Source organism: Streptomyces sp. JL2001 (genome assembly GCF_050917515.1).
Classification (GTDB): domain Bacteria; phylum Actinomycetota; class Actinomycetes; order Streptomycetales; family Streptomycetaceae; genus Streptomyces.
The window spans coordinates 5244639-5301428 of the sequence record NZ_CP169421.1; the positions used below are offsets into that span (position 1 = coordinate 5244639).

Here is a 56790-nt window from a genome sequence, read left to right on the forward strand (position 1 = left end):
TCATGGAGAAGCGCACCGTGATGCGCTTCGACCCGCGCATCGCGCCGGTCAAGGTCGCCGTCCTGCCGCTGTCCCGCAACCCGCAGCTGTCGCCCAAGGCCAAGGGCCTCGCCGCCGACCTGCGGCAGAACTGGAACATCGACTTCGACGACGCCGGCGCCATCGGCCGCCGTTACCGTCGCCAGGACGAGATCGGTACGCCGTTCTGCGTCACCGTCGACTTCGACACCCTGGACGACAACGCGGTGACCGTGCGCGAGCGCGACACCATGAAGCAGGAGCGCGTCTCCCTGGACCAGATCCAGGGCTACCTGGGCAGCCGCCTGCTCGGCTGCTGACGCCCCGCCGTCCACACGGCGCGTCCGCGTGACGAAGCCCCCGGTTCCGTGAAGGGACCGGGGGCTTCGCGCGTCACCGCCCCGGGCCCGGCTCCGCCGCCGGGCGCGCGTCGGAGGCGGCCCGGGGGAGCAGGAAGGGGGTCGCCAGGGCGAGCAGCCCGGCGAGCGCGAGCGCGGCACGGGGGCCGGCCAGTCCGGCCAGCAGTCCCCACAGCGCGGTGATCGCCGCGATGGCGAGCTTGGCGCTGACCGACCAGGCCGACAGGGTGCGGACGACCCGGTCCCGTGGGGTGAGCTCCAGCCGGGAGGTGGCGAGCAGCGGGTTGAACACCCCGATGCAGGTGATCATCCCCAGTTCGACGGCCGCGACGAGGGCCAGGCCGGGGACCCCGGGCCCCACGAAGGCGAGTCCGGGCAGCCAGCAGGCCCGCAGCGTCCCCGCGACGCGCAGGACCCGGTGCCGGCCGTACCGGGCGACGAGCCGGCGGGACAGCCGTGAGCCGACCAGGCCGCCGAGGCAGGGCACCGCGAAGACCAGGCCGTACTGCCACGGGGCGAAGCCGAGCGGGCCCAGCATGAGGACCGCCAGCAACGGCGAGGTCGCCATGATCAGGCCGTTGACCAGGAGGGCGTTGAGGAACAGGGGACGCAGCGCGGAGTCGGCCAGGATGAAGCGCCATCCGTCGAGCAGCTCGCCGGCCCGCAGCCGCGGCGGGGCGTCGGGCCGCTCGGGGCGCGCCTCCGCACGGCCGATCGCCCGGATGCCCGCTGCCGACAGCAGATGACTGACCGCGTCGGCCACCACGCTCGTCACCGGACCGAGGAGTCCGATCGCGGCGGTGCCGAGGGGCGGCCCCAGCATGGTGGCCGTCCAGGTCGTCGCCTCCAGCCGCCCGTTCGCGGCGAGCAGGCCCTCGCGCGGGACGAGCTCCTTCAGGCAGGCTCCGGCCGCCGCCTGGAAGGTGATGCCCGCCGCGGCCATGACGACCGACACGACCAGGAGCTGCGCGAAGCCGAGCAGGCCGAGCGCGTACGCGGCGGGCACGCTGAGCAGGGCCGCGCACCGCACGAGGTCGGCGGCGATCATCACCGGCCGCTTGCGCCGGAACTCCACCCACGGGCCGAGCGGCACCGCCACCACCGCGCCGACCGCCACCCCGGTCGCGGCCAGCGCGGACACCTGGGTGGGTCCGGCGTCCAGCACGAGGATCGCGATCAGCGCGAACGCGTCGAAGGCGAAGAAGGTGCCGAAGGTGCTGACCGCGTTCGCCGCCCACAGCCACCGGAAGTCCCGCCCGAGGGAGGCCCCGGTCCCACCCCCGGCTGCCGGCTCCCCGCCCTGCCGGCGGCGCGGCCGGCGGGACACCGCAGGGAAGGCGGCCCACCTCATGCGCCGGGTGCCCGGCTTCCGGTCGGCGGCCGGGTCCGATCGACGTGGCACGACGCCCGCTAGGCGCGCAGGCCGCGCAGCAGCAGGTCCACCACGGCGTCGAACTCGCCGTGGATCGAGGGGCGTTGCCATTCGGGAGCGTAGGCCGGGTCGTGGAAGCGGGCGGTCGCGTCGAAGACGGCGCGAGCCGTGGCGTCCGCGTCGGGGGCGGTGAACTCCGCGTCCCGGGTGCCCTCCTCGACGATCGTGCGCACCTGGCCGATGAGCGCGGCGACGTGGTCCTCCACCACTCCGCTGTTCTCGTCGATCAGCACGCTGTAGGTGGCGAACAGCTCGGGATCGTCGCCGGCCTTGCGGCGCTTGGCCGCGAAGAGGGTGGCGAGCCAGTCGCGGAGCTTCTCGGAGGCCGCCCGGTCGGTGGCCGCGGTCACCTCGGCGAGCGCCCCCTCGGCCCGGGAGAGCCAGCGTTCCGTGACGGCCTCGCGCAGCGCGGCCTTCGTGCGGAAGTGGCGGTAGACACTGCCGTGGCTGACCCCCAGCACCCGGGCCACGTCGACGACCGTCGCCTTGGCCGGCCCGTAGCGCCGCAGCACCTCCTCGGTTGCTTCGAGGATGCGCTCTGCGGTCAGGGTCTCGGACGACATGGAAGGACAGTACCTGTCGGCCGGCGGGGTCAGTGCTCGCTGTCCAGGTGCGCCATCTGCGCTGCCGGGTAGCGGTCGCCGGCCGCCGCGCCCACCGGGACGGCCTGCTCGATCGCGTCCAGGTCGGCCGCGTCCAGCGTGACGTCCAGGGAGGTCAGCGCCTCGGCGAGACGGTCCCGGCGGCGGGCGCCGATCAGCGGCACGATGTCGACGCCGTGCCGCGGGCCCTGGGCGAGCACCCAGGCGATGGCGGTCTGGGCGACCGTGACGCCCTTGGCCTCGGCGACGGCGCGCAGCCGGTCCACCAGGTCGAGGTTCCGGCCGAGGTTGTCGCCCTGGAAGCGCGGGCTCATCCCCCGGAAGTCGCCCGGCGCGAGCTCGCGGTCCCGGGAGAAGTGGCCGCTGATCAGTCCGCGCGAGAGCACGCCGTACGCCGTGACGCCGATGCCCAGCTCGCGGGCCGCGGGCAGGATCTTCTCCTCGATCCCGCGGGATATCAGCGAGTACTCGATCTGCAGGTCGGCGATCGGGGCGACCGCCGCCGCCCGGCGCAGCGTGTCCGCGCCGACCTCGGAGAGGCCGATGTGGCGGACGTGCCCCGCCTCGACCAGCTCGGCGATCGCGCCGACCGTCTCCTCGATCGGGACGTCGGGGTCGACCCGGGCGATGCGATAGATGTCGATGTGGTCGGTGCCCAGGCGCTGGAGCGAGTAGGCCGCGAAGTTCTTCACCGCGGCCGGCCGGCCGTCGTATCCGGTGAAGCCGCCCTCGACCGTGCGCAGGGCGCCGAACTTCACGCTGGTCAGCGCCTGCTCGCGGGCCTCGGCCGGGGCGGTGCGCAGGGCTTCGTTGATCAGCAGTTCGTTGTGCCCCATGCCGTAGAAGTCGCCCGTGTCGAGGAGGGTGATGCCGGCGTCGAGGGCGGCGTGGATCGTCGCGATCGACTCGGCGCGGTCGCTCTCCCCGTACAACGCGGACATGCCCATGCAGCCGAGGCCGAGCGGGAAGACGCGCGGGCCGGTGGTGCCGAGGGTGCGGTTCATGGCGGTCTCCTCTGAGAAGAAGCGGTCGGGGTGACACATGACGACTATGGCATGACGGATGACAGATTTCAATCTTTGTCATTCGATCGAGGGTCCCTCCACCCCGCGTCGCCCCCGCGGCATCCCGCACGCCACCCCGCCGCCCCGCGCCGCTCCGGCGAAATGCGGATGACCCGCCCCGCCCGGCGCGGTAGCGTCACGGCCATGTCTTCCATGTCCGCCAAGGCCCTGTTCTTCCAGATCTACGAGTGAGAGCGCCGCGGGTCCCCACCCGCGCAGCGCCAGACGACTGACCCCCGCACCTCTCACCGATGGGAATCCCGCATGGCCAAGGGCCGCAACAACCTCCTCGGCGTCGGCGGACAGCGGAAGAAGCTGTCCCGTGCCGACCAGGCAGGCGCAGTCGAGAACCGCGACGCCGACCGTCGCGCCGCCGTCGACCAGAAGCAGGAACTGCTCCGCAAGATGCGCGAACGCGCGCAGGGCACCAGGAGCACCACGGACGCCGGGAACACCCCGGCGGCCGGGACCACCGCGGGCGGCGAGCAGTAGCCGCAGTCCACTCGGAAAGGGCAGGGGCCCGGGTCACCACGTGACCCGGGCCCCTGCCCCGCTTCGCGGCGGACGACGCCTGCCTTCCGGTCTCAGCCCACTCGACGAGGCAGCCGGAGACTCAGCGCGACCGTCACGGCCACCGCGGCGAGCTGCACCAGCAGTGTCGCCACCAGCGCGTCGCGCACGCCGGCCGACGCCGCCAGCGACAGGAACAGCGAACCCAGGGTCGCCACCCCGAGGGCCAGTGCCGACTGCTGGGTGGTCACCATGACCCCGCTTCCCACCCCCGCGCGCTCCGCCGGAACCTCGGACAGGACGACCCGGAAGAGCACCGGCAGCTGCAGACCCTGACCGAAGCCCGCGACCGCCATGCCCGGCAGCAGGCTCCAGGCCGACAGGTCCGGCCAGGAGCGCCAGACCGTCAGGGCCAGCAGCGCGACGCCGAGCCCCTGCAGCAGCCCGCCCGCCGTCACGACCCGGCTGCCCCGGCGCCGTACCAGCCGAGGACCCGCCAGCGAGGCGCCGAAGAAGGCCACCGCCATCGGCACGAGCGCCAGGCCCGAGACGACGGCGCCCATGCCCAGGCCCTGCTGCAGCGCCACCGCGATGACGAACATGAAGCCGCCGAAGCCGATCGAGAACGGCAGCACCAGGGCCAGGCCGCGGCGCAGGGAGACCAGGGCGAGCAGGCTCGGCGGCACCAGCGGCGTGCGCCCCCGGCGGTCCGCCCGCAGCTCCACCCGCCAGAAGGCCGCCGCCGAGAACGGGAAGACGGCCAGCGAGACCCAGGTCCACAGGGGCCAGCCCGAGGCCCGGCCCTCCGTCAGCGGGGCGAGCAGCGACAGCAGCGTGAGCGTCAGCAGCAGGGTGCCCGGGACGTCCACCGGTGCCGGCCGGTCCGAGCGGGTCTCCGGAACGGCGCGCACCGCGAGGAGCAGTCCGACCAGCGCCACCGGCACGTTGACCAGGAAGATCGCCCGCCAGCCGCTGCCCGCGACATCGGCGGCGACCAGCACGCCGCCCAGGATCTGGCCGGCCACCATCGAGAGCCCGGCCGTCGCCCCGTACAGGCTGAGCGCCTTGGCGCGCCGCGCCCCCGTCGTCGAGGCGTGAATGGTCGCGAGCACCTGCGGCAGCATCAGCGCCGCCGCGGCACCCTGTGCCACGCGGGCCCCGACCAGGGTCCAGGCGTCCGGCGCGAGCCCGCAGGCCAGCGACGTCAGACCGAAGGCGGCCATGCCCGCCAGGAAGAGCCGGCGGCGGCCGAAGAGGTCGCCGAGCCGCCCGCCGAGGACGAGCAGGACGGCGTACGCGAGCCCGTACCCGGCGACGACGAGCTCCAGCAGGGCCGGACCGGCCGCCAGATCGTGGTCGATGGTGGGCAGGGCGACGTTGACGATGAAGAAGTCGATCAACGGCAGCGCGGCACCCAGCAGCACGGTGAACAGGCCGGACGAACCGAGGACGGGTGAAGCGTGGTCGACGCCGCCCGTGGTGCGGGCGGCGGGGGAGAAGACTCTCGTAGCCATGCCCCCGACGATGCGCCTCTCCTCAGAGTGGTACCAGAGTCTCCTTATCCTGGTACCAGCTGCACCTGGCAATGGGCTGAGCAGCCCGGCACCCTGGAGGCATGACCACCATGGCCGCTCCCGGCATCCACGCCACGCACGGCACCGAGACGGACGTGCGACGGCACGAACTGGCCGACTTCCTGCGCAGCCGCCGCGAGCGGATCACTCCCGAGCAGGTGGGCCTGCCCCGCGGCCGCCGGCGCCGTACCCCCGGCCTGCGCCGTGAGGAGGTCGCCCAGCTCTCGGCGGTCGGGGTCACCTGGTACACCTGGCTGGAGCAGGCACGGCACATCCAGGTCTCCCCGCAGGTCCTGGACGCCCTCGCCCGCGCGCTGCTCCTCGACGCGACGGAGCGGTCCCATCTCTTCTCCCTCGCGGGCGCCGTCGACCCCGCCCCCGGCGGGCCCTGCCCGACCGTGACCCCGGCGCTGCGGCAGATGGTCGACCAGCTGGAGCCGCTGCCCGCCTGCATCCAGAACAGCCGGTACGACATCCTCGCCTACAACCGCACCTACGGGCGGCTGCTCTGCGACCTGGACGCCCTGCCGCGCGAGGACCGCAACTGCATCTGGCTCTGCTTCACCGACGAGGACTGGGCGGCGGCCGTGTCGGAGCTGCCGGACGTCAAGCAGATGATGGCCGCGAAGTTCCGCGCCTCGATGGCCGAGCATCTGGCCGAGCCCGCCTGGAAGGCGCTGCTGCAGCGGCTCCGGTCGGCCTCGCCGGAGTTCCGGGAGATCTGGGAGCGCCATGAGGTGGCCGGGACGGCCGGCCGGGTCAAGCACATCCGCAACTCCCGGGTCGGGATGCTCCGGCTGGAGCACACCAACCTCTGGCTGGGCCCGGCGTCCGGCCCGCGTCTGGTGACCTACGTGCCGATGGACGAGGAGTCCCGCGCGGGCTTGGAGCGCCTCCGGGACCTGGCGCTCCGCGAGGAGTCCGAGGCCCGCGACGCCGGGCGTACGGCGGACGGCGGGCCCGGGCGCCGCGCGCGGTCGGGTCAGGAGGGGACGGCGCTCGCGGCGGTGTGAGCCCCGTCCGGCTCCAGCCGTGCCGCCGTGCGCTCCGCCGTGCGGCGCGCCCACGCGCCGCTGGTCAGTGCCCCGGCCAGCAGCACGCACACCCCGCAGCCCGTGATGATCCAGTATCCGGCCCGGCTCGCCTCCACGAAGCCCTGCGCGTCCCCGGTGCGGCCGACGCCCGCGGCCAGGACCGCCCCGACCACGGCGACGCCGAGCGTCTGGCCGACCTGGCGACTGGTGGAGGCCACGGCGGACGCCACTCCCGCCTGGGCGCGGGGCATGCCGGAGACGGCGGTGTTCGTGATCGGCGCGTTCACCATGCCGAAGCCGATTCCGAAGACCACGTACCCGGCGAAGAGCAGCGGATCGCTGGTCTCGGCGGCGAAGGCCGCGAAGGGCAGGGAGCCGGCCGCCATCGTCGTGCCCGCGACGAGCAGTGAGGGGCGGGGGCCGCGCGCGCCGACGAGCCGGCCGGACAGCGGGGCGAAGACGAGGGTCATCGCGGCCATCGGAAGCATGTACAGGCCCGCGTCGAGGGCGGACAGCCCCCGCACGTTCTGGAGGTAGAGCGTGTTGAGGAAGAGGAAGCCGCCGAGGGCGGCGAAGGCGCAGACCGCGATGACGGTGGCGCCACTGAACGGAGCGCTCCGGAAGAACCGCAGGTCGATCAGGGGCTCGTGACGCCTCGGCTCGTACAGCAGGACCCCGGCGAGCGCGGCGAGCGCGACCCCGGCGAAGACCGGGCTGCTCTCGATGATCGCGTACGTGAGCGAGCCGAGGAGGGTGGCGACGAGCAGTTGGCCGACCGGGTCGGGACGTCGCGGCCGGGGCGCCCGGGACTCCGGGACGTGCCGGAGGGTCAGCAGCAGTGCGGCGAGCCCGACCGGCAGGTTCACCCAGAACACGGCCCGCCACCCCACCGAGTCCACCAGCAGCCCGCCGACGACCGGCCCCGCCGCCATGGACACGCCGACGACTCCGCCCCACACGCCGATGGCGCGGGCGCGGGCCGCGGGCTCGGTGAACGTGTTGGTGATGATCGACATGGCGACCGGGTTGAGCATCGATCCGCCGACCGCCTGGATCATCCGGAAGGCCACCAGGGTCTCCAGGCTGGGCGCGAGCGAGCAGAGCAGCGAGCCGAGCACGAAGAGGACCAGGCCCGTGACGAAGACCTTGCGGCGGCCGATCCGGTCGGCCGTGGAGCCGGCGAACATCAGCAGCGAGGCCAGCACCAGGGTGTAGGCGTCGATGGTCCACTGCAGGCCGGACACGGAGGCGTGCAGGTCGCGCTGCATGGCGGGCAGGGCGACGTTCAGCGCCGTGTTGTCGAGGCTGACGATCAGCAGGCTCATGCAGCAGATCGCGAGGACGATCCGCCGGCGTCCGGGTGTGAGCTCGGGCATATGCGGATAGTACGGCTAACTAATGACCTTCGCCGTGCGGGACAATGGGGGGATGACCGCGTTCTCCCCTCTCTCCATCGGGCCGCACATCGTCCAGCCGCCCGTGGTGCTCGCGCCGATGGCCGGCATCACCAACGCCCCCTTCCGCACCCTCTGCCGCGAGTACAGCGGCGGCAAGGGCCTGTTCGTGAGCGAGATGATCACGACCCGGGCGCTGGTGGAGCGCAACGAGAAGACGATGCAGCTGATCCGCTTCGACGACAGCGAGAAGCCGCGGTCGATCCAGCTCTACGGCGTCGACCCCGTGACGGTCGGCAAGGCGGTGCGGATGATCGTGGACGAGGACCTGGCCGACCACATCGACCTGAACTTCGGCTGCCCGGTCCCCAAGGTGACCCGCAAGGGCGGCGGCTCGGCCCTCCCGTACAAGCGGCCCCTGCTGCGGGCGATCCTGCACGAGGCCGTGACGAACGCGGGCGACCTGCCGGTGACGATGAAGATGCGCAAGGGCATCGACGACGACCACATCACCTTCCTCGACGCGGGGCGGATCGCGGTCGAGGAGGGCGTGACCGCGATCGCCCTGCACGGGCGGACGGCGGCACAGCACTACGGCGGCACGGCGGACTGGGACGCCATCGCCCGGCTGAAGGAGCACGTCCCGGAGATCCCGGTGCTCGGCAACGGCGACATCTGGTCGGCGGACGACGCGCTGCGGATGATGCGCGAGACCGGCTGCGACGGCGTGGTCGTCGGGCGCGGCTGCCTGGGGCGCCCGTGGCTCTTCGCCGACCTGGTCGCCGGCTTCGAGGGCACCGGCGCGTACGCCCAGCCGGGGCTGCGCGCGGTCGCGGAGGCGATGGTGCGGCACGCGCGGCTGCTGGGGGAGTGGCTCGGCGACGAGTCGCGCGGTGTCATCGACTTCCGCAAGCACGTGGCCTGGTACCTGAAGGGGTTCTCGGTCGGTTCGGAGATGCGCAAGAAGCTGGCGATCACCTCGTCCCTGGACGAGCTGAGCGCTCAGTTGAGCGAGCTCGACCTGGACCAGCCGTGGCCGCTGGGGGCGGACGGGCCGCGGGGCCGTACGTCGGGCAACAACCGGGTCGTGCTGCCGGACGGCTGGCTCAAGGACCCGTACGACTGCGCGGGAGTGAGTGAGGACGCGGAGCTGGACACGTCGGGTGGCTGAGGGAGCTCCGGACGTGACGTGATCACGTCCAGATCGTGGGAATCAAGCCATTTCCACGGCGTGATCCTCACCACCCTTGATCAGGGTGGTGCTCAGATGAGCGAATTACGAGGCGTTGTACTTCTGGAGGGGTGGCACTGGGTGCCACCCTTTCTGCCTTCAAGAGTTGAACGCAGATGGTCTTCAGGTCGCTCACATGAGCGCCATAGCCCTGCTTTCGGTCAAGTGGGGTTCGAAGCATGAAAGCGGAAGCTACCCGTCGGTTACTTTCGATCTGCTGGCGGACGGGTGGTTAAGTCCGGGTGACCGGTAGGCGTACCTCCCCAGAAGCCTTCGATCTGGGTATGTTCCTCGCCGTCAGGGCAGCCACCGAGTGCTCGAGGAGTCGAGACCCGTGTCGGAAAACAAAGATCAGAAGTTCGTGTACGACTTCACCGAGGGCAACAGGGACCTGAAGGACCTGCTCGGTGGCAAGGGCGCCAACCTGGCCGAGATGACCAACCTCGGCCTGCCGGTGCCTCCGGGCTTCACGATCACCACCGAGGCGTGCAAGGTCTACCTCGAGAGCGGCTCCGAGCCGGTCGCGCTCCGCGCCGAGGTCAGCGCGCACCTCGACGCCCTCGAGCAGAAGATGGGCAAGAAGCTCGGCCAGGCCGACGACCCGCTGCTCGTCTCGGTGCGCTCCGGCGCCAAGTTCTCCATGCCCGGCATGATGGACACCGTCCTCAACATCGGCCTCTCCGACGAGTCGGTGACCGGCCTCGCGACCCAGGCCGGCGACGAGCGCTTCGCCTGGGACTCGTACCGCCGCCTCATCCAGATGTTCGGCAAGACCGTTCTCGACGTCGACGGCGAGCTCTTCGAGGAAGCCCTCGAGGAGGCCAAGGCCGCCAAGAAGGTCACCGTCGACACCGACCTCGACGCCGGCGACCTGAAGAAGCTGGTCAAGCACTTCAAGAAGATCGTCAAGGCCCAGGCCGGGCGCGACTTCCCGCAGGACCCGCGCGAGCAGATGGACCTCGCCATCGAGGCCGTCTTCAACTCCTGGAACACCGACCGCGCGAAGCTGTACCGCCGCCAGGAGCGCATCCCGCACGACCTCGGCACCGCCGTCAACGTCTGCTCCATGGTCTTCGGCAACCTCGGCCCGGACTCCGGCACCGGTGTCGCGTTCACCCGCGACCCCGCCTCCGGTCACCAGGGCGTCTACGGCGACTACCTCCAGAACGCGCAGGGCGAGGACGTCGTCGCGGGTATCCGCAACACCGTGCCGCTCGCCGAGCTGGAGTCGATCGACAAGAAGTCGTACGACCAGCTGATGCAGATCATGGAGACGCTGGAGACCCACTACAAGGATCTCTGCGACATCGAGTTCACGATCGAGCGCGGCCAGCTGTGGATGCTGCAGACCCGGGTCGGCAAGCGCACCGCCGGTGCCGCCTTCCGGATCGCCACCCAGCTCGTGGACCAGGGCCTGATCGACGAGGCCGAGGCGCTCCAGCGCGTCAACGGCGCCCAGCTCGCCCAGCTGATGTTCCCGCGGTTCGACGACGGCGCGAAGACCGAGCTGCTCGGCCGCGGCATCGCCGCCTCCCCGGGCGCGGCCGTCGGCAAGGCCGTCTTCGACTCCTACACGGCCGTCAAGTGGTCGCGCTCCGGCGAGAAGGTCATCCTGATCCGCCGCGAGACCAACCCGGACGACCTGGACGGCATGATCGCCGCCGAGGGCATCCTGACCTCGCGCGGCGGCAAGACCTCGCACGCCGCCGTCGTCGCCCGCGGCATGGGCAAGACCTGTGTCTGCGGCGCCGAGGAGCTGGAGGTCGACACCAAGCGCCGCCGGATGACCACCGCCTCGGGCCACGTCATCGAGGAGGGCGACGTCGTCTCCATTGACGGCTCCACGGGCAAGGTGTACCTCGGTGAGGTCCCGGTCGTGCCCTCCCCGGTTGTCGAGTACTTCGAGGGCCGGATGCACGCCGGCGCCGACGACGCCGACGAGCTGGTCGCCGCCGTGCACCGGATCATGGCCTACGCGGACCGCGTACGCCGCCTGCGCGTACGGGCCAACGCCGACAACGCCGAGGACGCGCTGCGGGCCCGCCGCTTCGGCGCCCAGGGCATCGGCCTGTGCCGCACCGAGCACATGTTCCTCGGTGAGCGCCGCGAGATGGTCGAGAAGCTGATCCTCGCCGACACCGACGAGGAGCGCGCGGAGGCCCTGGAGGCCCTCCTGCCGCGCCAGAAGCAGGACTTCGTCGAACTCTTCGAGGCCATGGACGGACTGCCCGTCACGGTCCGCCTGCTGGACCCGCCGCTGCACGAGTTCCTGCCCGACATCACCGAGCTGTCGGTGCGCGTCGCCCTCGCCGAGGCCCGCAAGGACCCGAACGAGAACGACCTGCGCCTGCTCCAGGCCGTGCACCGGCTGCACGAGCAGAACCCGATGCTGGGTCTGCGCGGTGTCCGCCTCGGCCTGGTCATCCCCGGCCTGTTCACCATGCAGGTCCGGGCGATCGCCGAGGCCGCGGCCCAGCGGATCGACGCCAAGGGCGACCCGCGCGCCGAGATCATGATCCCGCTCGTCGGCACCGTCCAGGAGCTGGAGATCGTCCGCGAGGAGGCCGAGCAGGTCATCGCCGAGGTCCAGGCGCAGACCGGGGTGGAGCTGAAGCTCGCGCTCGGCACCATGATCGAGCTGCCCCGCGCGGCCGTGACCGCCGGTCAGATCGCCGAGGCCGCCGAGTTCTTCTCCTTCGGCACGAACGACCTCACCCAGACCGTGTGGGGCTTCTCCCGGGACGACGTGGAGGCCTCCTTCTTCACCGCGTACCTGGAGAAGGGCATCTTCGGGGTCTCTCCCTTCGAGACCATCGACAAGGACGGCGTCGGCGCGCTGGTGCGCAGCGCCGTCGAGGCCGGCCGCGCCACCCGCCCCGACATCAAGCTCGGCGTCTGCGGCGAGCACGGCGGCGACCCGGAGTCGGTGCACTTCTTCCACGAGGTCGGCCTCGACTACGTCTCCTGCTCGCCGTTCCGGATCCCGGTGGCGCGCCTGGAGGCCGGCCGCGCCGCGGCCGAGTCGAGCGGCAGCGACAGCCGCTGACCGCAGGTTCAGTAGCGCGAAAAGGCCACCGGAGCCGCCGCTCGTCCCCGACCCTCACCGATGGGCGGCGGCTCCGGGTCGCAAGAGAGACGGGGCGGACACCTTGTGCGGAGGTGTCCGCCCCGTCGTCTTTCGTCCCGTGCCAGCGTGCGGGGTCGTGATCACCCGGACGTCGACCGCGTGTAAGTTCGTGTTCAATATCGGCGGTTTTGATTATTCGCTGTTGAACCTTTTCGCGATTCGACCCGCAAAGAACGAGGCGGGCGCGGCCACCGGATCCCCACCCAGTGGCCGCGCCCATTACCCTTGCCGGGCAAGTGAGCCGCAACCCTCGCCGACCGCCGCCGGACGCCCGAAGCCCCCCACGGTCTTCGTCACGTCACCTCGGTCCTGAAGGTTTCCTGCCCGACACGCACAGCTTTTCGGTTTGCCCCCGGTCTCCGCGATGCTTTTCAAGTGTGGCTGAAACACCCTGGTAACGTCCTGTGATGGTGTGCATACTCCTTGCAGGGGGTGGTTGCGAGTGCACAGGTGGGGGTTCGATGCTGCGGATTCATTTCACAGGAAACGACTTGGCCGGGGTCCGGATGGCGGGCCGGCCGGACGTTCTGTGGGAAACGATTCTCAGTTTTCACCGCTTAAGGGACCGTCGCGGCCCCGTCGTGTACGGAGAATGGCGCTCGGAAACGCGGACCCGGCTGAACGGTGAGACCCGGCTGCTTGCCGCGCTGGTTCCCAGTCGCGGATATTTTCCCGACTTCCTGACGCCCGCGGAGGGGTTCGGCGGGCTCGACGAGGGCCTCCAGGCCGTCCGTGCGACGTCGCCGGAGCGGCTCCGCGCGGAACTGGCGCTGCTGGGGGCCGCGCGGCCCGGCGGCCGGACCGTGCCCCACTCGCTGCGCGTGCTCGCCGAGGGAGGTGCTGAATCGTTTAGTCGCCTCATCGGCGCCCTGCGGAGCTACCACCGGGCCGCCGTCGAGCCGTACCTGCCCCACATCCGGGCGCGGGTCGAGGCGGACCGGGCCATGCGCGGCCGGGCCCTGCTCGACGGCGGAGCCGAGGAACTCCTCGCCTCGCTGCCGAGGATGCTCCGCTGGCGCGCCCCGGTCCTGGAGGCCGACTATCCCGTGGACCGGGACCTCCATCTCGACGGCCGGGGGCTGCTGCTCCAGCCCTCGTACTTCTGCCGCGGCACACCCGTCGTGCTCCGCGACCCCGGACTGCCGCCGGTCCTGGTCTATCCGATCACCCACTGCGAGGCGCCGACCGTCCGTGAACCGGGCGGGTCCTCGCTGGCGAAGCTGGTCGGCACCACACGGTCCGCCGTCCTGCACGCCATCGGCGACGGCGGCACCACCAGCGAACTGGCGCGCCGGGCGGGTGTGTCGCTCGCCTCGGCCAGCCAGCACGCCGGTGTGCTGCGCGAGGCCGGGCTGGTCGCGACCCTGCGGCACGGCAACGCGGTCCTGCACACGCTGACGCCCCTCGGCGCCGCCCTGCTGGGCGGCGCGCAAGGGGCGCCGGGAGCCTCGCCGTGCTACGCCCGGAACGGGCCCGTCACCTCGTAGGTGATGCCGCCCGAGGAGCTGCCGCTCGTGCCGCGCTGGCTGGAGAAGTACAGCCGCCGGCCGTCGGGGGAGAAGGCCGGTCCGGTGATCTCGGAACCGGACTGGCCGTTGATCCGGAGGAACGGCGCGACGACGTCGTCGGGGGTGATGACGCAGATCTCCATGTTTCCGCCGTCCTCGGCGACGAACAGGTCGCCCGAGGAGGTGCCGGTGACGTTGTCCACCCCGGTCAGCGGCGCGCCACCGCCGCTCACCAGCGAGTCGTCGTACGCCAGCTCGTAGGTCCCCGCGGCCAGGTTCACCTGCCAGACCCGGTTGTCGCCCTTGGTGGTGAACCAGACGGTGTCGTCGGCGTAGTAGCAGCCCTCGCCGCCGTTGAAGCGCTTGGCGCCGGAGACCTGGTCGCGGGTCACGGTCGGCGAGCCGTCCGGGTCGGGGACGTTCTGCCAGGTGAAGGTGCCGGAGGTGGCGGTGCCGGCCTTGAAGACCTGGAGGGTGCCGGCGGAGAGGTTGCCCCAGGTGGCGGGCAGGAAGCGGTAGAAGCAGCCGTTCGTCTCGTCCTCGGTCAGGTAGATCGCCTTGCGGACCGGGTCGGCTGCGGCCGCCTCGTGCTTGAACCGCCCCAGCGCGTCGCGCCGGACGGCGGCGTTCACCCCGAACGGGTCGGTCTCGTAGACGTAGCCGAGGCTGACCTCCTCGCAGGACAGCCAGGTGTTCCACGGGGTCCTGCCGCCCGCGCAGTTCTGCCGGGTGTTGGACAGGATGCGGTACGCCCCGGTCACGGTGCCCCCGGAGTCGAACCGCACCGCGCTCGCGCCGCCGCCCGGGTTGATCTCCGAGTTGGAGACGTAGATCCATCCCGTGCCGTCGGCGAAGCAGGCACCGCCGTCGGGGGCGTTGTGCCAGGTGTACGAGGTACCGGAGACCGTCTGGCCGGAGCGGGCGATCACCCGGCTGCTGAAACCGCTGGGCAGCAGGATGCCGTTGGCGTCCGCGGCGCCGAGTGCTCCGTAGGGGCCCGTGCCGGGCTGGGCGGGTGCGGCCGAGGCCGCGCTCTGCCACAGGGCGCCGCCGAAGGCGGCCGCCGACGTGCCGATGACCGCTCCGCGCAGGAAACTGCGTCGCTCCACGTCTCACTCCAGAGGGGTGGTGACCGCCCCGCCGCACCGGTCGGCGGCGGGGTCGCGCGCTTCCGGAACCTAGGAGTACCGAGTTGACTGTGCAGCAACAACCGGTGAAGGGGAAGCGTCGGCTCGCGGTCGGTGCACGGGTGGGGCGAGGGCACTGTCGGTGGCGCTCGCTACTTTGGGGACATGCCGATCTCCGTATACCTGCACGACTCGGTCCCGCTGCCGGGCGGCGAGGCACTCATCCACGGTCACGCCTTCGAAGGGCGCCCCGGCGGAGCGCGCCGCGCCCTCCTGCCGAACGGGCCCGGCCTGGAGGTGTACGACCTCGACGGGCTCCTGGCCGGGGAGCAGGCACCGGCCGCGGTCTTCCCGGTGCCCTGGCCGGGCTGGGACCGGGGGGTCCATTCGGTGAGCCCGGACGGCACCTTCGCGGTCTTCTCGGGCCAGCGCGCGGTACGGGCCGTCGCCGCGGGCGGCACGACCCTGTGGGAGTACCGGCACGGCTGCTGGGGGCCGGAGTCGGGCCACCCGCACACGGGGGACGAGCAGCAGGTGTGCCGCGGCCTCGAACACGGTTCCTGCCGGGTCTCCGACGACGGGCGGCTCGTCTGGGCGCACGTCGTCGGGGAGGACGGGGAGGACGAGCAGGACGGGTGCGAGCTGTGGGTCGTCCTGGACGCCCGGGACGGCCGCGAACTTGCGCGGCTGCCTCTGGAGGACAGCGCCGCGGCCGGGTCGCACCACGTCGCCCACCCCGACGGGGTGCACATGGGGCTGAGCGTCGGCATGGGCCAGGACGGGATCCTGCTCCACTGGGCGCGCCTGGACGGCGCGGAACCGGTCTCCTGGGACCTGAACGAGAACCTGGACCGGATCCTCATGGACGTCCATCCGGACCACGAGGGCTATCTGACGATGGAGCACTACGGAGCCGACGTCCGGCTCCACGCCCTGGACGGAACGGTCCTCGCCGAACGGGAGGAGGTGGACGAGAACCCCTGGGACTGGGCCTGCGGCTTCGTCGACGCGCGGACGGTCCTCGTCTCCACCGGCGCCGAGTACGGCGAGGAGGACCAGGACACCCGGCACTGGCTCCTGGACGCACACACCCTGGAGATCCGCGGCGCCGTCGCCTACCCGCCGGGCACCCGCCACGGCCTCGCCCGGCCGCTCGGCGACGGCAGCTGGCTCACCCACGACGAGGAGAGCGGGACCCTCAGCCGCTGGACCCGCCGCGCTCCGGACGGGTCCTGACGCCGTCGGGCCACGCTGCCCGCCCCCACCGGCGGGCGACCGGGCGCCGAGCTGCGCACCCGGGGCCGGTCCGGAAGGATTTCCAGGGAACGGCGATGAGTTTCGGCCCGGCCCGCCGTCTTACCTCCTGAGAGCACCGACACCCCGCACGGACCAGAGAGAAGAGAGAGCGCCATGCCCCAGATGATCTTCGTGAACCTGCCCGTGAAGGACCTCGAAGCGTCGAAGAGCTTCTGGACCGAGCTCGGCTACTCCTTCAACCCGCAGTTCAGCGATGACACGACCGCATGCCTGGTCATCAGCGACACCATCTTCGCGATGCTGCTGACCGAGCCCCGGTTCAAGGAGTTCACCGCGCCGGGCAAGGAGATCGCCGACGCGACCAAGAGCTCCGAGGTCCTGATCGCCCTGAGCGCCGAGAGCCGCGAAAAGGTCGACGAGCTCGCCGACGGCGCCCTCGCCGCCGGTGGCTCGCCCGCCAAGGACCCCATCGACTACGGCACGATGTACGGCCGCTCCTTCTCGGACGTGGACGGGCACCACTGGGAGGTCGTGTGGATGGACCCGGCCGTCGTCCAGGGCTGACCGGACGGGCGCGTCAGCGCACCGTCCCGTACGTCACGCCGGCGCGCTGCTCGGACGGGGTCCGGAGCCGCTCGCCGGCGACGTCGGCCGGCGTCCACCTCGCGCGCCCCGAGGGCGCGGGCGTACCCCGCCGCATCAGGGACGACGGTCCCGTGAACGAGCCCGGACGCACGCCGTCGCCGCGCAGCGCGCCGGCAGCGCGCCGGCCTCGGCGGGCCGGGCGAGGATCCGGTTGCCGGGCGCCGCGATCCGCTCGGCCGTACGGCGGCCCCGGGGCGCCCGGCCCGGCCCCGTGTGCCCGGTCAGACCGAGCGGACCGGGTACACCGCCACCGCCACCTCGTCGTCGTCCAGGCAGCGGCCCGTCTCCAGGTCGAAGCGCTGCTTCAGCAGCGGCGAGGCGACGAACGGCCGTCCGCCCGCCGAGCCGAGCAGCCCGCGGGAGAGCACCTGCGCCCCCGTGAACGGGTCCTGGTTGTCGATCGCGTACGCGCGCCCCGACCGGTCCCTGAAGAGCGCGGCCTGCCGGCCGTCGGGCAGCAACGCCGCCACGCCCCGGCCCGGGGTGAGCCGGTTCTCGTCGCAGACGGCCGTCCACGCGTCGGCCTCGGTGTCGTGGGAGAGTTCGAGCTTCATCGGGCGGAGGCTCCTTCCAGGCGGTTTCCGATGGTCAGAATGGTCAGGTCCGGCTTGATCTGGTCGCGCTCCGGCACGAACCGCACCGACGGGTCCGGGGCGTCCGGCGCGTTCACGAAGGACACGAAGCGGCGGAGCCGGTCCGGGTCGTCCAGGGTCTGCGCCCACTCGTCCTGGTAGTCCGCGACGTGCGCCGTCATCATCGCCTCCAGCTCGTCGCACAGTCCCAGCGAGTCGTGCACGACCACGTCCCTGAGGTGGTCGAGGCCGCCGTCCAGGCGCTCCAGCCAGGTCGAGGTGCGCTCCAGGCGATCGGCGGTGCGGATGTAGAACATCAGGAACCGGTCGATCAGGCGGACCAGTTCGGCGTCCGACAGGTCCTGCGCCAGCAGGTCCGCGTGGCGCGGGGTCGCGCCGCCGTTGCCGCCGACGTAGAGGTTCCAGCCGCTCGCGGTCGCGATGACGCCGAAGTCCTTCGACTGGGCCTCGGCGCACTCGCGGGCGCAGCCGGACACCGCCGACTTGAGCTTGTGCGGGGAGCGCAGGCCGCGGTAGCGCAGCTCCAGCTGGATCGCCATCTTCACCGAGTCCTGGACGCCGTACCGGCACCAGGTCTGGCCCACGCAGGACTTCACCGTGCGCAGCGACTTCCCGTACGCGTGGCCCGACTCGAAGCCGGCGTCGACCAGCCGGGTCCAGATCGCGGGCAGTTGGTCCACCCGGGCGCCGAACATGTCGATCCGCTGACCGCCGGTGATCTTGGTGTAGAGCCCGAAGTCCCGCGCCACCTCGCCGATCACGATCAGCCGGTCCGGGGTGATCTCGCCGCCGGGGATACGCGGCACCACCGAGTACGAGCCGTTGCGCTGCAGGTTCGCCAGGAAGTGGTCGTTGGTGTCCTGGAGCGACGCCTGCTCGCCGTCGAGGATGTAGCCGTTGTTGAGCGAGGCCAGGATCGAGCCGACGGTCGGCTTGCAGACCTCGCAGCCGTCCCCGCCGCGGGCCTCGGGCCGGCCGTGGGAGTCGAGCAGCGCGGCGAAGGAGGTCAGCCGCAGGGTGCGGGTGATCTCGTACAGCTCGCTGCGGGTGTACGAGAAGCACCCGCACAGCCCCTGGTCGGCGGCGGCCGGCAGCAGCTGCTGGATGACCTTCACGCAGCTGCCGCAGCCGGTGCCGGCCTTGGTGCACTTCTTGACCTCGGGCAGCGTCGTGCACTCGGTGATGGCGTGCTTGGTCACGTTGTGGCAGGAGCAGATGACCGCGTCGTCCGGCAGCGACGAGGGGCCGAGCGCCACCGGCGCGCCCGCGCCCGCGGGCAGCACCAGCTGCTCGGGGGAGACCGGCGGCACGGTGCCGGTGAGCGGCCGCAGCATGCCGTAGGAGTCGGCGTCGCCGACCAGCACACCGCCGAGCAGGACCCCGTCGCCGTCGACGACGAGCTTCTTGTAGACGCCGGAGCGGGAGTCCGAGTAGACGACGTCGAGGCAGCCCTCGGCGGTGCCGTGCGCGTCGCCGAAGGAGGCCACGTCCACGCCGAGCAGCTTCAGCTTGGTCGACATGTCCGCGCCCGTGAAGGAGTGTTCCTCGGCCGAGGCGATCGTCGCCGCCGCGGTCTGCGCCATCTCGTAGCCGGGCGCCACCAGACCGTAGACCCGGCCGTCCGAGGCCAGCGCGCACTCGCCGATCGCGAACACGGCCGGGTCGGAGGTGCGGCACTGCTCGTCCACCGCGATACCGCCGCGCTCGCCCACGTCGAGGCCGCAGTCGCGGGCCAGCTGGTCGCGGGGCCGGACACCGGCCGAGAACACCACCATGTCCGTGGCCACTTCGGAGCCGTCCGACAGGCGCATCCCGGTGACCGCGCCGTCCTCGGTCACGACCTCCTGGGTGCCGGTGCCGGTGTGGACGCTCAGGCCCATCTGCTCGATGGTGCGCAGCAGCGCGGCGCCGCCGCCCTCGTCGACCTGCACCGGCATCAGCCGGGGCGCGAACTCCACGATGTGGGTGTCGAGTCCGAGGCCCTTGAGCGCCCCCGCCGCCTCCAGGCCGAGCAGACCGCCGCCCACCACGGCCCCGGTGGTCGCGGTCTTCGCGTAGTCCTCGATCGCGAGCAGGTCCTCGATGGTCCGGTAGACGAAACAGCCGCGGGCGTCCTTGCCGGGGACCGGGGGCACGAAGGGGTACGAGCCGGTGGCCAGGACGAGCGTGTCGTACGCGAAGACCTGCCCGGACCGGGCCGTGACCGTACGGGCGGCGCGGTCGACGGACTCCGCCGGGTCGCCGACGTACAGCTCGATGCCGTGCTGCGCCATGAAGCCGTCCTCGACCATCGACAGCTCGTCGGGCGTGCGGCCGCTGAAGTAGGAGGTCAGCTGGACCCGGTCGTACGCGGGCCGGGGCTCCTCGCAGAGCACCACCACACGGGCGCGCTCGGTGACGCCCCGCTCGGCCAGTGCCTCGAGGAACCGCTGGCCGACCATTCCGTGGCCGACCAGGACGACAGTGGGGGTGTGCGCGGGCGTGGTCGACATCTCAGGAGCCTCCGTCATGGGTGAGCAGGTGAAGCAGGGGAGCGTGCGGGAGGGCCTCGTCGCCCTCCCACGCCCGGGCGAGCGCCCCGACCGCGGCGAGATCGCCCAGCAGGACGCCGCCGACCAGCCGGTCGCCGCGGACGACGACCTTGCGGTAGGCGCGGCGGGTGGCGTCGGTCAGCTGCACGACGTCGTCGCCGGGCTGTGCGTCGGCCTCGCCGAAGGCGGCGAGATCCAGGGAGACGGGCCCGCCGAGGGTGAGCCGGGTCAGCGCCCGGGTGCCGGTGTAGGCAGGGACGGCGGGCCGCAGCGGGTCCGCGTCGCCGGCGCCCCGCGAGGTCCGGGCCACGTCGGTGCCCGTCAGGACCGACGCCAGGGCGTCCGCCTGTTCCAGGGCCGGGCCGGCCAGGCCGTAGACCCGGCCGTCGTGTTCGGCGCAGTCGCCGATCGCGTGGATGTACGGATCGGAGGTCCGCAGCTCGTCGTCGACGACGACGCCGGTGCGGACGTCGAGGCCGGCGTCCCGGGCGAGGCCGACACGCGGCCGGACCCCGCAGGCGAGGATCACCACCTGGGCGTCCAGGACGAAGCCGTCGGCGAGTTCGACGGCCGTGACCGCCCCGTCACGCTGGTGCAGTCCGATGACCCGGCACTCGGTGTGCACCTCCACACCGAGCGATTCCACGTGACCGCGCAGCAACCCCGAGGCCCGCTCGTCGAGCTGGCGCTCCATCAGGCGCTCGCCCTGCTGCGTCAGCACGACCTCGGCGCCCAGTGCGGCCAGCGAGCGGGCCGCGGAGACCCCGAGGAGGCCGCCGCCGATGACGACCGCGCGAACCCCGGGCCGCACGGCCTCCCGCAGCGCCAGGCAGTCGTCGAGCGTACGGAACGGATGCACACCCGAGGGAAGTCGGCCGCCGCGCAGGCCGCGCAGCGGCGGCAGCACCGGGTTGGAGCCGGTCGCCAGCACCAGCCGGTCGTACCCGACCTCCGTCCCGTCCGCGCACCGGACGGTGCGGGCCGCGCGGTCGATCCGCACCGCCAGCACCCCGCGGCGCACCGGCTCCCGCGGAGCGGGCAGCGCGATCACCTCGGGCTCGTACCGCCCGGCGAGGACGTCCGCGAGCAGCACCCTGTTGTACGGTGCGTGCGGCTCTTCGCCGAGGAGGGTGACCGGCAGGTGCTGGGCGAGCCGGGCGCCCGCCGTTCCGCCCCCGACCACCACGATCCGTGTACTCATGTTCCGAAGAGTGCGGGGCGGGTGTTACCCGTCGGCATCCCGTCTGTTTCCCGTACGGAACGCTGATCTCAGTCCCGGGGGGAGCACGCTGTGAGGGGCGCGCCCCTCACGGGCGCCTTGGGCGCCGGTGTGAGGCTTAACCGCCGGTCAGGACCTCCTCAAGGCCGCCTTAAGGATCACGAGGGAGCGGCTGACCTGGGGGTTCTCGTATACCGGCGGACCTAGGGTCGGGATGTGACGACCGAGGTACGCACCCCTCTCCACGACGGCGCCCACCGCTTCGCCGTCCCCACCGCCCGACCCGTCCCCGCTCCTGCCCCGAGGGTCCGTCCCGACCGGCTGCGGCACGTGATCGTCGGGGGTGCCGGGGTCGTCGCGCTCGGCTGGGGCGTCCAGGCACGCCCGTCCGCCCGCCTCGACGCCTTCTTCGCCACCGCCGCCCATCTCACCGGACTGCTCGCCGGCTACGGCGTCCTGGTGCTGCTGCTCCTGATGGCCCGGATCCCGGCGATCGAGCACGGCGTCGGCGCGGACCGGCTGGCCCGCGGGCACGCCCTGGGCGGCCGGTACGTCCTCGGGCTGATCGGCGCCCACGGGCTGCTGGCGCTCTGCGGCTACGCCGTGCACACCCGGACCGACCTGGTCGCCGCCACCCGCGGACTGCTCGGCTATCCCGCCCTCGCCGCCGCGGCGGCGGGCACCGTCCTCCTCGCCGCCGTCGGCGTCACCTCGGCACGGGCGGCCCGGCGACGCCTGCGGCACGAGACCTGGCGGGCGGTCCATCTGCTCGGCCTCCTCGCCGCCGCCCTGGGCTTCGTGCACCAGCTCGCCGGCCCGGACGTCGCCGGGAGCGTCCTCGCCGTCTGGCTCTGGTCGATGGCGCACGCGAGCGTCGCCGTGCTCCTCGTCTGGTACCGGGTCGTCGTCCCGGTCCGGCAGGCGCTGCGCCACGGACTGCGCGTCGCCGAGGTCCGCGACGAGGGGCCGGACGTCGTCTCCGTGATCGTCCGCGGCCGGGACCTGGACCGGCTGTGCGCCGAGCCCGGCCAGTTCTTCCGCTGGCGCTTCCTCACCCGCAGGCTCTGGCGGACCGCCCTGCCCTTCTCGCTCTCCGCGCCCGTCCGCGACGACACCCTGCGCATCACGGTCAAGGCGCTCGGGGACCACACGCGTCGGATCCGGCGGCTGCGCCCGGGCACCCGGGTCCTGGCGGCCGGCCCCTTCGGCGCGCTCACCGCGCACCGCCGCACCCGCCGCAGGGTCCTCCTGCTCGCCGGGGGTGTCGGCATCACCCCCATGCGCACGCTCTTCGAGACGCTGCCCGGGGGGCCCGGCGAGGTGACGCTGCTCTACCGCGCCCCGGACGCGGACCGTCTCGTCCTGCGCGAGGAACTGGAGCGGATCGCGCACGCGCGGCAGGCCGCCCTGCACTATCTGCTCGGCCCCTCGGACGCCTCCTTCGACCCGCTCGCCCCGCAGGCGCTGCGCAACCTCGTGCCCGACCTCGCCGAGCACGACGTCTACCTGTGCGGCCCGCCCGGTATGGCCAGGGCCGCGACCGACTCCCTCGTCCGGGCCGGAGTGCCGGCCCGGCGCATCCACTCCGAGGACTTCAGCCATGAGTGACGCCCCGACCGCCCCCGCCCTCACCGTCCGCTCCGCGCGCCGGCACCGCGCCCCGCGGCTGCCCGCCCCCGAGGCCGCCCGCCGCCGGCTCGCCGCCGCGCTCCTCGGCGCCGGGGCGCTCGCCGCGACCTTCCTGACCGTCGCCGTCGATCCCGCGGCGCCGCCCGCGCCGGACCGGGAGCAGCAGGTCACCACCTCGGACGTGGCTCGACTCTCCCGAGATTGACGGACGGCACAGCCCTTAGGGTCGTGGTCATGCCCGAGATAACCGTGACCACGCTCGTCCTGCTCTGCGCCGCCGCGCTGGTGGCCGGCTGGATCGACGCCGTGGTCGGGGGCGGGGGACTGCTCCTGCTGCCCGCCCTGCTGCTCGGCCTTCCGCACCTCCCGGCCGCCCAGATCCTGGGCACCAACAAGGCCGTCGCGATCGTGGGCACGTCCGGTGCCGCGATCACGTACGCGCGCAAGGCGCCGGTGCGGGTGAAGACGGCGGTGCGGATCGGACTCGCGGCCCTCGCCGGATCGATGGCCGGTGCCTTCTTCGCCGCCGGGATCAGCAGCGACGTGCTGCGTCCGGTGATCATGGTCGTCCTGCTCGGGGTGGCCGCGTTCGTGATGCTGCGCCCCGCCTTCGGCACCCGGCACCAGGACGGGGCGCCGGTCGGCCGGGCGCGGGTCGTCACCGCGATCGTGCTGGTCGGCGGCGGCATCGGGTTCTACGACGGCCTCTTCGGGCCCGGCACCGGCACGTTCCTGGTGCTGGCGCTCACCGCCGTGCTCCACCTCGACCTGGTGACCGCCTCCGCCACCGCCAAGATCGTCAACGTCTGCACGAACGGCGGCGCGCTCGCGATGTTCGCCTACCAGGGCACGGTGCTCTGGCAGCTCGCGGCCGTGATGGCGCTCTTCAACCTGGCCGGCGGCATGATCGGCGCGCGGATGGCGCTGCGGAAGGGCTCCGAGTTCGTGCGCGGGGTGCTGCTGGTCGTGGTCTTCTCGCTCGTCGCGAAGCTCGCCTTCGACCAGTGGTCCTGAGAGGACCGCGCGTCCCGGAGCCGCGCGGACCCGGACCGTCGCTTCAGCGCACGCCGATCAGGTGCCCGAACGCCACCACGTTGCCCTGGTAGCCGGACTTCTGTGAGAAGCCGCCGCCGCAGGTGATCACCCGCAGTTCGGCCCGTCCGGTCTCGCCGTAGACCTTCGTGTCCGGGAAGTCCTCGTTCTCGTAGACCTCGACCGCGTCGATCGTGAAGACGGCGGTCCGCCCGTCCCGGCGGTCCACCTCGATCCGGTTGCCCTTCTTGAGAGCGCCGAGCGCGTAGAAGACGGCGGGGCCGCGCGCGTTGTCGACATGGCCCGCCACGATCGCGGTGCCCTTGGCGCCGGGGGTCGTGCCGTTCCGGTACCAGCCCGCGAGGTTGCGGTCGTCCGCCGGCGGGACGTCGAGCGCGCCCCGCGCGGTCAGCCCGAGCGGCGTCATCGGTGCGTCGACGTCGATCTCGGGGATGCGCAGCCGGACCGGCTCGGACGGCGGCAGCGGGTCGGCGGCCGCGTCGGTGTGCGCGTTCGGCCCGGCGGCGAAGGCCTGCGCCGCGGACGGCATGGGCGGGGTGACGTCCTCGGAGCCGTTCTGGACGAGCCAGATGCCCACGCAGGCGGCGATCGCCACGCCCCAGCCCTTGGTCCTGCTGCTCACGGTTCTCCCTCTCGGGTGCGAGAGATGTGGCCCTGCCCCCGCCGGGCCCCGAAGGGTCGCACGGCGGGGGCAGGGCGTTGCGGTACGACTCAGCGGCCCTGCGCGCCGCTCGCCCGGCGACGCAGGAGCCAGGTACCGCCGACGGCAGCCGCGGCCAGCACCGCCACGCCTGCCGTGATCTGGGCGGTGTCGGGGCCCACGCTGCCCCCGACACCGGTCTGGACGTGCCCGCTCGGGCTCTTGTGCTTGACGACGAGCTCGCCACGGGCGGTCTTGCCGTTGTCGCAGGCCACGCTGATGCCGTACGAACCGGGCTTGGCGTGCTCCGGGACCGTGAACTGACCGACCACGACCTCCTTGTGCGTGCTCGGATTCAGCTGGAAGTCGCCCGCGCCGAGGGACTGCGCGTCCCCCACACCGTGCCCGTGCTTGCCGCAGGCGAGGGTGTTCACCGTGACGGTGGTGCCGGGCGAGGCGGGGGACGGGAAGACCTCCAGGGTCCCGTGGTGATCGGAGTTCTCGGCGTACGCGGCCGGCGCGGCGAAGGCGCCGATCGCGGCGACCGCCAACGCGGTACCGGTGAGCAGGCGGGCAGTGGTGCGCATGAGGTCCTCCGGGGCGCGCTGTCGGTCTTCCTGAGACCGAGGTAAGTGCCGCGGCGCGCCCGGCGCCTGCTGATGGAGAATCAGAATTACTCCGAACGGTGCGGTGTGTCGCCTTGCCATTCCGGTGTTTGCGCAGGTCGGGGCGTTCTGTGTGATCCCGGCCGGCGATTCGTGCCGAACGGGTGACCGGCGTGTCGGGCCTGCCGGACGCTCCCCGTCCGCGGTTTCCGCCCGGTCCGCGGGGCGCGGCCGGTCAGCCTTCCGCGCCCGGCTCCAGTGCGTCCCAGGGGGTTGCGGCCAGGGCGGCGTCCACCCGTGCCATCAGCGTCTCGTCCACTTCGAACGTCACGTCGTCGATCCGGCGCACGGGCGCGACGCCCCGGGCGTTCGTCACGAACGCCGCCCGGAGGTCCGGCAGGTCCGCCAGCGTCACGCGGCGCCGCACCGAGGGCAGCCGGGCCTCCAGCAGGGACATCGTGATGCCGGTCAGGCACGGCGCCGACGGCCAGATCACCGAAGTTCCGTCCCAGAAGGCGATGTTGGTGATCGCTCCCTCCGCGATCTCGCCGTCCGGGGCGGTCAGCAGGGCGTCGTCGAAGCCGGCGCGCCGCGCGGCGTCCCCGTGGAAGCGCTGGCCGAAGCCGCCGAGGTGCTTGATGTGGGCCGCCGGCCGCTGGTAGCCGACCGACTTGAGGCTCTGCGGGGCCGGATCGGCCGTGAACGGCTCGCGGACCGTCACCACCGTGCGGATCCCCTCGTGGACGTACACCCGCGCCGCCGCGTCCCGGCGCCCGGCCGCCTCCAGGGCCGCCACCAGCAGGGCGCGCACGCGGGTGCCGTCGAGACCCCGCCCGAAGAGCTCGTGGGTGGCACGGTCGAGGCGGTCGAGGTGCAGCCCGAGGCCCTGGACCCGTCCGCCGCGTACCTGCATCGCGGTGAAGTGCCCGTAGCCGCTGGTGAGGGCCGCGAGGGTCTCCGGGTCGGCGACCGGGCGGCCGTCGATCTCGATGTGCAGGGGTGCGGGGGGAGCCTCGGTCATGACACCACCGTAGGGGGTGTCCCGGGGTCTCCTGCCGGGGCGATCGCTAGAGAATTCCCGGTTCCGGATCCGGCCCCTTGACCTCAAGCGGACTTGAGGTAGGAAGGTCGTCCGCATGGACCTCACGAACTCCGCGAACTCCGCGAACTCCGCCCCGCTCAGGCTCGCCGTCATCGTCGGCAGCGACCGCGAAGGCCGCTTCGGCCCGGTCGTCGCCGACTGGTTCCTCTCCCGGGCGGCCGAGCGGGACGACTTCACCGTCGATGTCGTCGACCTCGCCGAGACCGCACTGCCGACCTCGCTCTCCCACCACCCCGGCCCCGACGTCCGCGCCGAACTCGCCAGGGTCTCCCCGGTCCTGGCCGCCGCCGACGCCTTCGTCGTCGTCACCCCCGAGTACAACCACTCCTTCCCCGCCGCCCTGAAGTCCCTCATCGACTGGCACTTCACCGAGTGGCAGGCCAAGCCCGTCGGCTTCGTGTCCTACGGCGGCATGTCCGGCGGCCTGCGCGCCGTCGAGCAACTGCGCCAGGTCTACGCCGAGATGCACGCCGTCACCGTTCGCGACACCGTCTCGTTCCACCATGCCCACGGGCTGTTCGAGCCGGACGGCAGCCCCAAGGACCCCAGCGGCCCCGATGCCGCGGCCAAGGTGCTGCTCGACCAGGTCGCGTGGTGGGGGCGTGCGCTGCGGGACGCCAAGTCGGTCAGCCCGTACGCCGGTTGAGCGGCTGATCCGGCCGTACGGTCCGGCCCGTCGGCAGTCGACGGGGCGGCCGTACGCGACCGGTTCCCGCGGTGGCCCGGACGCGGTCCTGAGTACCGTGGCGGGGTGACCCACGCACCCACGGCACTGACCGTACTGACCACCACCGACAGCCCCGCCAAGGCCCAGGAACTCGCGCGCGGGGCGGTCGAGGCCCGTCTCGCCGCCTGCGCCCAGATCTCCGGGCCGGTCACCTCCGTCTACCACTGGCAGGGGGCGATCGAGACGACGGAGGAGTGGCAGGTGGTGCTCAAGACCACCGAGGCCCGCTACGAGGCGCTGGAGGCCCACCTGCTCGCCGCGCACGACTACGAGACCCCGGAGATCCTCGCCACCCCGGTCGTCCGCGCCTCCGCCGCCTACGTGCAGTGGATCCGGTCCGAGACGGCCACCACCCCGTGACGGCCGGGCGGAAGCTGCCCTTCTTCGTCTACGGCACCCTCCGTCCCGGCCGGCGCAACCACGACCGGTTCCTGCTCGGCCGCACGGCCGCCGAGGAGCCCGCACGGCTCGCCGGCGCGGTGCTGCACGACGGCCCCGGCTATCCGTACGCCGTGCCGGGGGACGGCCGGATCACCGGCGAGCTGGTGACCGCCGCGCCCGGCGCGTACGCCGGGCTCCTGGACGTGCTGGACCGGCTGGAGGAGTACCGCGGGCCGGGCCATCCGCTCAACCTGTACGAGCGCGTGGAACGGGAGGTGGTCCGGCTCCGGGACGGGGCGGCCGTCCCCGCATGGGTCTACCTCGCCGCGCCGGGGGTCCCGCTGGGTCCCCCGGTCGCGGGCGGCGACTGGGTCACGCCGGCTCCAGGCGGACCGCGCAGGTCTTGAACTCCGGCATCCGCGAGACGGGGTCGAGGGCGGGGTTGGTGAGGGTGTTCGCCCGGCCCTCGCCCGGCCAGTGGAAGGGCATGAAGACGGTGTCCGGCCGGATGGCCGTGGTGATCCTGGCCGGTGCCACCGCCCGCCCGCGCCGCGAGACCACCGCGACCCGCTCGCCGTCGCCGACCCCGATGCGCTCGGCCAGCCGGGGGTGCAGCTCCACGAAGGGGCCGGGCGCGGCGCTGTTCAGCTCCTCGACCCGCCGGGTCTGCGCGCCGGACTGGTACTGCGCGACGACCCGGCCCGTCGTCAGCACGACCGGGTACTCCTCGTCGGTCTCCTCGCCCGACGCCCGGTGGACGACGGACACGAACCGCGCCCGGCCGTCGGGGGTGGCGAACCCGTCGAGGAAGAGACGGGGCGTGCCGGGGTGCGGGCGCCCGTCCGTCGGGGCATCCGTCGGGGCGTCGGACGCCCCGACGGCATCCGGCGCACCGTCGGAGGGGGACGTCCGCGGGACCTCGGGACAGGGCCAGAAGACGCCGTCCTCCTCGTGGATGCGGCGGTAGCTGATGCCGGAGTAGTCCGCGGGCCCGCCGGCCGAGGCGCGGCGGAGCTCGTCGAAGACCTCCTCCGGGTCCGTGGGGAAGCCCTTCTCCCAGCCGAGCAGCGCGGCGAGCGCGTGCAGCACCTCCAGATCCGTGCGGACACCCGGCGGCGGGGTGAGCGCGCGCCGGCGGAGCAGGACCCGGCCCTCCAGGTTGGTCGTGGTGCCGGTCTCCTCCGCCCACTGGGTCACGGGCAGCACCACGTCGGCCAGTTCGGCCGTCTCCGACAGGACCACGTCCGCGACGGCGAGGAAGTCGAGCGACCGCAGCCGCTGCTCGATGTGCCCGGCGTGCGGGGCGGAGACGACGGGGTTGGAGCCCATCAGGAGCAGGGTCCGCACGTCGCCGCCCAGGGCGTCGAGGAGTTCGTACGCGCTGCGGCCCGGCCCCGGCAGGGACTCCGCCGGCACGTCCCAGACCCGTGCCACGTGCGCGCGGGCGGCGGGGTCGTCGAGCTTGCGGTAGCCGGGGAGCTGGTCGGCCTTCTGGCCGTGCTCGCGGCCGCCCTGGCCGTTGCCCTGCCCGGTGAGGCAGCCGTAGCCGGAGAGCGGGCGCCCGGCCCGCCCGGTCGCCAGGCAGAGGTTGATCCAGGCGCCGACCGTGTCCGTGCCCTTGGACTGCTGCTCCGGGCCGCGTGCGGTGAGCACCATCGCGTTCTCGGCGTCGCAGAACATGCGCATGGCCTCGCGCAGCAGCGGCACGGGGACGCCGGTGATCCGCTCGACCAGTTCGGGCCAGTGGGCCATCGCCCCGGCCCGCGCGCCCTCCCAGCCCTGGGTGCGGGTGCGGACGAACTCCTCGTCCACGCGCCCCTCGGCGACGACGAGGTGGAGCAGGCCCAGGGCGAGCGCGAGGTCGGTGCCGGGGCGCGGCGCGAGGTGGAGGTCGGCCTGCTCGGCGGTCCTGGTGCGGCGCGGGTCGACGACGATGAGCCGGCCGCCGTTCTCCTTCAGCTCGGTGAGGTAGCGCAGGGCGGGCGGCATGGTCTCGGCGAGGTTGGAGCCGACGAGGATCACACAGCCGGTGCGCGGGATGTCCTCCAGGGGGAAGGGGAGTCCCCGGTCGAGACCGAAGGCCCGCTGGTGGGCGGCGGCCGCCGAGGACATGCAGAAGCGGCCGTTGTAGTCGATCTGGGAGGTGGCGAGGACGAGCCGGGCGAACTTGCCGAGCGCGTACGCCTTCTCGTTGGTGAGACCGCCGCCGCCGAAGACCCCCACGGCGTCCGGACCGTGGTCGGCGCGGGTCCGGCGCAGGCCGTCGGCGACGGCGGCGAGCGCCTCCTCCCAGGTGGCGGACTTCAGCGCACCTGTGTCAGGGCAGCGGACCAGGGGCTCGGTCAGCCTGACCCGGGAGGAGAGCACGGCCGGGGCGGTGCGGCCCTTGCCGCACAGCGCGCCCCGGTTGACCGGGAAGTCCGTGCGGTCGACCACCTCCACGGAGCCCGTCCCCTCCGGCGAGCGGCGCAGCGACATGCCGCACTGGAGGGCGCAGTAGGGGCAGTGCGTGGGGGTGGTGACAGCCTCGGACATGTACGAGAGCGTGCGACGCGCGTGTTACGGGAGGGGGCGCGCCCGATTACGGGACCGGTACGTCGGACTCCGCCGCCGGCCTCGCCGCGGGTGAGGCCCGGGGGCCGCCCCGCGGTCGCCTACCGGGCCGAGGCCAGCGCCTCCGTCACGCCCTTCTCGCGGTCTCCGAGGAAGTGCGGGTCCGGGCGCAGCGCCGCGTCCAGGGCCGCCTTCCCGGCGGCGAACAGCTCCCGGGTGCCGCCGTAGTAGAACGTGGCGTCGTGGGGCTCGACCACCTTGACGCCGTAGGAGTCGACGCCCGCTGCCGCGCACAGCGCCACCGCTCGCCGGATGTGGAAGTCCTGCGTGACCAGGACGGCCCGGTCCACGCCGAAGATCTTCTTGGCGCGCACGCAGGAGTCCCAGGTGTCGAAGCCCGCGTAGTCGCTGACGATCCGCGCGTCCGGCACGCCGTGACCGGTGAGGTACGTGCGCATCGCGTCGGGTTCGTCGTACGCGGTCCGGCTGTTGTCGCCGGTGACGAGGACGACCTTGACCTTGCCCGTGCGGTACAGCTCCGCGGCGGTGTCGAGCCGGTGCGCGAGGTAGGGCGTCGGGCGGCCCTTCCACAGGCCGGCGCCGAAGACGACGGCGACGTCCTGGGCGGGCACGTCGGCGGTGGTGCGCAGCCGCCCGTCGGCGGTGGCGTGCATCCAGGTGGCCGGGGCGAGCGCGAGCACGGTGCCGAGCATGACGGCCTGGACCGTACGGCGGCGGGCCCGGCGGCCGCGCAGTAGCCGCACGGCCCCCTTCAGCCGGGCGGGAACGCGTACGCGTCGCATGGACGTACCTCCGTGGATCTTGCCTGCCCCGTCACCTCAACCGACGCAGAATCCGGCCCCTCGGTTCACTGGGAGCCGGGTGCGGCGTGGCCGGGTGGTCCGGGTCCGCGGGGCGCGGCGCTGCCGGACCGGCCGCCCCCGCGCGCCCCGAGCCGTACAGCACGGTGGCCAGGGCGATGCCCAGCAGGGCTCCGAGGAACTGCGCGCCGATGAAGCCGGGCAGTGAACCGGGGGCGATCCCGGTGAAGGAGTCGGAGAAGGAACGGCCCACCGTGGCGGCCGGGTTGGCGAAGGAGCCCGAGGAGGTGAACCAGATGGCCGCCGCGATGTACGCGGCCACCGCGACCGGGGCGAGCGAGGGCCGCTCGATGTGCCGCAGGCCCTGGACGATCAGGACGAGTCCGGCGGTGGCGACGGTCTCGCCGAGCAGGAGGGAGACGTCCGCGTGGGCCCGGGTGGACCAGGTGCCGGGCGTCCGCCCGAACATGGCCTCGGCGAGGAGGGCGCCGGCCACGGCGCCGGTGAGCTGTGCGGCGAGGTAGACGGCGACCTCGCGGACGTCCGGCGCGCCGGCCTCGCGGCGCCGCGACCACCACTCGGAGAGGGTGACCACCGGGTTGAAGTGGGCGCCCGAGAGCGGGCCGAGAAGGACGATGAGCAGTCCGAGTCCCAGCGCGGAGGCGAGGGAGTTGGCCAGCAGCCGGACCCCGATGTCCTGGCTGAGCGCCTCGGCCCGGATGCCGGAACCGACGATGACGGCGACCAGGGCGGCGGTGCCGACGAGTTCGGCGGCGGCACGCCGGTGCAGCGCCGGAGGAGTCATTCTCATGATGGAAAATATATTCCGCAGTGCGGAAGCTCGGGAAGGAAAAAGAAGGACGAGAAGCGCGGGGTGCGGTCGTACGATCCACAGATGATCAACGACGCCGTCCGCAACAACGCCGAGTGGTGCGAGGCGATGTGCCGAGCCCACGGCCGCCCCGGCACCTTCGCCCCGCGTGTGTGGACCAACGCCCGCCGCACGCCCACCTACTACCCGGACGCCGTCACGCTGACCGCCGACGCGGGCGTCCGCGACGTCCTGGACGGCATCGACCGCGGCGCCCCCGGAGCATCGGTCAAGGACAGCTTCGCCGCCCTCGACCTGGCGGCCGAGGGCTTCCTGCTGCTGTTCGAGGCGGAGTGGATCCACCGCCCGGCGGGGCGTCCCGCACCCGCCGCCGACGGCGCCGCCGGCCTGCGGTGGAGCCCTGTCCGCACCCCGGCGGACCTCGCCGAGTGGGCGCGGTCATGGAGCGGCGGCGACGCGGAGGAGGCCGCGCTGTTCCGCCCGGAACTGCTCGCCGACCCGGCGACCACGATCGTCGCCGGACACCGCCCCGACGGCGCGGTCGCCGGTGGCGCGGTGCTCAGCGACAGCGGCCCGGTGACCGGCGTGTCCAACCTCTTCGCCGTGGACGGCACCGACCCGGCCGAGGCATGGGCCGGCTGCCTTGGCCTGACCGACCCGGACCGCCCGGTCGTCGGCTACGAGTCGGGCGACGACCTGGCGCCCGCCCACGCGGCCGGCTTCTCCTCCTTCGCGCCGCTGCGGGTCTGGCTGGACACCGGCGCCTGACACCTCCGCGGGGCCCCCGGTGAGCGGGCGGAAAACACTCGTGACCCCGGCGCAACGGGCAGGCAACGTGCCGGGGTCAGGATCGGTCCATGACGGAGCCGGACAGCACGTTCGACAGCACCGCCCAGCTGCTGGGACGGATCACCGCACAGCTCGGCGCGCAACTGGGCCGCGTGCATCTGAACGGGCGCGGCGGCCGAATGACTCACGAAGGTCACCACGTCCCCGAGGAAAAGCGCAGGCCCATGAGAAGCACCGCCCCCACCCTCGTCGCCGTCGGTCACGGCAGCCGCGACCCACGGGCGCGCGCCACCCTCGACCTGCTGCTGGACCGGGTCCGCGACCTGCGGCCCGGCCTCGACGTCCGCCTGGCGCACATCGAGCTGAACGCGCCGCTCCTCGACGACACCCTCGCCGGCCTCGCCGGGGGGCGCGGCCGTGCCGCCGCCGACGCCGTCGTCGTACCGCTCCTCTTCGGGCCCGGCCACCACGTCAAGCAGGACATCCCCGCCGCTGCCGCCGCCGCACCCGGCCTGCGGATCCGCACGGCCCTCCCGCTCGGCCCGCACCCCCTGCTCGTCGAGGCGCTCGCCGACCGGCTCGCCGAGGCGGGCTGGACCGCCCGGGACGAAGCCTCGCCGTCCGCCGGCGTCGTCCTGGCCGCGGCCGGCTCCCGCGACCCGGAGTCGCTCGCCGTCATCCGCCGCACCGCGCGGCTGCTCTCCGAGCGGCTCGGCCACGTGCCCGTCGTCCCCGCCTTCGCCTCCGCCGCCGCGCCCACCGTGCCCGACGCCGTGCGGTCCCTCGCCGCCCGCGGCCGGCACCGGGTCGCCGTCGCCTCCTGCTTCACCGCGCCCGGTCTGTTCGCCACCCGCAGCGCCGCCCACGCCCCCTGGATCGCGGCGGCGCCGCTCGGCGACCACCCGGCCCTGGCCCGGCTGATCCTGCACCGCTACGACGAGGCCCTGCGCAGGCCGGTCGTCCCCGCGCGCGCACTCGCCACCGCCTGACGGCCGCCCGCCTCCGCACGCCGTCCGGCAGGGGCGGGCTCCGGCCCGTCCGGCCGCCCCGTCCCGGTGCGAAACGCACGCGCTGCCCCCAGGTGTCGGTCCCTCCGGTTACCTTCGGTGCATGGAAGGCAACACGGACACCCCGGGCTACGACGACACCGCCACCGAACGCTGGGCCGCCGAACCCGACAAACGGCCCGGACGCACCGCCTTCCAGCGCGATCGCGCGCGGGTGCTCCACTCCAGCGCCCTGCGGCGACTGGCCGGCAAGACCCAGGTCGTCACCCCCGGAACCCGCGGCCACGCCTGGGACGCCAGCCCCCGCACCCGGCTCACCCACTCCCTGGAGTGCGCCCAGGTCGGCCGCGAACTGGGCGCCGCCCTCGGCTGCGACCCCGACCTCGTCGAAGCGGCGTGCCTCTCCCACGACATGGGCCACCCGCCCTTCGGGCACAACGGCGAACAGGCCCTCAACGACTTCGCCAAGGACTGCGGCGGGTTCGAGGGCAACGCCCAGTCGCTGCGCCTGCTCACCCGGATCGAACCGAAGCGGTTCATCGCCGACCCCGCCGGCGGCGAGCCCGTCAGCGTCGGCCTCAACCTCACCCGCGCCGCGCTCGACGCCGCCACCAAGTACCCCTGGCCGCGCGGCGGTCACCCCGAGGACCCCGACTCGTCCAAGTTCGGCGTCTACGAGGACGACCTCCCGGTCTTCGCCTGGGCCCGCCAGGGCGCGCCCGGCCACCGCAAGTGCTTCGAGGCCCAGGTCATGGACTGGTCCGACGACGTGGCGTACTCCGTGCACGACTTCGAGGACGGTCTGCACGCCGGCCACATCGACCCCGACATGCTCTTCGCCGAGCCCGAGCGCGCCGACATCTGGACGGTCGCCCTCGGCCGCTACGTCCCGCCGGACACCGACCCGCAGGAGCTCGCCGACGCCCTCGACCGGCTCACCGGACAGGACTGGTGGCCGCACGGCTACGACGGCTCGGCCGTCGCCCAGGCCCGTCTCAAGGACGCCACCAGCCAGTTGATCGGCCGCTTCTGCCTCGCCGCCGAGGGCGCCACACGGCAGCGGTACGGCACCGGCCGCCTCACCCGCTACGCGGCCGAACTCGTCGTCCCGCGGGAGACCCGCAACGAATGCGCCGTTCTCAAGGCCGTGGCCGACCGGTACGTGATGCAGCGCGCCGAGCAGGAGGCGCTCCGCGCCGACCAGCGCATCGTCCTCGCCGAGCTCGCCGAGGCGCTGACCGCCCGCGCTCCCGAGGAACTCGACCCGCAGTTCCGCGCGCTTTTCGACGAGGCCGGCGACGACCGCGCGCGCAAGCGGGTGATCATCGACCAGATCTCCTCCCTCACCGACGCCTCCGCCCGCGCCCTCCACGCCCGGCTCCACCCCCGCCACGGCTGACCGGCCGACGAGGCCACGCCCCCTTCCGCCATCACGCTCCGTGCGGGAGGCTCGCTGCAAGGCCCGAGGCGGAACGGCCCGCCGAACGGCCGGAGGCGTAGCGTGGAAGCGGTCGCAACGAGGAGGCATCACGTGGTCGACGCAGATCAGACCTTCGTCATCGTCGGCGGGGGCCTCGCCGGGGCCAAAGCCGCGGAGACCCTTCGCGCCGAGGGCTTCAACGGCCGGGTGATCCTCATCGGCGACGAGCGTGACCATCCCTACGAACGACCGCCGTTGTCCAAGGGCTACCTCATCGCCAAGGACGAGCGCGACAGCGTCTTCGTCCACGAGGCCGCCTGGTACGCCCAGAACGACATCGAGCTCCACCTCGGGCAGGCGGTCACCACCGTCGACCGCGCGGCGCACACGGTCCGCCTCGGCGACGGCACCACCATCCGTTACGACCGGCTCCTGCTGGCCACCGGCTCCGAGCCCCGCCGCCTCGACATCCCCGGCACCGGGCTCGCCGGTGTCCACCACCTGCGACGCCTGGCCCACGCCGACCGGCTGCGCCACGTGCTGGCCGCCCTCGGCCGCGACAACGGCCATCTGGTGATCGCGGGCGCCGGCTGGATCGGCCTGGAGGTCGCCGCCGCGGCCCGCGGGTACGGGGCCGAGGTCACCGTGGTCGAGTCCGCGCCGACCCCGCTGCACCAGGTCCTCGGCCCGGAGCTCGGCCAGCTCTTCGCCGACCTGCACGCCGAGCACGGCGTCCGCTTCCACTTCGGCGGCCGGCTCACCGAGATCGTCGGCCAGGACGGCATGGTCCTCGCCGTCCGCACCGACGACGGCGAGGAGCACCCCGCGCACGCCGTCCTCGCCGCCATCGGCGCCGCGCCGCGCACCGCCCTCGCCGAGTCGGCCGGCCTCGCCCTGGTCGACCGCGCCCACGGCGGCGGCATCGCCGTCGACGAGTCCCTGCGCACCTCCGACCCGGAGATCTTCGCGGCCGGCGACGTCGCCGCCGCGCACCACCCGCTGCTGCACACCCGCCTGCGCGTCGAGCACTGGGCCAACGCCCTCAACGGCGGCCCGGCCGCCGCCCGCGCCATGCTCGGCCGCCCGGTCAGCTACGACCGGGTGCCGTACTTCTTCTCCGACCAGTACGACCTGGGCATGGAGTACTCGGGCTGGGCCCCGCCGGGCTCGTACGACCAGGTCGTCCTGCGCGGCGACGCCGGCAAGCGTCAGTTCATCGCCTTCTGGCTGAAGGACCGCCGGGTGCTCGCCGGGATGAACGTGAATGTGTGGGACGTCACAGAGCCGATCCAGCAGCTCATCCGATCCGGTGCCCCGGTGGACCCGGACGCCCTCGCGGACCCCTCGGTCCCCCTCGACGGCCTGATCTGAGAAGCCGCCCGGCACCGTAGGATTCATGCGTGGCAGGCAGGATCAACGATGACGACGTGAAGGCGGTACGGGACGCGGTCCCGATCGACTCCGTCGTGTCCGAGTACCTTCAGCTGCGCAACGCGGGCGGCGGCAACCTCAAGGGCCTGTGCCCCTTCCACGACGAGAAGTCGCCCTCCTTCCAGGTCAGCCCCAGCAAGGGTCTGTTCCACTGCTTCGGCTGCCAGGAGGGCGGCGACACGATCGCCTTCGTGATGAAGATCGACCACCTCTCCTTCTCGGAGACGGTCGAGCGCCTCGCCGCCAAGGCGGGCATCACGCTGCGATACGAGGAGGGCGGCTACAACCCCGGCCACCAGCGCGGCGAGCGCATCCGGCTGATCGAGGCCCACAAGGCCGCCGCCCAGTTCTACGCCGACCAACTCGGCGGCGCCGAGGCCGAGATCGGCCGGAAGTTCCTCGCCGAACGCGGCTTCGACCAGGCCGCCGCCGAACACTTCGGCGTGGGCTACTCCCCGGCCGGCTGGGACCACCTCACCCGCTTCCTGCGCGGCAAGGGCTTCTCCGACAAGGAGCTGATCCTCTCCGGGCTCTCCCAGGACGGCCGCCGGGGCCCCATCGACCGCTTCCGGGGACGCCTGATGTGGCCGATCCGGGACGTCGGCGGCGAGGTCGTCGGCTTCGGCGCCCGCCGGCTGCGCGAGGACGACAACGGCCCCAAGTACCTGAACACGCCCGAGACGCCGATCTACAAGAAGTCCCAGGTGCTCTACGGCATCGACCTGGCCAAGAAGGACATCGCCAAGGTCAGCCGAGCCGTCGTCGTCGAGGGCTACACCGACGTCATGGCCTGCCACCTGGCCGGCGTCACCACCGCCATCGCCACCTGCGGCACCGCCTTCGGCGGCGACCACATCAAGATCCTCCGCCGGCTCCTGATGGACAACGGCTCGGCCCGGGTGATCTTCACCTTCGACGGCGACGCGGCCGGCCAGAAGGCCGCCCTGCGCGCCTTCGAGGACGACCAGAAGTTCGCCGCGGAGACCTACATCGCCATCGCGCCGGACGGCATGGACCCCTGCGACCTGCGGCTGGCCAAGGGCGACCAGGCCGTGGCCGACCTCGTCGAGCCGCGCACCCCGCTCTTCGAGTTCGCCCTGCGCCAGATCGTGCGCCGCTACGACCTGGAGACCCCGGCCGGCCGGGCGGCCGCCCTCGACGAGGCGGCCCCGATCGTCGCCCGCATCAAGAACGGCGCCTCGCAGCACGAGGTCGCCGTGCAGCTCGCGGGCATGCTCGGCATCCTCGACACGCCGTTCGTGGTCCGGCGCGTCGCCCAGGTCGCCCGCTGGGCCCGCGACCGCGGCGGCCGGGGTCCGGCGCCCGCGCAGAACCGCACGGCGCCCCCGCCGATGCAGGCCCCCCAGGCCCCGGCCGGCCCCGCGCTCAACCTGCGCAGCCCGGCCCACCGCACCGAGCGCGAGCTCCTCAAACTGGCGCTCCAGCGCCCCGAGCTGGTCTCGCCCGCCTTCGACGCCTACGGGGTCGACGAGTTCACCGCACCGCCCTACGCGACCGTCCGCCAGTGCATCCAGGACGCGGGCGGGGCCACGGACGCGCCCTCGGACTACCTGGCCGCCGTCCGCGAGGCCGCGCCCAACGACACCGTCCGCGCGCTGGTCACCGAACTCGCCGTCGAGGCGATCTTCGCCAAGACCGTCGACGAGGCCTACGCGGGCGACCAGCTCGTCACCGTCCGCCTGCGCGCGGTCGACCGCCGCATCCGCGAGGTGCAGGGCTCCCTGGCGCGCCTCGGCGCGCACGGGGACCCCGAGCAGCAGGCGGCCGTGCAGAACGAGCTGTGGGTGCTGACCCAGTACGGACAGTCCCTGCGGAACAACGGCGCGGCCGCGCTCTGAGAGCTGCGCAGGCGGCCCCGGAAGGGGCTCCGGCCCACGGCGCGCGGCCGGCGTCCGGGGGCACGAGGGCGGCCGTCGGACGGTCCGCGCCCTTCCACGACGGCACCGGCGGCGGCACGCCGCCGCGCCCCGGCCGCCGTCCGGGACGACGTCCCCCTTCGTAGTCGTCCGCATTCAAAAAGTCACCGCACGCCCCTCGTGGCGGTGATGTGTCGTACCCCACACTGGTGGGCGGTGCCTGAGCCCTCGGAGCGTGCCCCCGCGGTTCCGCTCATCGTGTACGGGACGGACAGTGGCGGCCCGGCCGCGCCCGTCCCGCTGTCGCACGCCCCCGAACCGGCAGCGAACACCCTGGAGGTCGCCCCCGTGCAGACCCGGACCCTGCCCCCGACCCACGCCGTGCCCGGACAGCGTCCGGCCGCCCACCACCCCGAGGCGCCGGAGCCCGTGGGGTCCGCCGTCCCCCTCGCGTCCGACGACCCGGAGGCCGGGCCGGATCCGGCCGGCCTCACCGACGAGACGGACCCCACGGACCCCACAGCCCCCACGGACGCGGCCGCGGCGGCCGCGCCGGTCGAGACGGAGCCGCTGGAGGAGGCCGAGGCACCCGCCCCGCGCCGTGTGGACACCGGCGGGAGCGGACCCTCCTCCGACCTCTTCCGCCAGTACCTGCGCGAGATCGGCCGCATCCCGCTGCTCACCGCGGCCGAGGAGGTCGAGCTCGCCCGCCGCGTCGAGGCCGGGCTCTTCGCCGAGGAGCGGCTCGCCTCCGCCACCGACCTCGACTCCCGGCTGGCCCTCGACCTGGACCGGCTCGTGGTCATGGGCCGGATGGCCAAGCGCCGCCTCATCGAGGCGAACCTGCGCCTGGTCGTCTCCGTCGCCAAGCGGTACGTGGGTCGCGGGCTGACGATGCTCGACCTGGTCCAGGAGGGGAACCTCGGCCTCATCCGCGCGGTGGAGAAGTTCGACTACGCGCGCGGCTACAAGTTCTCGACCTACGCGACCTGGTGGATCCGCCAGGCGATGTCCCGCGCGCTGGCCGACCAGGCCCGGACCATCCGCGTCCCCGTCCACGTCGTGGAGCTGATCAACCGGGTCGTCCGGGTCCAGCGCCGGATGCTCCAGGAACGCGGTTACGAACCCACGCCCGAGGAGGTCGCCGCCCAGCTCGACCTGGCACCCGAACGGGTCGGCGAGGTGCTGCGACTCGCCCAGGAGCCGGTCTCCCTGCACGCCCCGGTGGGCGAGGAGGACGACGTCGCGCTGGGCGACCTGATCGAGGACGGGGACGCCGCCTCCCCGGTGGAGTCCGCCGCCTTCCTGCTGCTGCGCGAGCACCTGGAGGCGGTCCTCTCCACCCTCGGCGAGCGCGAACGCAAGGTCGTCCAGCTCCGCTACGGCCTCGACGACGGCCGGCCCCGCACCCTGGAGGAGATCGGCCGGATCTTCGGCGTGACGCGCGAACGCATCCGCCAGATCGAGTCCAAGACCCTCAACAAGCTCCGGGACCACGCCTTCGCCGACCAGCTGCGCGGCTATCTGGACTGAGGCGTGGCCCTCGGGTCCGTGCGAGGTCCCCGGTGCCGGACGGACGCCCGGCACCGGGAACGGGGTCAGTCGACCTCGACGACCGCCTGGGCGAACTGGGCGGCGTAGAGCCGCGCGTACGCCCCGTCCGCCGCCAGCAGCTCGTCGTGCGTGCCCTGTTCGACGATCGAGCCGTTCTCCATCACCAGGATCACGTCGGCGTCCCGGATCGTGGAGAGCCGGTGCGCGATCACGAAGCTGGTCCGCCCGTGGGCGAGACGCGCCATCGCCTTCTGGATCAGGACCTCGGTCCGGGTGTCGACGGAGCTGGTCGCCTCGTCCAGGACGAGGATCACCGGGTCGGACAGGAACGCCCGCGCGATGGTGATCAGCTGCTTCTCGCCGGCGCTGACGCCCGCCCCGTCGTCGTCGATGACGGTGTCGTAGCCGTCCGGCAGCGTGCGGACGAAACGGTCGGCGTGCGCGGCCCGCGCCGCCTCCTCGATCCGCTCCCGGGTGACCGGGCCGCTCGCACCGTAGGCGATGTTCTCGGCGATCGTCCCGCCGAACAGCCACGTGTCCTGGAGGACCATGCCGATGCCGGCCCGCAGGTCCTCGCGGGACATCGACGTCGCGTCCACGCCGTCGAGCGCGATCCGGCCGCCGGTGACCTCGTAGAACCGCATGAGCAGGTTCACCAGCGTCGTCTTGCCCGCGCCCGTGGGTCCGACGATCGCCACCGTCTGCCCCGGCTCCACCGTCAGCGACAGGTCCTCGATGAGCGGCTTGTCGGCCTCGTAGCGGAAGGACACGTGGTCCAGCTCGACCCGGCCCTTGGCGGCCGCGGACTCGGAGGGCCGTTCGACGACCGGGGAGTCCGGCTCCTGCTCCTCGGCGTCGAGCAGCTCGAAGATCCGCTCGGCCGAGGCGACGCCCGACTGCACCAGGTTCGCCATGGACGCGACCTGCGTCAGCGGCATCGAGAACTGCCGGGAGTACTGGATGAACGCCTGCACGTCACCGATCGACAGGGTGCCCGAGGCCACCCGCAGACCGCCGACGACGGCGACCAGCACGTAGTTGATGTTCGAGATGAAGAACATCACCGGCTGCATGACGCCGCTGTTGAACTGGGCCTTGAAGCCGGCCTCGTACAGCGCCTCGTTCTGCTCGCGGAAGTCGGCCGCCGACTCGTCCTGCCGCCCGAAGACCTTCACCAGCGCGTGACCGGTGTACATCTCCTCCACGTGGGCGTTGAGCTTGCCCGTGGACTTCCACTGCTGCACGAAGTGCGGCTGCGAGCGCTTGCCCACCTTGGCCGCCACGACCACCGACACCGGCACCGTCACCAGGGCGACCAGCGCCAGCAGCGGCGAGATCCAGAACATCATCGCCAGCACGCCGACGATGGTGAGCAGCGAGTTGATCAGCTGGCCCATCGACTGCTGCAGCGTCTGCGAGATGTTGTCGATGTCGTTGGTGGCGCGGCTGAGCACCTCGCCCCGCTTGGCCTTGTCGAAGTACGACAGCGGCAGCCGGGCCAGCTTCGCCTGCACGTCCTCCCGCATCCGGAACACGGTGCGGTTGATCACCTTGATCGACATCCGGGTGGAGACCAGCATCAGCAGGCCGGCCACCACGTAGACGGCGAGCGCCCACAGCAGCACCTGACCCACCGCGGTGAAGTCGATGCCCTGTCCGGGGGTGAAGTCGACCCCGGACAGCATGTCCGCCATCCCGCCGTTGCCCTCGGCCCGCAGCGAGTCGATCGCCTGCGCCTTCGTGGCGCCCTCGGGCATCTGCCGCCCGACCACGCCCGCGAAGACCAGGTCGGTCGCCTTGCCGAGGATCTTGGGGCCGACCACCGAGGCGGCCACGCTGAGCACGCCGGCTATCACCATCGGCCAGAGCGCGCTCCGTTCGGGCGCCAGCTGCCGCAGCAGCCGCTTGCCCGAGCCCTTGAAGTCCATCGACCTCTGGTCGGGGCCGCCGCCGGCCATCATCCGTCCGCCAGGACCGGCCATCAGGCTGCCTCCGCCTCGGTCAGCTGGGAGAGCACGATCTCCCGGTACGTCTCATTGCCCGCCATCAGTTCGTGATGGCGTCCGGTCCCCACGACCCGGCCCTGGTCCAGGACCACGATCCGGTCGGCGTCCCGGATGGTCGACACCCGCTGGGCGACGATCACGACGGTCGCGTCCGCCGTCTCCTCGGACAGCGCGGCCCGCAGCATCGCGTCGGTCTTGTAGTCGAGCGCCGAGAACGAGTCGTCGAACAGGTAGATCTCCGGCCGCTGCACCAGCGTCCGGGCGATGGCGAGCCGCTGGCGCTGCCCGCCGGACACGTTGGTGCCGCCCTGCGCGATCGGCGCGTTCAGGCCGGCCTCCAGCTCCCGTACGAAGTCCGCCGCCTGGGCCACCTCCAGGGCGTGCCACAGCTCCTCGTCGGTCGCGTCGGGCTTCCCGTACCGCAGGTTCGTCGCGACCGTGCCGGAGAAGAGGTACGGCTTCTGCGGGACGAGTCCGACCGTCCGCGCCATCAGCGCCTGGTCGAGCGTCCGGACGTCCACGCCGTCGACCAGGACCTCGCCGCCGGTCACGTCGAAGAGCCGCGGCACCAGTCCGAGCAGAGTGGACTTGCCGGAGCCGGTCGAGCCGATGATCGCCGTGGTCTCGCCGGGCCGGGCCTCCAGGGCCACGTTCCGCAGCACCGACTCCTCGGCGCCCGGGTAACGGAAGTCCGCCCCCCTGACCTCCAGATGCCCGCGCTGCCGCAGCTCGTGCACCGGCGCGACCGGCGGCACCACGCTGGACTCGGTGCCGAGGACCTCCTCGATGCGCTCGGCGCACACCTCGGCGCGCGGCACCATCATGAACATGAAGGTGGCCATCATCACGGCCATCACGATCTGCATCAGATAGGCGAGGAAGGCGGTCAGCGCGCCGATCTCCATCTCGCCGCTGTCGATGCGGTGTGCTCCGAACCAGACCACCGCGATGCTGGAGACGTTCACGACCGTCATCACGGTCGGGAACATCAACGCCATCAGCCGGCCGGTCGCCATCGACACGTCGGTCAGCTCCGTGTTGGAGACCTTGAAGCGGTCGCGCTCGTAGTCGTCCTTCACGAACGCCCGGATCACCCGGTTGCCCGAGATCTGTTCGCGCAGCACCCGGTTCACCGTGTCCAGCCGCTCCTGCATGGTGCGGAACAGCGGACGCATCCTCTTCACGATCAGCGAGACCGCGACGCCGAGGACCGGGACCACCGCGAGCAGCACCGCCGACAGCGGCACGTCCTGCCCCAGCGCCATGATGATGCCGCCGACGCACATGATCGGCGCGGACACCATCAGCGTGAACGCCATCAGCACCAGCATCTGGACCTGCTGGACGTCGTTGGTGGTGCGGGTGATCAGCGACGGGGCGCCGAAGTGCCCGACCTCGCGGGCCGAGAAGGACTGCACGCGCTCGAAGACCGCGGCGCGGACGTCGCGGCCGAGCGCGGACGCGGTCCGGGCCCCGTAGTACACGGCGCCGATGTTGCAGACGACCTGGACGACGGAGACCGCGACCATCAGGGCGCCGAAGCGGAGGATGTAGCCGGTGTCCCCGTTCACGACACCGTTGTCGATGATGTCGGCGTTGAGGGTCGGCAGGTAGAGCGAGGCGCAGGTCTGCAGCAGCTGCAGGAGCACCAGCAGGGCGATGGGCTTCTTGTACGGTCCGAGGTGGGTTCGGAGGAGTCTTATGAGCACGGGTTCTACTATCGCCCGTGGCCCCGAGGCGTTACGACCGAGTTTTGCCGACCTGGTCAAGCCTTTGCGAAGCCGGGCTCCGGGACCGCCCCGGCGCCCGACGGCTACGCGTCGAAGGCGCCCGGGTGGATCTGCTCCCGCGTTGCCCGGTACTGCTGCCGCACCGCCTGACCCACCGCCAGTTCCTCGCCCGGCTCGAAGACCTGGGCCGCGGCGCCCTGCCAGGCCGGCGGCGCGCCGGGGGAGAGCCTGCCGTGCGAGACGCCGAGGGCCCACGCGGCCTGCCGGGCCGCGCCCAGCGCCGCGTAGTCCGCCGGCTGCGGGACGACGACCTGCGCGCCGAAGACGGCCGGCGAGAGCGCCTGCACGGCGGGCAGCTCGGCCGCCGCGCCCAGCAGGAACACCCGCCGCACCTCGACGCCGCGTCCGCGCAGCACGTCCATGGCGTCGGCGAGCGCGCAGAGCATGCCCTCGAAGGCGGCCCGCGCGAGGTGCTCGGGCTTCATCGACTCGCGGCGCAGACCGCTGAGGGTGCCGGCCGTGTGCGGCAGCTGCGGGGTGCGCTCGCCCTCCAGGTAGGGGAGCAGGACGAGACCGGAGGCGCCGGGGGTCGACTTCAGCGCGAGCGCCGACAACTCCTCCAGGTTGTCCACGCCGAGCATCTCGGCGGTGCCGCGCAGCGCCCGGACCGCGTTGGAGGTGTGCACGACGGGCAGGTGCATGCCGGTCGCGTCGGCGAACGAGGTGATCATGCCCTTCGGGTCGGTGAGCGCCTCGTGGTGCACGGCCATCACCGAGCCGGAGGCGCCCAGGGAGACGACCGCGTCCCCGGGGCCGAGCCCGAGGCCGAGCGCTGCGGCCATCGTCTCGCCGGTGCCGGCGGAGATCAGCAGGCCCTCGGGGGTGGTCCCGGCGGCCTCGGCGGGGCCGAGGACCTCGGGCAGCATGGCCATGTGGCCGAGCGCGAGCTCGACCAGATCGGGACGGTAGGTGCCCGCGCCGGCCGACCAGTAGCCGGTGGCGGACGCGGCGCCGCGGTCCGTGGTGCGCCGGAGGGGGCGGCCGAGGAGCTGCCAGACCAGCCAGTCGTGCGGCTGGAGGACCATCGCGACCCGCTGGGCGTTCTCGGGCTCGGTCCGGGCCAGCCAGCGCAGCTTGGCCACGGGCTGCCCGGCCTGCGGGACGGACCCGACCGCCTCGGCCCAGGCCCGCCGCCCGCCGAACCCCTCGACCAGATCGGCCGCGGCGACCTGCGCCCGCTTGTCGTTGCCGATCATCGCGGGCCTCACGAGACCGCCCTGCTGGTCCAGCGGCACCAGTCCGTGCTGCTGAGCGGAGACACCGATGGCCTGGACCCCCTCCAGCAGACCGCCGGTGGCCGCCTCGCCGAGCGAGAGCAGCCAGACCTGCGGGTCGACGTCGGTGGCCTTCGGGTCGCCGGGATGCTGGGCATAGCCCTGCCGCAGCACGGCACCCGTGTCCGCGTCACAGACGACGATGCGTGTGAACCCCGAAGAGCTGTCCAAACCCGCGACTATCCCCATGGCAGGAGATTCTGCCGCACGCGGAGGAGTAGGGGGAGCGCCCGCGGGGTAGGAGACGCGTTTTCGCGCACGGTCCGGAACCGGCCCGGCGCCCCGGGGCCATGGCGCGTCCGGACGGTGCGCGGCCCCGGGTCCGGTGAGCGGCGCCGCGTGAGCTTGCCCACGGTCCGCGTGCGGGGGTCAGGTGTTGCTGACGCCCCACTCGTCCTCGGTCACCTGGCCGTTGTGGTGGCGCAGGGCGTGGATCCGCTCGGTCATCGAGTCCGGCAGCCGGTCGCCGACCTTGTCGCTCACCACGTGGAGCGCCTTGCCGGCCACCTGGCGGCCGGTCTGCGCCGCGGACTCCGCCGCGTTGCGCACGGCGGGGTTCTGCGAGAGCTCCCGCGCGGACTTCTTCATCTGCTCGTAGCGCTCGCGCCCGGCCCGTGTGCCGATGACGTAACCGACGGCCAGTCCCACGACGAACGTCAGCTTGTACCGCACGGCGGCACCACCCTTCCCTGGAAGTTCCCTGATGCCTCACTGGTGCCCACGAGAGCGCGCGGCATACCGATTGGCGGAGCACCCCCCTGCTTGCGCTAATGTATGTGTCGCAGCGAACGAGCGCCGCCCGGGACACCCGAGGTGGGTACGTTCGGTGCAACGCAGCAATCCCCTGTAGCTCAATTGGCAGAGCAGCCGGCTGTTAACCGGCAGGTTACTGGTTCGAGTCCAGTCGGGGGAGCGCGATCCCCTGTAGCTCAATTGGCAGAGCATTCGGCTGTTAACCGGAGGGTTGCTGGTTCGAGTCCAGCCGGGGGAGCGATCGGAAAGAGGACCCTTCGGGGTCCTTTTTCTTTTGCCCGGGAACCATCTCGTCCGGGGCGAAGTCCTCATGATTGTGGTTGCCGGGCGCCACAGCAGGAGATCGTATGAGCAGCTATGCTGCGGCAGACGGCGCGCACACTTGTACGCGCCACGCCGTTGAGGGGCGGTAGCTCAGCCGGTTAGAGCAGCGGACTCATAATCCGTCGGCCGTGGGTTCGAGTCCCACCCGCCCCACCAACGCACGGTGAAGCAGAATCGTTCTGGCCTGCGCGATCGCCGGCCGGGCGATTCGCCACCGCGAGCGGTGTCCGCCTCGTGCATCTCACCCCAGTCTGCGGACGGCGGGCGCGAGCAGCCGGCCCGACACGCCCCACGTCACCCGGATGACACGGCCCGTGTGTCGGCCACTCCTGCGCGGGCCGCCTCTTCCACCCCCCAGCCGGTGCTGTCCGGGCCCGGGAACGGCGAACGCCCCCGGTGCGTGGGGCTGCACCGGGGGCGGACGTGGCCGGGGTGGCGACTACTCGATGACGAGCTCCACCTGGATGTTGCCGCGGGTGGCCTTGGAGTACGGGCAGAAGGCGTGGGTCTTCTCGAGCAGCGTGCGGCCCGGCTCGCCCTGGAGGTGGTCCGGGAACTCGGCGCGCATGACGACCGCGAGACCGAAGCCGCTGTCGGCCTCGTCCTTGCCGATGCTGACCTCGGCGGTCACCGAGACGTCCTTGACGTCGATCTTCTCCTGGCGGGCGATCACGCCCATGGCGCTGGCGAAGCAGGCGGCGTAGCCGGCGGCGAAGAGCTGCTCCGGGTTCGTGCCCTGGCCGTTGCCGCCGAGCGCCTGGGGGTGGGCGAGGGGGAGGTCGATGTGGCCGTCGGAGCTGACGGCGCGGCCCTCGCGGCCGTTGGCGGTGGCGACAGCGGTGTAGATCGCGTTCATGGGTGTCTCTTCCTGTCCTCGTGCGGAGCCGGTGCGGTGCTGAGTCATTGGTATCGCACAATTCAGTTGTGCACAACTCAATGGTCCTCGCGTAACCTGAAGCCATGGAGACGCTCGACACGACCCGGGACGAGGACTTCCTCCGGCTCGACCACCAGATCTGCTTCTCGCTGCACGCCGCCACCCGCGCGTTCAACGGGGTCTACCGCGGTGCGCTCAAGGAGCTCGGGCTCACTTACCCCCAGTACCTGGTCATGCTGGTCCTCTGGGAGCACGGCGAGCTGCCCGTGAAGCGGATCGGCGAGCACCTGCGGCTCGATTCGGGCACCCTGTCACCGCTGCTCAAGCGGCTGGAGGCGGCCGGGTACGTCGAGCGGCGGCGCAGCGCCGAGGACGAGCGCTCGGTCACCGCGCGCGCCACCGAGGCCGGCGCCGAGCTGCGGGACAAGGCCCTCGGTGTGCCGCGGCGGATCGCCGCCGCGACGGGGATGTCGCTGGAGGAGATCCGCGGCCTGCGGGCCCAGCTCAACGCACTGGCCGCCCGGCTCGACGACGTCGACCCGGACGACCTGAGCCCCTGCGGCTGACCGGCGCCCGAGCGGCGGCGGGCCGCGCAATGGGCCGCGGCCGGGTGCGGTCCGTACGTCCCGACCTGGGGTTCGGTACGCGCCAGGAGGAAGCTGTAAGGACTCCTTTACCCTCCATCCCTATACTCCCTCCATGCCCGCCATCACCGTCCGACGCGCCACCGCAGAGGACTCCCGCCGCCTCACCCAGCTCGTCAGGAAGTCCGGTGCGTATCGCGGTGACTACGCCGTCATGGTCGACGGCTACGTCGTCGGAGGCCCGTACATCGAGCACCACTGCGTCCACGTCGCCGTCGACGGCCAGGGGCGCATAGTCGGCTTCTACGCCCTCCTCCTCGACGAGGCCGAGCTCGACCTCGCCTTCGTCGCCGACGACGCCCAGGGCCTCGGCACCGGACGCCTGCTGATGGAGCACATGACCGGCGAGGCCCGCGCCGCCGGCCTGAGGTCCGTACGGGTCGTCGCGCATCCGCCCGCCGAGGAGTTCTACCTGCGGACCGGCGCACGCCGGACCGGAGCCGTCGAACCCGCCGGCGGGATCTACTGGACCCGGCCCGAGCTCCGGTTCGACGTCGCGTGACCGAGACCCGGGCCCCCGCCCCCGAACGCCGCCGCGTCCTCGCGGACCTCACCCCGCTGCGGACCTCCGCGCACTACCGCCGCCTCTGGTTCGGCAACACCGTCTCCTGGGTCGGCCAGGGCATGACGGCCCTCGCCGTCTCCCTCCAGGTCTACGAGATCACCCGCTCGCCCTTCTCCGTCGGGCTCGTGGGCCTCTTCTCGCTCGTGCCGCTGGTCGTCTTCGGCCTCTACGGCGGCGCCATCGCCGACACCGTCGACCGCCGCAGGCTCGGACTGGCCAGCGCGACCGGCTCCGCCGTGCTCTCCGCGGCCCTCGCCGCCGCCGCGTTCGCCGGGTTCCACCACGTCTGGTTCCTGTACGCGATCGTCGCCCTGCAGTCGGTCTGCGCGGCGCTCAACTCACCCGCCCGCACCTCGATGATCCCCCGACTGCTGCCGGCGGAGCAGCTGCGTGCCGCGAACGCGCTCAACTCCATGACGACGACGTTCGGCACGCTCGTCGGCCCGAGCCTGGGCGGCCTCCTCGTGGGCGTCGGCGGCTTCCAGACCGCGTACCTCATCGACGCCGTCGCCTTCTCCGCGGCGCTCTACGCGATGTGGCGGCTGCCGTCGATGCTTCCCGAACGGACCGGCGCCAAGCGCGCCTCCGTCCTCGACGGGCTGCGCTTCCTGGCCACCCGGCCCAACCTGCGCATGACCTTCTTCTCCGACTTCTGCGCGATGATCCTCGCCCACCCGCGGGCGCTCTTCCCCGTCGTCGCCGTGCTCTGGTACGACGGCGACGCCCGCACCACCGGCCTGCTCGCCGCCGCCCCCGCGGCCGGGGCGCTGCTCGGCGGGGTGCTGTCCGGCTGGCAGGGACGCATCCGCCACCACGGACAGGCGATCCTCCTCGCGGTGGCGTGCTGGGGGACGGCGATCGCCGTCTTCGGCCTCACCCGCAACCTCTGGCTCGGGCTGCTGTTCCTCGCGCTCGCCGGGTACTCGGACACCGTCTCCATGATCTTCCGCAACACGATGATGCAGGTCGCGGCGCCGGACGAGATGCGCGGCCGGCTCCAAGGGGTCTTCATCGTGGTGGTCGCGGGCGGCCCGCGCCTCGGCGACTTCCTCGCGGGCTCGGTCGCCGACCTCACCTCGCCGACCGTCGCGATCACCGGCGGCGGACTGGCGTGCGTGCTGGCGGTCGGCCTCCTGGCACTCCGCGGCCGCGGCTTCCGCCGCTACGACGCGCTGGACCCCACGCCGTGACACGTCGGCGGTGCGACCACCGGGCCGCGCCGCCGACGTCAAACCGCCCCAGGGGGTGTCCCGTCCTTCAGGCCGGGCTCCCGGCCTGAAGGACGGGCCCCTGAACCGGTACGCCCGGCGAGACGCCCCCTTGGTCCCCCGACCTTCCGTCCGGCCGAGCCTTCCGCCGCACGTCCTGCGTGCCCGCCCCGCCCCGCGCCGCAGGTCCTCCGGCCTGATCGATCGCTCAACGGCACCCGCCCCTCTGGCGGTTGGCCGCCACGGCAGGTACCCGCCAGGCCGAGCCGGACTCAACCGGACGCGAACGGCCGAGACTCGTCGCGGCACCCGGAACAAACCCTTCCCCCGGGTGTCCGAGGAGTGCGTCGATGACCAGACCTTCCGTCAGAGGGAGAGCCGGGCTGCTCGCCGCCGGCCTCTCCCTCGTGATGCTCTCGGCCGGGCAGACCGCCGCGGCCGGGGCGACCGGCAGCCCTGTACCGGACACCTTCACCGGAACCAAGGGCAGCAGCACCACCGTCACGCTCGTCACCGGCGACCGGGTGACCGTCACGGACCTCGGCGGCGGCCGGAAGGCCGTCAGCGTCGACCGGGCCGCGGGCGCCACCGGAGGCGTCCGCAGCGAGATCGTGAACGGCCGCGTCACCGTCGTGCCCGACGAGGCCCGCCGCTATCTGGACTCCGGGGTCCTCGACCGGCGGCTCTTCGACGTCAGCGGTCTCATCGAGCAGGGTGTCACCGACGAACTGCCCCTGATCGTCACCTACGGCAAGGCCGCCCGCGCCGCCGCCCCGCGCGGCGCCGAGACCGTCCGCGCCCTGCCCAGCATCGGCGGCGCCGCCGTGCAGGCCACCGACCCCGCCGCCTTCTGGCAGTCCTTCACCGGCCCCGCCGCGCGTTCCGCCGTCGGCAAGGTCTGGCTGGACGGACGGGTCAAGGCCGCCATGGCCGAGTCCAACACGCAGATAGGCACCTCCAAGGCCTGGGACGCCGGCTTCACCGGCAAGGGCGTCAAGGTCGCCGTCCTCGACACCGGCGCCGACCTCGCCCACCCCGACCTCGCGGGCCGGGTCACCGAGTCCCGGTCCTTCATCGAGGGCCAGGAGGTCGCCGACCGCAACGGTCACGGCACCCACGTCGCCTCCACCGTCGGCGGCAGCGGCGCCGGCTCCGAGGGCAAGGAGAAGGGCGTCGCGCCCGGTGCGGCGCTCGCCGTCGGCAAGGTCCTCTCCGACGAGGGCTCCGGCAGCGAGTCGCAGATCATCGCCGGCATGGAGTGGGCCGCCAAGGACATCGACGCCAAGATCGTGTCGATGAGCCTCGGTTCGCAGGAACCCAGCGACGGCACCGACCCGATGGCCCAGGCCGTCGACACGCTCTCCGCCGAGACCGGCGCCCTGTTCGTCATCGCCGCCGGCAACTCCGGCGCCCCCGGCTCCATCGGCTCGCCCGGCGCCGCCGACTCCGCGCTGACCATCGGCGCCGTCGACTCCGGCGACTCACCGGCGTACTTCACCAGCCAGGGCCCCCGCCACGGCGACCAGGCACTCAAGCCCGACCTGTCCGCGCCCGGCGTGGACATCCTCGCGGCCCGCTCCCGACTGGTCGGCGGCACCGGCCTGTACACGTCCATGAGCGGCACGTCGATGGCCACCCCGCACGTCGCGGGCGTCGCCGCGCTGCTGGCCGAGCAGCACCCCGACTGGACCGGCGCGCAGCTCAAGGACGCGCTGATGTCCTCGTCGAAGACGCTCACGGACTCCCCGTACGCGCTCGGCGCCGGCCGGGTCGACGTGGGCGCCGCCGTCGCCGCGCAGGTGACCGCGACCGGCTCCGCCGACCTCGGCTTCGTCTCCTGGCCGTACGAGGACAGCAAGCCGGTCACCCGGACCGTCACGTACGCCAACTCCTCCGACAGCCCGGTCGAGCTGAGCCTCGCCGTCGAGGGAGTCCCGGCCGGGGTCGCCACCCTGGCCGACACCACCCTCACCGTCCCGGCGCACGGAACCGCCCGGACCACCGTGACCGGTGACGGCACCAAGGCACCGGTCGGGCAGTCCACCGGTCGCGTCGTCGCCTCCGCGGGCGGAACCCCGGTCGCGCACACCGCGCTCGGCATGGTCAAGGAGGAGGAGCGCTACACCCTCACCGTCCACGTCAAGGACCGTGACGGCGCACCCACCCCCGCCCATCTCGGCGTCCAGCACCTCACCGAGGGCGTGGACCCGTTCCCGGCGACGGTCGGCGAGTCCGGCACGCTCGAACTGCGCCTGAAGCCGGGCACGTACACCGTCGACACCTTCCTCGACGTGCGCGGCTCGCACGGCAGGGACTCGCTCGGACTCGGCTTCCTCACCGCGCCCGAGATCACCCTCGACCGGGACCGCGAGATCACCCTCGACGGCCGGCAGCTGCGGGAGATCCGGGCCGAGGTCGACCGGCGGACCGAGACCCGTCAGCTGCTGATGGAGTTCGACCGCCAGGCGAACGGAGCCCACTACGGCGGCGCCTACCAGGTGCCGGCGATGTACGACTCGATCTTCGCCGCTCCCACCACCAAGCCCGCCACCGGCACCTTCGAGTACCGGACGGTCTGGCGCCTGGGCAAGCCGATCCTGGAGGCGAGCGCCGACGGCCACGCGCTGTCCGACGCCGCCGCCCAGCCCGGTGCCGCCCTGCTCGAAGGCCGGCACCGCCTCCGGGTCGTCGACGCCGGCACCGGCACCGCGGCCGAGTACGCGGGCAAGGACGTCAAGGGCAGGGCCGTCCTCGTCCGGGCCGGCGCGCTGCCCGCTCCGCAGCTCGCGCAGAACGCGCAGGACGCGGGCGCCACAGTGCTGTTCGTCACCGACGACCAGCCGGGCCGGCTGATGACCTGGTTCGGCACCGCCGACTACCAGGACCGGCCGCTCGCCGTCGCCTCCGTGAACGCCGCCGACGCGGCGCGGATCGCCGCCGCCGCGGCCCGTGGCACCCGGCTCGACCTGACGGGCACCCGCTACACGCCGTACACCTACGACCTGTCCGAGGGGCACCCCGGCGCGATCGGCCGGGACCTCGTCTTCCGGCCCGGCAGGAACGAACTCGCCACCATCGACTCCACGTTCCACATGCCGACGGCCAAGAAGGAGATCGGCGGCGAGTTCCGCTTCTCGATCACCGACACCTTCCCGATCGGCTTCGGGTTCAAGGAGTGGATCGCCTTCCCCGTCGAGCGCACCGAGTACGTCTCCACCGGCACCGGCCAGCGCTGGCACGAGTCGGTCGACCTCGGCGAATCACTGGAGCAGCGCGGTGGCACCAACTCCTACCAGGGGGGCAGCCGGCGCACGCTGGAATGGTTCGCGCCGGTCTGGCACCCGTGGCTGGGCACCGGGCTCGGCTGGGGGCAGGAGCGCACCGGCAACGACCTGCGCTTCAACACCCCCGGGTGGGGCGACTCGGGCCCCGACCACACCGGCTTCGGCAACGTGTGGAGCGACGACTCGATGACGCAGTACACCGAGGTGTACGTCAACGGGGTACGCGTCGACCGCAAGATGAGCTCGGGCGCCTACGCCTGGGACGCCCCGGCCGAGGAGGCGACGTACAAGGTCGTCACCGACACGACGCTCGATCCGGCGCGCTGGCGCCTCTCCACCCGCGGCCACGCCGAGTGGACCTTCCGGTCCAAGGAGACCCCGAACGACCGGACGACCTACCTGCCGATGCTCAACCTCGGCTTCGACGTCGACACGGACCTCGCCGGTGACGTCCGGGGCGGCCGGAAGCTGCCCGTCGGCATCTTCGCGGAGTACGTGGAGGGTGCCTCGGACACCGGCAGGATCACCGGCGGGACCCTGGAGGTCTCGTACGACGAGGGGAAGACCTGGACGCGGGTCGCCCTGCGGCCCACGTCCGGGAAGAAGGCCGCCTGGGCCGGTGAACTGCGGGTTCCGGACCGGGCCGGCTCGGTGTCGCTGCGCGCCGGCGCGAGCGACGACCGGGGCGGTGCGGTGACGCAGGAGATCATCCGGGCGGTGGGGGTGAAGTAGGCCCCGCCCCGCCACGAGCAGGGCCCGGTACGGCGCGCCGTACCGGGCCCTCGCCGTGCGGAGCCGGACGCTCAGCGGGTCACGATCCCCCGCACGCAGCCGAGTTCCACCAGGTCCTGCGGGCGCAGCCGGAGCTGGCCGGCCGTCGCCGGGGCCTCCTCGGGGGCGCGCTTGAGGATGGCGGCGGCGAGCTCGGGCGCGATGACGGAGAAGTAGCCGTCCGGCGTGGTCCAGGTGTTGCCGGGCGCGGCCAGCGCGAGGGCGCCGCCGGATCCGCCCTCGCCGATCAGGAGCGAGGTGACCGGGGTGCGAGCCCCGGCGATCGCCGCGAACGCCTCCGCGATGGCCGGGCCCGCGCCCGCCCGCTCGGCCTCGGCGTCGTTGGCGGCGCCGGGCGTGTCGATCAGGGTCAGCACGGGGATCCCGAGCCGCCCCGCGAGCCGCACCAGCCGGGCCGCGGTGCGGAATCCCGCGGGCCTGGTCGGAGTGCCGCCCTGCGCGGCGTACGCCACGACCCGTCCCTCGTGCAGCCCGAAGCCGCACTCCGTCCCGGGGTCCACCCCGCCGGCGCGGTCGCCGCGCAGGGCCGCACGCTCCTCGAAGTACGCGTCGAGGTACGCGGCGGCCCGCGGCCGGCGCGGATCCCTGGCCCGGGTCACCGCCTCCCAGCCGGTGCGGGGAGCATCCGCCTCGGTGAGCGCGGCGGGCGGGGGAGCGGCTCCGGGCTCCGGCGTCCGGGCGCCCGGCGCGAGCAGGCGCAGCCACCGCGCCAGCGTCTCGCGCAGTGCGGCCGACGGGACCAGCGCGTCGACGTGGCCGTGCCGCCACTGCTCCTCGGCGGTGTAGGCGGCCGGGTCCGCGCCGGGCGGGCGGACCCGGGAGCCGGCGAAGGCGACCTGGGCGTCCGGGAGCGCGAGCACCACGTCGGCGCCCGCGCCGACCGTCGCCCAGCCGCCGCCCGTCGACGGGTCGCGCAGCACCGCGACATGGGCGACACCGGCCTCCCGCAACAGGACGGTCTCGGCGGCCACGCGCTGGAGCTGGGTCAGGGCGACCATGCCCTCCTGCATCCGGCTGCCGCCGGTCGCCACGAGCGAGACCAGGGGGAGCCGCCGCTCCCGGGCCGTGCGGTAGGCGGCGACCAGCCGGTCCCCGGCCGCGCCGCCCAGCGAACCGCCGAGGAAGCCGAACTCGAAGGCGAGCAGCACGCACGCGCGGCCGCCGACGCGAGCCGTGCCGTACACGACGGACTCCTCCTCGCCGGTGCGCGAGGCGGCCCGCGCCCGGGACGCGTCGTAACCGGCCCAGCCCAGCGGCCCGTCGTCCGCCGCCGCGCCCGTCCCGTCCGGCCCGGCGTCCGCGGCACCATCCGGCGCGTGGTCGGTGAAGTCGTCCGTGACCAGCGCGATCGCCTCGCGGGCGGTGAACCGCTCAGCCATGGAGGGCTCCCGGCAGTGCCTTCTTCATGACCTTGCCCATGTCGTTGCGCGGCAGCTCGGTGAGCCGGCGGACCACCCGGGGCCGCTTGTGCGGGGCGAGCAGTCCCGCGACGTGCGCGGCCAGTTCCCCGTCCGACGGCGGGTTCTCAGGATCCACGGGCACGACCCAGGCCACGACGCGTTCTCCCAGGTCCGGGTCGGGTTCGCCGGTCACCGCGACCTCCCGCACCGCCGGGTGGTCGAGCAGCGCGTTCTCGATCTCGCCCGCGCCGATCTTGTACCCGCCGCTCTTGATCAGGTCCGTCGCCCGGCGGCCCACGATCCGCACGGAGCCGTCGGACCCGCGGACCGCCATGTCACCGGTGCGGAACCAGTCCCCGTCGAAGGCGGCGGCCGTCGCGTCGGGCCGGCCGAGATAGGCGGTGAACAGGTTCGGCCCCCTGACCTGGATCTCGCCGACCCTCTCGCCGTCGGACAGGGGGATCTCGGTGCCGTCGTCCTCCACCAGGCGCAGCTCCACGCCCCGCAGCGGTACGCCCACCGAACCGGGGCGCGGACCGGAGCCCACCCGGACGCTGGTGTTCATGAGGGTCTCGGTCATCCCGTACCGCTCGAGCACGGTCCGTCCCGTCGCGGCCGCGATGCGCTCGTGGTCGTGCACGGGGAGCGCCGCCGAACCCGAGACCAGCAGCCGCGCGTCGGTCAGCGCCCGTACCAGCGCCGGGTCGCCGGCCAGCGCGTCCGCGATCCGGTGGTACATCGTCGGGACGCCGAACAGCATGGTGCCGCCGCCCTCGCCGAGTTCCCGTGCCACGCCCTCCACCGAGAACGAGCCGAGGTGCCGGACCGAGCCGCCGCGCCGCAGCGGGCCGAGGACGCCGAGGATCAGGCCGTGGACGTGGAACAGCGGCAGTGCGTGGACCAGCACGTCGTCGGCCGTCCACGCCCAGGCGTCCGCCAGCGCGTCCAGCGACGCGGCGATCGCGCGGCGGGAGAGGACGACGCCCTTCGGCGGGCCGGTGGTGCCGGAGGTGTAGACGATCAGGGCGGGAGCCTCGGGGTCCGCCGCCTCGGGCACCTCGGCGGTCCCGCGGCAGTCGATCTCCACGTCGACCCGCGGCAGGCCCGCGAGTCCGGCGGGCAGGTCGTCCGCCGCACCGGCCAGGACCAGGCCGGGCGTGCTGTCGCCGACGATGTGCGCCAACTCCCGCTCACCGGTGCGCGGGTTCAGGGGGACGGCCGGCACCCCGGCCAGCAGGGCCGCGACCACGGCCACCGCGGTCTCCGCGGTCGGCGTCGCCCACACCGCCACCCGGCCCGCCCCGGAGATCCGGCCGGCGAGCGTGCCCGCCGCCGAGGCGAGTTCCCCGTACGTCAGCGCCTCGGCGCCGAAGCGCAGCGCGGGTCGGTCGTGCGGCCGGTCCGGGCCGGCCGCCAGGGCCGGGAAGAGCGGGCTCATCGGTCGATCTCCTCGCGTCGGGGATGCCGTGAGGAATACTGCCCGCGCCTCAGGGGCGCCGGGCTGCGACCTTCCTCACCTCTCCGGACCGTTCGCCGTCCGCGGTCGGGGTGACGTTCCGCATCCGGCCGTAGGCGTACACACAGCCCGCGAGGGCCAGGTCGGACAGGAGCATGAAGCCGATCGAGTACGAGTCCTTCGCGCTGTAGATCGCGCCCATCACCAGCGGCGGCACGAAGCCGCCGAGGCCGCCCATCGCGCCGACGATGCCGGTGACGCTGCCGACCTGCGGCTGCGGGGTGACCTGGGAGACGAGCGCGAAGATCGAGCCGCTGGCCGTGCCGAGCCCGGCGGCCATGCCGAGGAGCGCGATCGTGCCGCCCGGGTTCAGCGGCGGGTCGAAGGCCTGGACGATGGCGAGGAGAGCGGCGAAGCCGAGCGCGCCGGAGGTGACGAGGGCCGGGTGGACGCGGTCGGAGAGCCAGCCGCCGAACGGCCGGAAGACGACGGTGACCAGCGCGAACCCGGCCGCCTTGGTGCCGGCGTCGGTCGGGTCGAGCTCGTACCAGGTCTTCAGGTACGTCGGCAGGTAGACGCCGAAGGCGACGATGCCGCCGAAGCCGATCGCGTACAGCGCCGACAGCTCCCAGGTGACCCGCAGCCGGCCGGCCCGGCCGAGCCGGGTCGCCAGGGAGTCGGTGGGCACCGGGCGGCCGGGCCGGTCGGTGACGAGGAGGAAGGCGAGGACCGCGTAGACGGCGAGCGCGCACGCGACGACGACGAACGGCA

The 56790-nt window shown here is 73.1% G+C and carries 47 protein-coding genes and 3 tRNA genes (2 of these 50 running past the window's edge); 27 read left to right on the plus strand and 23 right to left on the minus strand.

The window, feature by feature from the left end:
• On the plus strand, positions 1-338 hold the 3' portion of the coding sequence (locus ACE1OA_RS23365) for a glycine--tRNA ligase (protein WP_356598609.1). The gene continues 1045 nt to the left of window position 1, outside the view; the window shows 338 of its 1383 coding nt (coding positions 1046-1383); its start codon lies beyond the left edge, outside the window; the stop codon is at positions 336-338.
• Positions 339-411: 73 nt separating this feature from the next.
• Here the strand turns inward: ACE1OA_RS23365 and ACE1OA_RS23370 are convergent, their stop codons facing one another.
• The 3 genes from ACE1OA_RS23370 to ACE1OA_RS23380 all read right to left on the minus strand — a co-directional run bounded on the left by ACE1OA_RS23370 (position 412) and on the right by ACE1OA_RS23380 (position 3415).
• Complete coding sequence (locus ACE1OA_RS23370) at positions 412-1704, minus strand: MFS transporter (protein ID WP_432753311.1); 1293 nt, start codon at positions 1702-1704, stop codon at positions 412-414.
• 83 nt (positions 1705-1787) lie between these two features.
• Complete coding sequence (locus tag ACE1OA_RS23375) at positions 1788-2372, minus strand: TetR family transcriptional regulator (RefSeq protein WP_432753312.1); 585 nt, start codon at positions 2370-2372, stop codon at positions 1788-1790.
• Between the two features lie 29 nt (positions 2373-2401).
• A complete protein-coding gene (locus tag ACE1OA_RS23380; RefSeq protein WP_356598603.1) occupies positions 2402-3415 on the minus strand; it encodes an aldo/keto reductase in 1014 nt (337 codons plus the stop codon).
• Positions 3416-3739: 324 nt separating this feature from the next.
• Here ACE1OA_RS23380 and ACE1OA_RS23385 point away from each other — a divergent pair, with 324 nt between their 5' ends.
• Positions 3740-3967 carry a DUF6243 family protein gene (locus tag ACE1OA_RS23385; RefSeq protein ID WP_356773889.1) on the plus strand — a complete coding sequence of 76 codons (228 nt, stop codon included), beginning with the start codon at positions 3740-3742 and terminating at the stop codon, positions 3965-3967.
• 92 nt (positions 3968-4059) lie between these two features.
• Here ACE1OA_RS23385 and ACE1OA_RS23390 read toward each other — a convergent pair whose 3' ends face one another.
• Positions 4060-5499, minus strand: a complete 1440-nt coding sequence (locus ACE1OA_RS23390) for an MFS transporter (protein WP_384867356.1) — start codon at positions 5497-5499, stop codon at positions 4060-4062.
• Between the two features lie 101 nt (positions 5500-5600).
• On the opposite strand from ACE1OA_RS23390, the gene ACE1OA_RS23395 reads away from it, so the two are divergent.
• On the plus strand, positions 5601-6572 hold the full coding sequence (locus tag ACE1OA_RS23395; protein ID WP_384867358.1) for a helix-turn-helix domain-containing protein: 972 nt from the start codon (positions 5601-5603) through the stop codon (positions 6570-6572).
• Here the strand turns inward: ACE1OA_RS23395 and ACE1OA_RS23400 are convergent.
• Entirely contained in the window at positions 6542-7969 is a 1428-nt protein-coding gene (locus ACE1OA_RS23400; protein WP_384867360.1) for an MFS transporter, read from the minus strand. The two genes, ACE1OA_RS23395 and ACE1OA_RS23400, sit on opposite strands and share 31 nt — an antisense overlap.
• A 52-nt stretch (positions 7970-8021) precedes the next feature.
• Between ACE1OA_RS23400 and dusB the strand changes: the two genes are divergently transcribed.
• From dusB to ACE1OA_RS23415, 3 genes are all read left to right on the plus strand, one after another.
• On the plus strand, positions 8022-9158 hold the full coding sequence (gene dusB, locus ACE1OA_RS23405) for a tRNA dihydrouridine synthase DusB (protein WP_356598595.1): 1137 nt from the start codon (positions 8022-8024) through the stop codon (positions 9156-9158).
• 394 nt (positions 9159-9552) lie between these two features.
• A complete protein-coding gene (ppdK, locus tag ACE1OA_RS23410; protein WP_356598592.1) occupies positions 9553-12264 on the plus strand; it encodes a pyruvate, phosphate dikinase in 2712 nt (903 codons plus the stop codon).
• 542 nt (positions 12265-12806) lie between these two features.
• Positions 12807-13832, plus strand: a complete 1026-nt coding sequence (locus tag ACE1OA_RS23415) for an ArsR/SmtB family transcription factor (protein ID WP_356598590.1) — start codon at positions 12807-12809, stop codon at positions 13830-13832.
• Here the strand turns inward: ACE1OA_RS23415 and ACE1OA_RS23420 are convergent.
• Positions 13802-14962, minus strand: coding sequence for an alkaline phosphatase PhoX (locus ACE1OA_RS23420; protein WP_356598588.1), 1161 nt, complete (start codon positions 14960-14962; stop codon positions 13802-13804). The two genes, ACE1OA_RS23415 and ACE1OA_RS23420, sit on opposite strands and share 31 nt — an antisense overlap.
• Positions 14963-15145: 183 nt before the next feature.
• Here ACE1OA_RS23420 and ACE1OA_RS23425 point away from each other — a divergent pair, with 183 nt between their 5' ends.
• Positions 15146-16216 carry a hypothetical protein gene (locus tag ACE1OA_RS23425; RefSeq protein ID WP_432753313.1) on the plus strand — a complete coding sequence of 357 codons (1071 nt, stop codon included), beginning with the start codon at positions 15146-15148 and terminating at the stop codon, positions 16214-16216.
• 174 nt (positions 16217-16390) lie between these two features.
• Complete coding sequence (locus ACE1OA_RS23430; RefSeq protein ID WP_356598584.1) at positions 16391-16801, plus strand: VOC family protein; 411 nt, start codon at positions 16391-16393, stop codon at positions 16799-16801.
• 302 nt (positions 16802-17103) lie between these two features.
• Here the strand turns inward: ACE1OA_RS23430 and nirD are convergent, their stop codons facing one another.
• The 3 genes from nirD to ACE1OA_RS23445 are packed head-to-tail and all read right to left on the minus strand — an operon-like array spanning position 17104 to position 21207.
• Positions 17104-17436: a nitrite reductase small subunit NirD gene (nirD, locus tag ACE1OA_RS23435; protein ID WP_356598582.1), complete on the minus strand. Its 333-nt coding sequence runs from the start codon at positions 17434-17436 to the stop codon at positions 17104-17106.
• Complete coding sequence (nirB, locus tag ACE1OA_RS23440; RefSeq protein ID WP_356598580.1) at positions 17433-19967, minus strand: nitrite reductase large subunit NirB; 2535 nt, start codon at positions 19965-19967, stop codon at positions 17433-17435. Before nirB ends, nirD begins: the two co-directional genes overlap by 4 nt.
• A gap of 1 nt (position 19968) precedes the next feature.
• Complete coding sequence (locus tag ACE1OA_RS23445; protein ID WP_432753314.1) at positions 19969-21207, minus strand: NAD(P)/FAD-dependent oxidoreductase; 1239 nt, start codon at positions 21205-21207, stop codon at positions 19969-19971.
• Positions 21208-21441: 234 nt separating this feature from the next.
• Here ACE1OA_RS23445 and ACE1OA_RS23450 point away from each other — a divergent pair, with 234 nt between their 5' ends.
• From ACE1OA_RS23450 to ACE1OA_RS23460, 3 genes are read left to right on the plus strand one after another with little or no spacing between them, the layout of a single operon-like run.
• Positions 21442-22833: a ferredoxin reductase family protein gene (locus ACE1OA_RS23450; protein WP_432753315.1), complete on the plus strand. Its 1392-nt coding sequence runs from the start codon at positions 21442-21444 to the stop codon at positions 22831-22833.
• Complete coding sequence (locus ACE1OA_RS23455) at positions 22826-23059, plus strand: hypothetical protein (RefSeq protein ID WP_384867366.1); 234 nt, start codon at positions 22826-22828, stop codon at positions 23057-23059. Before ACE1OA_RS23450 ends, ACE1OA_RS23455 begins: the two co-directional genes overlap by 8 nt.
• Positions 23060-23088: 29 nt before the next feature.
• Positions 23089-23868, plus strand: a complete 780-nt coding sequence (locus ACE1OA_RS23460) for a sulfite exporter TauE/SafE family protein (protein WP_356598572.1) — start codon at positions 23089-23091, stop codon at positions 23866-23868.
• Positions 23869-23911: 43 nt separating this feature from the next.
• Here the strand turns inward: ACE1OA_RS23460 and ACE1OA_RS23465 are convergent, their stop codons facing one another.
• From ACE1OA_RS23465 to ACE1OA_RS23475, 3 genes are all read right to left on the minus strand, one after another.
• On the minus strand, positions 23912-24529 hold the full coding sequence (locus ACE1OA_RS23465) for a class F sortase (protein WP_356598570.1): 618 nt from the start codon (positions 24527-24529) through the stop codon (positions 23912-23914).
• An 89-nt stretch (positions 24530-24618) separates the two neighbouring features.
• A complete protein-coding gene (locus tag ACE1OA_RS23470) occupies positions 24619-25134 on the minus strand; it encodes a hypothetical protein (RefSeq protein ID WP_356598567.1) in 516 nt (171 codons plus the stop codon).
• A 253-nt stretch (positions 25135-25387) separates the two neighbouring features.
• Positions 25388-26173 carry an aminotransferase class IV gene (locus ACE1OA_RS23475; RefSeq protein ID WP_432753316.1) on the minus strand — a complete coding sequence of 262 codons (786 nt, stop codon included), beginning with the start codon at positions 26171-26173 and terminating at the stop codon, positions 25388-25390.
• Between the two features lie 115 nt (positions 26174-26288).
• Here ACE1OA_RS23475 and ACE1OA_RS23480 point away from each other — a divergent pair, with 115 nt between their 5' ends.
• The 3 genes from ACE1OA_RS23480 (at position 26289) to ACE1OA_RS23490 (ending at position 27769) form a co-directional block, all read left to right on the plus strand.
• Positions 26289-26900 (plus strand): NADPH-dependent FMN reductase, encoded by a 612-nt coding sequence (locus ACE1OA_RS23480; RefSeq protein ID WP_432753317.1) that lies wholly within the window; start codon positions 26289-26291, stop codon positions 26898-26900.
• 105 nt (positions 26901-27005) lie between these two features.
• Positions 27006-27341: a divalent-cation tolerance protein CutA gene (cutA, locus tag ACE1OA_RS23485; RefSeq protein ID WP_356598561.1), complete on the plus strand. Its 336-nt coding sequence runs from the start codon at positions 27006-27008 to the stop codon at positions 27339-27341.
• Positions 27308-27769 (plus strand): gamma-glutamylcyclotransferase family protein, encoded by a 462-nt coding sequence (locus ACE1OA_RS23490; RefSeq protein WP_432753318.1) that lies wholly within the window; start codon positions 27308-27310, stop codon positions 27767-27769. The genes cutA and ACE1OA_RS23490 overlap by 34 nt, the downstream gene beginning before the upstream one ends.
• Here ACE1OA_RS23490 and ACE1OA_RS23495 read toward each other — a convergent pair.
• From ACE1OA_RS23495 to ACE1OA_RS23505, 3 genes are all read right to left on the minus strand, one after another.
• On the minus strand, positions 27735-29897 hold the full coding sequence (locus ACE1OA_RS23495) for a molybdopterin oxidoreductase family protein (protein ID WP_432753319.1): 2163 nt from the start codon (positions 29895-29897) through the stop codon (positions 27735-27737). The two genes, ACE1OA_RS23490 and ACE1OA_RS23495, sit on opposite strands and share 35 nt — an antisense overlap.
• A gap of 119 nt (positions 29898-30016) precedes the next feature.
• Positions 30017-30718: a SanA/YdcF family protein gene (locus tag ACE1OA_RS23500; protein ID WP_432753320.1), complete on the minus strand. Its 702-nt coding sequence runs from the start codon at positions 30716-30718 to the stop codon at positions 30017-30019.
• Between the two features lie 31 nt (positions 30719-30749).
• Positions 30750-31547 (minus strand): aquaporin, encoded by a 798-nt coding sequence (locus ACE1OA_RS23505; protein WP_432753321.1) that lies wholly within the window; start codon positions 31545-31547, stop codon positions 30750-30752.
• 84 nt (positions 31548-31631) lie between these two features.
• Here ACE1OA_RS23505 and ACE1OA_RS23510 point away from each other — a divergent pair, with 84 nt between their 5' ends.
• The 6 genes from ACE1OA_RS23510 to ACE1OA_RS23535 all read left to right on the plus strand — a co-directional run bounded on the left by ACE1OA_RS23510 (position 31632) and on the right by ACE1OA_RS23535 (position 39625).
• The gene (locus ACE1OA_RS23510) at positions 31632-32336 is read left to right on the plus strand and encodes a hypothetical protein (protein WP_384867380.1); all 705 of its coding nucleotides are present in this window, start codon (positions 31632-31634) and stop codon (positions 32334-32336) included.
• An 89-nt stretch (positions 32337-32425) separates the two neighbouring features.
• Complete coding sequence (locus ACE1OA_RS23515; RefSeq protein WP_432753322.1) at positions 32426-33346, plus strand: sirohydrochlorin chelatase; 921 nt, start codon at positions 32426-32428, stop codon at positions 33344-33346.
• 121 nt (positions 33347-33467) lie between these two features.
• Positions 33468-34763, plus strand: coding sequence for a deoxyguanosinetriphosphate triphosphohydrolase (locus ACE1OA_RS23520; protein ID WP_147977899.1), 1296 nt, complete (start codon positions 33468-33470; stop codon positions 34761-34763).
• Positions 34764-34895: 132 nt separating this feature from the next.
• Positions 34896-36155 carry an NAD(P)/FAD-dependent oxidoreductase gene (locus tag ACE1OA_RS23525; protein ID WP_356598546.1) on the plus strand — a complete coding sequence of 420 codons (1260 nt, stop codon included), beginning with the start codon at positions 34896-34898 and terminating at the stop codon, positions 36153-36155.
• A 29-nt stretch (positions 36156-36184) separates the two neighbouring features.
• The gene (gene dnaG / locus ACE1OA_RS23530; RefSeq protein ID WP_432753323.1) at positions 36185-38074 is read left to right on the plus strand and encodes a DNA primase; all 1890 of its coding nucleotides are present in this window, start codon (positions 36185-36187) and stop codon (positions 38072-38074) included.
• Positions 38075-38308: 234 nt separating this feature from the next.
• Positions 38309-39625 (plus strand): sigma-70 family RNA polymerase sigma factor, encoded by a 1317-nt coding sequence (locus tag ACE1OA_RS23535; protein WP_432753324.1) that lies wholly within the window; start codon positions 38309-38311, stop codon positions 39623-39625.
• A gap of 65 nt (positions 39626-39690) precedes the next feature.
• On the opposite strand, the gene ACE1OA_RS23540 is transcribed toward ACE1OA_RS23535, so the two are convergent.
• From ACE1OA_RS23540 to ACE1OA_RS23555, 4 genes are all read right to left on the minus strand, one after another.
• Entirely contained in the window at positions 39691-41628 is a 1938-nt protein-coding gene (locus ACE1OA_RS23540) for an ABC transporter ATP-binding protein (protein ID WP_356598540.1), read from the minus strand.
• Positions 41628-43361: an ABC transporter ATP-binding protein gene (locus ACE1OA_RS23545; protein ID WP_356598538.1), complete on the minus strand. Its 1734-nt coding sequence runs from the start codon at positions 43359-43361 to the stop codon at positions 41628-41630. The genes ACE1OA_RS23540 and ACE1OA_RS23545 overlap by 1 nt, the downstream gene beginning before the upstream one ends.
• Before the next feature lie 104 nt (positions 43362-43465).
• Complete coding sequence (locus tag ACE1OA_RS23550) at positions 43466-44905, minus strand: FGGY family carbohydrate kinase (protein WP_356773926.1); 1440 nt, start codon at positions 44903-44905, stop codon at positions 43466-43468.
• A gap of 180 nt (positions 44906-45085) precedes the next feature.
• On the minus strand, positions 45086-45388 hold the full coding sequence (locus ACE1OA_RS23555; protein WP_356598534.1) for a YtxH domain-containing protein: 303 nt from the start codon (positions 45386-45388) through the stop codon (positions 45086-45088).
• 168 nt (positions 45389-45556) lie between these two features.
• Between ACE1OA_RS23555 and ACE1OA_RS23560 the strand changes: the two genes are divergently transcribed.
• The 3 genes from ACE1OA_RS23560 (at position 45557) to ACE1OA_RS23570 (ending at position 45949) form a co-directional block, all read left to right on the plus strand.
• Positions 45557-45629 (plus strand) — tRNA-Asn (locus ACE1OA_RS23560).
• Between the two features lie 5 nt (positions 45630-45634).
• Positions 45635-45707 (plus strand) — tRNA-Asn (locus ACE1OA_RS23565).
• A 165-nt stretch (positions 45708-45872) separates the two neighbouring features.
• Positions 45873-45949 (plus strand) — tRNA-Ile (locus ACE1OA_RS23570).
• Between the two features lie 283 nt (positions 45950-46232).
• Here ACE1OA_RS23570 and ACE1OA_RS23575 read toward each other — a convergent pair.
• Entirely contained in the window at positions 46233-46649 is a 417-nt protein-coding gene (locus ACE1OA_RS23575; RefSeq protein WP_147977891.1) for an organic hydroperoxide resistance protein, read from the minus strand.
• 104 nt (positions 46650-46753) lie between these two features.
• Here ACE1OA_RS23575 and ACE1OA_RS23580 point away from each other — a divergent pair, with 104 nt between their 5' ends.
• The 4 genes from ACE1OA_RS23580 to ACE1OA_RS23595 all read left to right on the plus strand — a co-directional run bounded on the left by ACE1OA_RS23580 (position 46754) and on the right by ACE1OA_RS23595 (position 53103).
• Positions 46754-47236 (plus strand): MarR family winged helix-turn-helix transcriptional regulator, encoded by a 483-nt coding sequence (locus ACE1OA_RS23580; protein ID WP_356773930.1) that lies wholly within the window; start codon positions 46754-46756, stop codon positions 47234-47236.
• A gap of 133 nt (positions 47237-47369) precedes the next feature.
• Entirely contained in the window at positions 47370-47816 is a 447-nt protein-coding gene (locus ACE1OA_RS23585) for a GNAT family N-acetyltransferase (RefSeq protein WP_384867390.1), read from the plus strand.
• Complete coding sequence (locus ACE1OA_RS23590) at positions 47813-49069, plus strand: MFS transporter (RefSeq protein ID WP_386540083.1); 1257 nt, start codon at positions 47813-47815, stop codon at positions 49067-49069. The genes ACE1OA_RS23585 and ACE1OA_RS23590 overlap by 4 nt, the downstream gene beginning before the upstream one ends.
• Before the next feature lie 368 nt (positions 49070-49437).
• Entirely contained in the window at positions 49438-53103 is a 3666-nt protein-coding gene (locus ACE1OA_RS23595) for a S8 family serine peptidase (protein WP_432753325.1), read from the plus strand.
• A 71-nt stretch (positions 53104-53174) separates the two neighbouring features.
• On the opposite strand, the gene ACE1OA_RS23600 is transcribed toward ACE1OA_RS23595, so the two are convergent.
• The 3 genes in view from ACE1OA_RS23600 to ACE1OA_RS23610 are tightly spaced (at most 49 nt apart) and all read right to left on the minus strand, a layout consistent with a single transcriptional unit that may run on beyond the window.
• Positions 53175-54542 (minus strand): carboxyl transferase domain-containing protein, encoded by a 1368-nt coding sequence (locus ACE1OA_RS23600; RefSeq protein WP_432753326.1) that lies wholly within the window; start codon positions 54540-54542, stop codon positions 53175-53177.
• Positions 54535-56001, minus strand: coding sequence for an acyl-CoA synthetase (locus ACE1OA_RS23605; RefSeq protein ID WP_356598518.1), 1467 nt, complete (start codon positions 55999-56001; stop codon positions 54535-54537). The genes ACE1OA_RS23600 and ACE1OA_RS23605 overlap by 8 nt, the downstream gene beginning before the upstream one ends.
• Positions 56002-56050: 49 nt before the next feature.
• A protein-coding gene (locus tag ACE1OA_RS23610) for a nitrate/nitrite transporter (protein ID WP_356599165.1) crosses the window boundary here: on the minus strand, positions 56051-56790 show its 3' portion. It continues 448 nt past the right edge of the window; 740 of the gene's 1188 nt are visible here — the last part of the coding sequence; its start codon lies beyond the right edge, outside the window; the stop codon is at positions 56051-56053.

What these genes read in the sequence shown, in the direction of transcription:
- ACE1OA_RS23375 (WP_432753312.1), bottom strand. Translation starts at nt 2,372, where the DNA reads ATGTCGTCCGAGACCCTGACCGCAGAGCGCATCCTCGAAGCAACCGAG.
- ACE1OA_RS23380 (WP_356598603.1), bottom strand. Translation starts at nt 3,415, where the DNA reads ATGAACCGCACCCTCGGCACCACCGGCCCGCGCGTCTTCCCGCTCGGC.
- ACE1OA_RS23385 (WP_356773889.1), top strand. Translation starts at nt 3,740, where the DNA reads ATGGCCAAGGGCCGCAACAACCTCCTCGGCGTCGGCGGACAGCGGAAG.
- ACE1OA_RS23390 (WP_384867356.1), bottom strand. Translation starts at nt 5,499, where the DNA reads ATGGCTACGAGAGTCTTCTCCCCCGCCGCCCGCACCACGGGCGGCGTC.
- ACE1OA_RS23395 (WP_384867358.1), top strand. Translation starts at nt 5,601, where the DNA reads ATGACCACCATGGCCGCTCCCGGCATCCACGCCACGCACGGCACCGAG.
- ACE1OA_RS23400 (WP_384867360.1), bottom strand. Translation starts at nt 7,969, where the DNA reads ATGCCCGAGCTCACACCCGGACGCCGGCGGATCGTCCTCGCGATCTGC.
- dusB (WP_356598595.1), top strand. Translation starts at nt 8,022, where the DNA reads ATGACCGCGTTCTCCCCTCTCTCCATCGGGCCGCACATCGTCCAGCCG.
- ACE1OA_RS23415 (WP_356598590.1), top strand. Translation starts at nt 12,807, where the DNA reads ATGCTGCGGATTCATTTCACAGGAAACGACTTGGCCGGGGTCCGGATG.
- ACE1OA_RS23425 (WP_432753313.1), top strand. Translation starts at nt 15,146, where the DNA reads ATGCCGATCTCCGTATACCTGCACGACTCGGTCCCGCTGCCGGGCGGC.
- ACE1OA_RS23430 (WP_356598584.1), top strand. Translation starts at nt 16,391, where the DNA reads ATGCCCCAGATGATCTTCGTGAACCTGCCCGTGAAGGACCTCGAAGCG.
- nirD (WP_356598582.1), bottom strand. Translation starts at nt 17,436, where the DNA reads ATGAAGCTCGAACTCTCCCACGACACCGAGGCCGACGCGTGGACGGCC.
- nirB (WP_356598580.1), bottom strand. Translation starts at nt 19,967, where the DNA reads ATGTCGACCACGCCCGCGCACACCCCCACTGTCGTCCTGGTCGGCCAC.
- ACE1OA_RS23445 (WP_432753314.1), bottom strand. Translation starts at nt 21,207, where the DNA reads ATGAGTACACGGATCGTGGTGGTCGGGGGCGGAACGGCGGGCGCCCGG.
- ACE1OA_RS23455 (WP_384867366.1), top strand. Translation starts at nt 22,826, where the DNA reads ATGAGTGACGCCCCGACCGCCCCCGCCCTCACCGTCCGCTCCGCGCGC.
- ACE1OA_RS23460 (WP_356598572.1), top strand. Translation starts at nt 23,089, where the DNA reads ATGCCCGAGATAACCGTGACCACGCTCGTCCTGCTCTGCGCCGCCGCG.
- ACE1OA_RS23470 (WP_356598567.1), bottom strand. Translation starts at nt 25,134, where the DNA reads ATGCGCACCACTGCCCGCCTGCTCACCGGTACCGCGTTGGCGGTCGCC.
- ACE1OA_RS23475 (WP_432753316.1), bottom strand. Translation starts at nt 26,173, where the DNA reads ATGACCGAGGCTCCCCCCGCACCCCTGCACATCGAGATCGACGGCCGC.
- ACE1OA_RS23480 (WP_432753317.1), top strand. Translation starts at nt 26,289, where the DNA reads ATGGACCTCACGAACTCCGCGAACTCCGCGAACTCCGCCCCGCTCAGG.
- ACE1OA_RS23495 (WP_432753319.1), bottom strand. Translation starts at nt 29,897, where the DNA reads ATGTCCGAGGCTGTCACCACCCCCACGCACTGCCCCTACTGCGCCCTC.
- ACE1OA_RS23500 (WP_432753320.1), bottom strand. Translation starts at nt 30,718, where the DNA reads ATGCGACGCGTACGCGTTCCCGCCCGGCTGAAGGGGGCCGTGCGGCTA.
- ACE1OA_RS23505 (WP_432753321.1), bottom strand. Translation starts at nt 31,547, where the DNA reads ATGAGAATGACTCCTCCGGCGCTGCACCGGCGTGCCGCCGCCGAACTC.
- ACE1OA_RS23510 (WP_384867380.1), top strand. Translation starts at nt 31,632, where the DNA reads ATGATCAACGACGCCGTCCGCAACAACGCCGAGTGGTGCGAGGCGATG.
- ACE1OA_RS23515 (WP_432753322.1), top strand. Translation starts at nt 32,426, where the DNA reads ATGACGGAGCCGGACAGCACGTTCGACAGCACCGCCCAGCTGCTGGGA.
- ACE1OA_RS23520 (WP_147977899.1), top strand. Translation starts at nt 33,468, where the DNA reads ATGGAAGGCAACACGGACACCCCGGGCTACGACGACACCGCCACCGAA.
- ACE1OA_RS23540 (WP_356598540.1), bottom strand. Translation starts at nt 41,628, where the DNA reads ATGGCCGGTCCTGGCGGACGGATGATGGCCGGCGGCGGCCCCGACCAG.
- ACE1OA_RS23550 (WP_356773926.1), bottom strand. Translation starts at nt 44,905, where the DNA reads ATGGGGATAGTCGCGGGTTTGGACAGCTCTTCGGGGTTCACACGCATC.
- ACE1OA_RS23575 (WP_147977891.1), bottom strand. Translation starts at nt 46,649, where the DNA reads ATGAACGCGATCTACACCGCTGTCGCCACCGCCAACGGCCGCGAGGGC.
- ACE1OA_RS23580 (WP_356773930.1), top strand. Translation starts at nt 46,754, where the DNA reads ATGGAGACGCTCGACACGACCCGGGACGAGGACTTCCTCCGGCTCGAC.
- ACE1OA_RS23585 (WP_384867390.1), top strand. Translation starts at nt 47,370, where the DNA reads ATGCCCGCCATCACCGTCCGACGCGCCACCGCAGAGGACTCCCGCCGC.
- ACE1OA_RS23595 (WP_432753325.1), top strand. Translation starts at nt 49,438, where the DNA reads ATGACCAGACCTTCCGTCAGAGGGAGAGCCGGGCTGCTCGCCGCCGGC.
- ACE1OA_RS23600 (WP_432753326.1), bottom strand. Translation starts at nt 54,542, where the DNA reads ATGGCTGAGCGGTTCACCGCCCGCGAGGCGATCGCGCTGGTCACGGAC.
- ACE1OA_RS23605 (WP_356598518.1), bottom strand. Translation starts at nt 56,001, where the DNA reads ATGAGCCCGCTCTTCCCGGCCCTGGCGGCCGGCCCGGACCGGCCGCAC.